At 42.8% G+C, this 57,671-nt stretch carries 43 protein-coding genes (1 of these 43 only partly in view); 20 read left to right on the top strand and 23 right to left on the bottom strand.

From position 1 onward, the window contains the following. The first annotated feature begins 199 nt into the window (after nt 1-199). The 3 genes from FHS24_RS00465 to FHS24_RS00455 all read left to right on the top strand — a co-directional run bounded on the left by FHS24_RS00465 (nt 200) and on the right by FHS24_RS00455 (nt 4,553). Nucleotides 200-985: a hypothetical protein gene (locus tag FHS24_RS00465; protein ID WP_183617750.1), complete on the top strand. Its 786-nt coding sequence runs from the start codon at nt 200-202 to the stop codon at nt 983-985. A gap of 179 nt (nt 986-1,164) precedes the next feature. Continuing rightward, nucleotides 1,165-3,075 (top strand): dihydroxy-acid dehydratase, encoded by a 1,911-nt coding sequence (ilvD, locus tag FHS24_RS00460; RefSeq protein ID WP_183617748.1) that lies wholly within the window; start codon nt 1,165-1,167, stop codon nt 3,073-3,075. Nucleotides 3,076-3,305: 230 nt separating this feature from the next. Beyond that, a complete protein-coding gene (locus FHS24_RS00455; RefSeq protein ID WP_183617747.1) occupies nt 3,306-4,553 on the top strand; it encodes a cation:proton antiporter in 1,248 nt (415 codons plus the stop codon). Nucleotides 4,554-4,585: 32 nt separating this feature from the next. Here the strand turns inward: FHS24_RS00455 and FHS24_RS00450 are convergent, their stop codons facing one another. The 4 genes from FHS24_RS00450 to FHS24_RS00435 form a co-directional block, all read right to left on the bottom strand. Further along, nucleotides 4,586-6,091 carry a serine hydrolase domain-containing protein gene (locus FHS24_RS00450; RefSeq protein ID WP_183617746.1) on the bottom strand — a complete coding sequence of 502 codons (1,506 nt, stop codon included), beginning with the start codon at nt 6,089-6,091 and terminating at the stop codon, nt 4,586-4,588. A 152-nt stretch (nt 6,092-6,243) separates the two neighbouring features. Then, complete coding sequence (locus tag FHS24_RS00445) at nt 6,244-6,813, bottom strand: protein tyrosine phosphatase family protein (RefSeq protein WP_183617745.1); 570 nt, start codon at nt 6,811-6,813, stop codon at nt 6,244-6,246. Between the two features lie 48 nt (nt 6,814-6,861). Further along, the gene (locus FHS24_RS00440) at nt 6,862-7,776 is read right to left on the bottom strand and encodes a MaoC family dehydratase (protein WP_183617744.1); all 915 of its coding nucleotides are present in this window, start codon (nt 7,774-7,776) and stop codon (nt 6,862-6,864) included. A 453-nt stretch (nt 7,777-8,229) separates the two neighbouring features. Continuing rightward, nucleotides 8,230-9,630, bottom strand: a complete 1,401-nt coding sequence (locus tag FHS24_RS00435; RefSeq protein ID WP_183617743.1) for a 3-oxoacyl-ACP reductase — start codon at nt 9,628-9,630, stop codon at nt 8,230-8,232. Between the two features lie 652 nt (nt 9,631-10,282). On the opposite strand from FHS24_RS00435, the gene FHS24_RS00430 reads away from it, so the two are divergent. Further along, a complete protein-coding gene (locus tag FHS24_RS00430; protein WP_183617742.1) occupies nt 10,283-11,884 on the top strand; it encodes an acetyl-CoA C-acetyltransferase in 1,602 nt (533 codons plus the stop codon). Between the two features lie 481 nt (nt 11,885-12,365). Next, nucleotides 12,366-13,379 carry a polyphosphate kinase 2 gene (gene ppk2 / locus FHS24_RS00425; RefSeq protein WP_233449068.1) on the top strand — a complete coding sequence of 338 codons (1,014 nt, stop codon included), beginning with the start codon at nt 12,366-12,368 and terminating at the stop codon, nt 13,377-13,379. A 142-nt stretch (nt 13,380-13,521) separates the two neighbouring features. Here ppk2 and FHS24_RS00420 read toward each other — a convergent pair whose 3' ends face one another. The 10 genes from FHS24_RS00420 to rsmG all read right to left on the bottom strand — a co-directional run bounded on the left by FHS24_RS00420 (nt 13,522) and on the right by rsmG (nt 23,547). Next, nucleotides 13,522-13,869: a PilZ domain-containing protein gene (locus tag FHS24_RS00420; RefSeq protein WP_183617741.1), complete on the bottom strand. Its 348-nt coding sequence runs from the start codon at nt 13,867-13,869 to the stop codon at nt 13,522-13,524. A 40-nt stretch (nt 13,870-13,909) separates the two neighbouring features. Further along, entirely contained in the window at nt 13,910-15,028 is a 1,119-nt protein-coding gene (locus FHS24_RS00415; protein ID WP_183617739.1) for a DNA polymerase III subunit delta', read from the bottom strand. A gap of 183 nt (nt 15,029-15,211) precedes the next feature. Then, nucleotides 15,212-16,039 (bottom strand): 3-deoxy-manno-octulosonate cytidylyltransferase, encoded by an 828-nt coding sequence (kdsB, locus tag FHS24_RS00410; protein WP_227671762.1) that lies wholly within the window; start codon nt 16,037-16,039, stop codon nt 15,212-15,214. A gap of 38 nt (nt 16,040-16,077) precedes the next feature. After that, nucleotides 16,078-17,193, bottom strand: a complete 1,116-nt coding sequence (gene lpxK, locus FHS24_RS00405; RefSeq protein WP_183617737.1) for a tetraacyldisaccharide 4'-kinase — start codon at nt 17,191-17,193, stop codon at nt 16,078-16,080. A gap of 48 nt (nt 17,194-17,241) precedes the next feature. Then, a complete protein-coding gene (gene msbA / locus FHS24_RS00400) occupies nt 17,242-19,029 on the bottom strand; it encodes a lipid A export permease/ATP-binding protein MsbA (protein WP_183617735.1) in 1,788 nt (595 codons plus the stop codon). Nucleotides 19,030-19,173: 144 nt separating this feature from the next. Then, a complete protein-coding gene (locus FHS24_RS00395; RefSeq protein WP_183617733.1) occupies nt 19,174-19,617 on the bottom strand; it encodes an ExbD/TolR family protein in 444 nt (147 codons plus the stop codon). Between the two features lie 95 nt (nt 19,618-19,712). Beyond that, nucleotides 19,713-20,453: a MotA/TolQ/ExbB proton channel family protein gene (locus FHS24_RS00390; protein ID WP_183617730.1), complete on the bottom strand. Its 741-nt coding sequence runs from the start codon at nt 20,451-20,453 to the stop codon at nt 19,713-19,715. 80 nt (nt 20,454-20,533) lie between these two features. Continuing rightward, entirely contained in the window at nt 20,534-21,688 is a 1,155-nt protein-coding gene (locus tag FHS24_RS00385) for a ParB/RepB/Spo0J family partition protein (protein ID WP_183617728.1), read from the bottom strand. A 156-nt stretch (nt 21,689-21,844) separates the two neighbouring features. Further along, entirely contained in the window at nt 21,845-22,621 is a 777-nt protein-coding gene (locus FHS24_RS00380) for a ParA family protein (RefSeq protein WP_183617726.1), read from the bottom strand. A gap of 209 nt (nt 22,622-22,830) precedes the next feature. Next, the gene (gene rsmG / locus FHS24_RS00375; RefSeq protein WP_183617724.1) at nt 22,831-23,547 is read right to left on the bottom strand and encodes a 16S rRNA (guanine(527)-N(7))-methyltransferase RsmG; all 717 of its coding nucleotides are present in this window, start codon (nt 23,545-23,547) and stop codon (nt 22,831-22,833) included. Nucleotides 23,548-23,918: 371 nt separating this feature from the next. Between rsmG and FHS24_RS00370 the strand changes: the two genes are divergently transcribed. The 3 genes from FHS24_RS00370 to FHS24_RS00360 all read left to right on the top strand — a co-directional run bounded on the left by FHS24_RS00370 (nt 23,919) and on the right by FHS24_RS00360 (nt 28,894). Further along, nucleotides 23,919-26,849 carry an ATP-binding protein gene (locus FHS24_RS00370; protein ID WP_183617722.1) on the top strand — a complete coding sequence of 977 codons (2,931 nt, stop codon included), beginning with the start codon at nt 23,919-23,921 and terminating at the stop codon, nt 26,847-26,849. Between the two features lie 113 nt (nt 26,850-26,962). Next, nucleotides 26,963-28,114 (top strand): helix-turn-helix transcriptional regulator, encoded by a 1,152-nt coding sequence (locus FHS24_RS00365; protein WP_183617720.1) that lies wholly within the window; start codon nt 26,963-26,965, stop codon nt 28,112-28,114. A gap of 111 nt (nt 28,115-28,225) precedes the next feature. Then, entirely contained in the window at nt 28,226-28,894 is a 669-nt protein-coding gene (locus FHS24_RS00360) for a TerD family protein (RefSeq protein WP_183617718.1), read from the top strand. Nucleotides 28,895-29,049: 155 nt separating this feature from the next. On the opposite strand, the gene FHS24_RS00355 is transcribed toward FHS24_RS00360, so the two are convergent. Then, nucleotides 29,050-30,030 (bottom strand): ion transporter, encoded by a 981-nt coding sequence (locus FHS24_RS00355; protein WP_183617716.1) that lies wholly within the window; start codon nt 30,028-30,030, stop codon nt 29,050-29,052. 651 nt (nt 30,031-30,681) lie between these two features. Between FHS24_RS00355 and FHS24_RS00350 the strand changes: the two genes are divergently transcribed. After that, the gene (locus FHS24_RS00350; protein ID WP_183617714.1) at nt 30,682-31,335 is read left to right on the top strand and encodes an OmpW/AlkL family protein; all 654 of its coding nucleotides are present in this window, start codon (nt 30,682-30,684) and stop codon (nt 31,333-31,335) included. Between the two features lie 84 nt (nt 31,336-31,419). Here FHS24_RS00350 and FHS24_RS00345 read toward each other — a convergent pair whose 3' ends face one another. Together FHS24_RS00345 and aceE are read right to left on the bottom strand one after the other, a co-directional pair. Continuing rightward, nucleotides 31,420-33,201 (bottom strand): 2-oxo acid dehydrogenase subunit E2, encoded by a 1,782-nt coding sequence (locus FHS24_RS00345; RefSeq protein WP_183617712.1) that lies wholly within the window; start codon nt 33,199-33,201, stop codon nt 31,420-31,422. A 39-nt stretch (nt 33,202-33,240) separates the two neighbouring features. Continuing rightward, nucleotides 33,241-36,054: a pyruvate dehydrogenase (acetyl-transferring), homodimeric type gene (gene aceE / locus FHS24_RS00340; protein WP_183617711.1), complete on the bottom strand. Its 2,814-nt coding sequence runs from the start codon at nt 36,052-36,054 to the stop codon at nt 33,241-33,243. Between the two features lie 713 nt (nt 36,055-36,767). Between aceE and FHS24_RS00335 the strand changes: the two genes are divergently transcribed. Both FHS24_RS00335 and FHS24_RS00330 read left to right on the top strand, forming a co-directional pair. After that, nucleotides 36,768-37,232 (top strand): hypothetical protein, encoded by a 465-nt coding sequence (locus FHS24_RS00335; protein WP_183617710.1) that lies wholly within the window; start codon nt 36,768-36,770, stop codon nt 37,230-37,232. Nucleotides 37,233-37,612: 380 nt separating this feature from the next. Beyond that, nucleotides 37,613-38,323, top strand: a complete 711-nt coding sequence (locus FHS24_RS00330) for a hypothetical protein (RefSeq protein ID WP_227671761.1) — start codon at nt 37,613-37,615, stop codon at nt 38,321-38,323. A gap of 117 nt (nt 38,324-38,440) precedes the next feature. Here the strand turns inward: FHS24_RS00330 and FHS24_RS00325 are convergent, their stop codons facing one another. The 4 genes from FHS24_RS00325 to glpK all read right to left on the bottom strand — a co-directional run bounded on the left by FHS24_RS00325 (nt 38,441) and on the right by glpK (nt 43,352). After that, the gene (locus FHS24_RS00325) at nt 38,441-39,133 is read right to left on the bottom strand and encodes a TetR/AcrR family transcriptional regulator (protein WP_183617708.1); all 693 of its coding nucleotides are present in this window, start codon (nt 39,131-39,133) and stop codon (nt 38,441-38,443) included. 212 nt (nt 39,134-39,345) lie between these two features. Continuing rightward, a complete protein-coding gene (locus FHS24_RS00320) occupies nt 39,346-40,374 on the bottom strand; it encodes an endonuclease/exonuclease/phosphatase family protein (protein WP_183617707.1) in 1,029 nt (342 codons plus the stop codon). 350 nt (nt 40,375-40,724) lie between these two features. Beyond that, complete coding sequence (locus FHS24_RS00315; RefSeq protein ID WP_227671775.1) at nt 40,725-41,195, bottom strand: hypothetical protein; 471 nt, start codon at nt 41,193-41,195, stop codon at nt 40,725-40,727. A 564-nt stretch (nt 41,196-41,759) separates the two neighbouring features. After that, entirely contained in the window at nt 41,760-43,352 is a 1,593-nt protein-coding gene (gene glpK / locus FHS24_RS00310) for a glycerol kinase GlpK (RefSeq protein ID WP_183617704.1), read from the bottom strand. A 381-nt stretch (nt 43,353-43,733) separates the two neighbouring features. Here glpK and FHS24_RS00305 point away from each other — a divergent pair, with 381 nt between their 5' ends. The 4 genes from FHS24_RS00305 to FHS24_RS00290 all read left to right on the top strand — a co-directional run bounded on the left by FHS24_RS00305 (nt 43,734) and on the right by FHS24_RS00290 (nt 49,335). Continuing rightward, nucleotides 43,734-45,398 (top strand): TolC family protein, encoded by a 1,665-nt coding sequence (locus tag FHS24_RS00305; protein WP_183617702.1) that lies wholly within the window; start codon nt 43,734-43,736, stop codon nt 45,396-45,398. A 122-nt stretch (nt 45,399-45,520) separates the two neighbouring features. Beyond that, nucleotides 45,521-46,765: an HlyD family secretion protein gene (locus FHS24_RS00300; protein ID WP_183617701.1), complete on the top strand. Its 1,245-nt coding sequence runs from the start codon at nt 45,521-45,523 to the stop codon at nt 46,763-46,765. 3 nt (nt 46,766-46,768) lie between these two features. Beyond that, on the top strand, nt 46,769-48,106 hold the full coding sequence (locus FHS24_RS00295) for an ABC transporter permease (protein ID WP_183617699.1): 1,338 nt from the start codon (nt 46,769-46,771) through the stop codon (nt 48,104-48,106). Then, nucleotides 48,106-49,335, top strand: a complete 1,230-nt coding sequence (locus FHS24_RS00290) for an ABC transporter permease (RefSeq protein ID WP_183617697.1) — start codon at nt 48,106-48,108, stop codon at nt 49,333-49,335. The genes FHS24_RS00295 and FHS24_RS00290 overlap by 1 nt, the downstream gene beginning before the upstream one ends. A gap of 116 nt (nt 49,336-49,451) precedes the next feature. On the opposite strand, the gene sthA is transcribed toward FHS24_RS00290, so the two are convergent. Further along, nucleotides 49,452-51,101 (bottom strand): Si-specific NAD(P)(+) transhydrogenase, encoded by a 1,650-nt coding sequence (gene sthA, locus FHS24_RS00285; RefSeq protein WP_183617696.1) that lies wholly within the window; start codon nt 51,099-51,101, stop codon nt 49,452-49,454. A gap of 180 nt (nt 51,102-51,281) precedes the next feature. Beyond that, nucleotides 51,282-52,178: a posphoenolpyruvate synthetase regulatory kinase/phosphorylase PpsR gene (gene ppsR / locus FHS24_RS00280; protein WP_221184993.1), complete on the bottom strand. Its 897-nt coding sequence runs from the start codon at nt 52,176-52,178 to the stop codon at nt 51,282-51,284. 591 nt (nt 52,179-52,769) lie between these two features. On the opposite strand from ppsR, the gene ppsA reads away from it, so the two are divergent. The 5 genes from ppsA to rplI all read left to right on the top strand — a co-directional run. After that, nucleotides 52,770-55,154 carry a phosphoenolpyruvate synthase gene (gene ppsA, locus FHS24_RS00275; RefSeq protein WP_183617695.1) on the top strand — a complete coding sequence of 795 codons (2,385 nt, stop codon included), beginning with the start codon at nt 52,770-52,772 and terminating at the stop codon, nt 55,152-55,154. A 258-nt stretch (nt 55,155-55,412) separates the two neighbouring features. Beyond that, a complete protein-coding gene (locus FHS24_RS00270) occupies nt 55,413-56,396 on the top strand; it encodes an RDD family protein (protein ID WP_227671760.1) in 984 nt (327 codons plus the stop codon). Between the two features lie 310 nt (nt 56,397-56,706). Then, nucleotides 56,707-57,111 (top strand): 30S ribosomal protein S6, encoded by a 405-nt coding sequence (gene rpsF / locus FHS24_RS00265; RefSeq protein WP_149489873.1) that lies wholly within the window; start codon nt 56,707-56,709, stop codon nt 57,109-57,111. Nucleotides 57,112-57,127: 16 nt separating this feature from the next. Beyond that, the gene (gene rpsR / locus FHS24_RS00260) at nt 57,128-57,358 is read left to right on the top strand and encodes a 30S ribosomal protein S18 (RefSeq protein WP_010198808.1); all 231 of its coding nucleotides are present in this window, start codon (nt 57,128-57,130) and stop codon (nt 57,356-57,358) included. A 26-nt stretch (nt 57,359-57,384) separates the two neighbouring features. Beyond that, nucleotides 57,385-57,671, top strand: the 5' portion of a protein-coding gene (gene rplI, locus FHS24_RS00255; RefSeq protein ID WP_183617694.1) for a 50S ribosomal protein L9. 223 nt of this gene lie beyond the right edge of the window; 287 of the gene's 510 nt are visible here — the first part of the coding sequence; its start codon is at nt 57,385-57,387; the stop codon falls past the right edge of the window.

Raw genomic sequence — 57,671 nt, 5'->3', positions numbered from 1 at the left:
CACTATTTTTAGAATGGATTAAAGCGTGCTTAATATATTGGACGAAATACAGTCTGAACACAAGTCGCTATAATACTCACAATCAGAACATCAATTAAAATATCAACCCAATCATCAACCGCTTTAGCCTACTAATTTGGTTGGCGAGACAGTCGCTTTAAATGTTATATTAATACTCTATTTTAATGACACTATGTTTATGGATGCGCCTACTTTGCCGACTCAAACATCACCCAATAATGACGCTGGTGCAGCACTTGATCATACATTGACATCTGTAGCGGAAAATACCGTGGACAATACAGACGCTTTAGATGACGCAACTTCTGAGATTCAGAGCCGCGCTCAAACCATTGCGCCAAACGCTATTATTTTAGCGGAAGCATTGACCGATATAGCAATCAGTTGGCGTATCCATAATTGCAAAATCAGCAAAAAAACCATCACCCAGGATATGCCGCTGCCCTTTTTATATCATTACGATAGTTTGGATGACAGTATCAAACAAACCTATCCGCTAACACCGTCATTGCTTGCGCAATTTAATACCCCAATGACAGCTGATGAGGCTGCCGCCCTGATAGGTATCGATAAAGCGCTCATCACCAGCCCTTGGCATGTCAAAGTCATTGGCTCATTAGTAGTATTTAGCGAAGCGCTGCAATTAGCCGTACGCCTACATTGGACCAATACAGGTAAAGACACCCAGCAAATTTATACCAAAAATGAAGCGGATGCGCTTACTACTGCCTTTAAAGAGTGGCAGTTTTTTGGTCGTATTGACGTCCTCTATAAAAACGATAAGCAGACGTTAATTAGTATTGATGAACAAGCTGAAGGTGATAAACAGATACTGACTATTGATGCCAGCTCTGACTATCAGTTCTTGCCAGCAACCCACGCCTTGGTCGTCATCGCCAAACTAGAAGCTGATAAAGACGAGCTGCCTTGGTTTGAGACCGCTATTTTAGAACGCCTCGCCTAAATATTGACCCTTAAGTCTTTATGATTCGGGGTTAATTGTTTTCAGTTACTCATATCTAATGGTATGGTAATGACTTAGTATTATTCACTAGTACTCACACTGCTTAAAAAGCACACTATCAGTATGACAGCGGATGCTGCACACGTTAATAAATCTCGCTCATTTGTAAGGAATATCACATGGATTATCGCTCAAAAACTTCTACTGGCGGTCGTAATATGGCAGGTGCTCGTGCCCTATGGCGCGCAACCGGCATGACTGATGGCGACTTTGGCAAACCAATTATTGCAATTGCCAACTCCTTTACGCAGTTTGTACCGGGTCATGTGCATCTCAAAGACCTCGGACAAATGGTTGCGCGTGAGATTGAAAAAGCGGGCGGCGTGGCAAAAGAGTTTAATACTATTGCCGTAGATGATGGTATTGCCATGGGTCATAGCGGTATGTTGTATTCACTACCAAGTCGTGACCTCATTGCCGATTCGGTTGAGTATATGGTCAACGCGCATTGCGCCGATGCCCTAGTTTGTATTTCTAACTGTGACAAAATCACCCCTGGTATGCTAATGGCGGCAATGCGCCTTAATATTCCCGTGGTGTTTATTTCAGGTGGCCCGATGGAAGCGGGTAAAGTCATTGCCAGCACCGTAGCTCATAGCCACAATAATGATGGCGGTAGCGACGTCCATACCACTGATAGTAAAGGCAATGCGATTCGTAAGCTTGATTTGGTCGATGCGATGATGGATGCCGCTGATGATAGCATCAGTGACGAAGACGTCTTAGCCATTGAAAGCTCAGCCTGTCCGACTTGTGGTTCGTGCTCAGGTATGTTCACTGCCAACTCTATGAACTGCTTGACTGAAGCGTTAGGTTTGGCATTGCCGGGTAATGGTTCGCTATTAGCCACCCATTCGCTACGTCGTGAGTTGTTCTTAGAAGCTGGGCGCACGATTGTGTCATTGGCAAAGCGCCGTTATGAGCAAGATGATGATTCGGTATTGCCGCGATCTATCGCTACTAAAGCGGCCTTTGAAAATGCCATGACCTTAGATATCGCCATGGGCGGCTCAACCAATACTATTTTGCATTTGCTGGCTGCCGCAAATGAAGCTGAAGTCGATTTCAAAATGCATGATATTGACCGTTTAAGTCGCGGTGTGCCTTGCTTGGCTAAAGTTGCTCCTGCTTCACAAAAATATCATATGGAAGATGTGCATCGTGCTGGCGGTGTCTTTGCGCTGCTAGCCGAGCTTGACCGCGCAGGTTTGCTGCACACCGATTTGCCAACCATTCATAGTGCCACGATGAAAGAAGCCATCGATAAATGGGACATCATGAATCCTGATAATCTTGAAGCACGTGCACGCTTTATCGCCGCTCCCGGTGGCGTACGTACTACTGAGGCGTTCTCGCAGTCTAAAGAATGGCCGAATCTTGACGTCAACCGTGAGTCAGGCTGTATCCGTAGTGCTCAGCATGCTTATTCAACCGATGGCGGCTTAGCGGTACTATACGGCAATATCGCTGAGCGCGGTTGCGTGGTCAAAACCGCTGGTGTTGATGAAAGCATCTTAGTTTTTACTGGACGCGCACGACTCTTTGAATCACAAGATGACGCGGTAGCAGCCGTACTTGACGAGCAAATCGTGGCAGGTGATGTGGTCATCATCCGCTATGAAGGACCAAAGGGTGGCCCTGGCATGCAAGAGATGCTGTATCCAACTACTTACCTTAAGTCTAAAGGTCTGGGCAAAGAATGTGCGCTGTTAACTGATGGTCGTTTCTCTGGTGGTACGTCAGGTTTATCAATCGGTCATGCCAGCCCTGAAGCTGCTGAAGGCGGCGCGATTGGCTTGGTAGAAGAAGGCGATACCATTCATATTGATATCCCAAACCGTACCATCAATATGCAAGTCAGTGATGAAGAATTGGCAGCTCGCCGCGAAGCCATGGAAGTACGTGGTCGCGATGCTTGGAAACCAGTTAACCGTGAGCGTCACGTCTCTCCTGCGCTACGAGCTTATGCGGCTATGACGACCAGTGCCGATACTGGTGCTGTCCGTGATGTTAGCCAAGTTGAGCGTTAAGCAAAATACTTTGCTTATAAGTTTTTAAAACTACAGTCTTAAAGCAATACTCTTATAGAATTATCCAAAGCCTGCGCTATGCAGGCTTTTTTTCACCAAAAAACAACGTAGCCGCTATTCTGATAACGTTTTTTTGCGGTATTAAAAGGCATTTACCCCCATTATTAAGGGCTATTAAACACCCTCTAATATCAAATTTTAAACACAATAGAATAGCGTGCATCAAGCTTATGATTGAAAACTACAATTTATTCTTATTGGTCTGCGGCATTGCCTTTTTATTTGGGGCGCTGTTTCCTATTATTTTTAAACGCACGCCCATCTCATTACCTATGTTGCAGGTGAGCTTTGGTTTACTGATGGGTTATTGGTGGACGAGTTTATCTTTTTTAAACCCGATGGATAATGGTCTCATCATCGAAAAACTGACCGAGATTGTGGTATTGGTCTCGCTAGTTGGTGCGGGTATTAAGATTGATACCGAGCTATCGTGGCACTTGTGGCGACCGACTGTGCGCTTATTACTTATCACCATGCCGATTGGTATTTTTGCAATGGCCGTCTTAGGATATTATGCTTTTGGTTTGACGTTAGGCGCTGCCATCTTGCTCGGTGCTGTACTTGCCCCTACAGACCCTGTACTGGCCTCTAGCATTCAGGTTGGTCCGCCTAACACTGGCGGCGAAGATGCACCGCGCTTTACTCTAACCTCAGAAGCGGGGTTGAATGATGGTCTCGCATTTCCTTTTGTTTATCTTGCGATTAAGATAGCGGAAGCTTATAACGAAGGACAACAGTTCACGGGTGAGATGCTGTGGTCTTGGTTTACCCATGATGTACTGTGGAAAATTGGCGCAGGCTTGGTGGTTGGCATTGTGGTGGGTAAAGTTTTGGCAAAGCTGGTCTTTTCAAAATACAGTCACAACACCACTATTTCTCAAGGATATGTAGTGATTGCCATCACATTGCTCGCCTATGGACTGGCAGAATACGTGCATAGCTATGGGTTTATTGCGGTGTTTGTCGCCGCCTTTGCCTTTCGGCGCTCAGAGCGTGAACACAGCTATCATCATAAGTTGCACGATTTTGCTGAACAATCAGAAGGTTTGCTGATGTCCTTAGTGCTTGTTATCTTTGGCATGTTCTTAGGTCAAGGATTGCAAGCTGGAGTTGAGCTGACGTGGCGCGTCTATATCGTCAGCTTTACCTTTTTATTAATGATTCGTCCTATTGGCGGCTTTATAGCTTTATCAGGATTGAATCTTCCACGTACCGAAAAATACGCTATTTCTGCCCTCGGTATTCGCGGTATTGGCACCTTATATTATTTATCTTATGCGCTCAATCAAGGATTTTTTAATAATGAAGACGCCCTCAAACTTTGGATAGTGTGCTCCATTGTGATTTTAACCTCTATCTTTATCCATGGTTTAAGTGCGACAAGATTGCTTAAAATGATGCCCAATAAGCCACACTAGTATCAAGTGCCCATGATGCTAATCAATCAGCCTTATATGCCCGCATCCACCAAATCCAATACCGCTTCTGTTAGCGCAAACTGACGGATGTCATTGAGCATCGTTACATCAAAGTTATGGATAAAGGCAAATGACAATTGCCGCGCAGGATCACACCAAGCAACCGAGCCGTTATAGCCCATATGACCAAAGGCTTGCGCTCTATCATTGCTACCTTCGCTGTCACAAATACTAAACCTGCGATGATAGCCCAAACGCCAATTCATTTTCGCCGGCATCACTGCATCCATGCCGGTAACTTGCGGGGTTGATAGCTCATTGAATGTTTCCTCATCAATCAGTGTCTGCCCCTGCCATGTACCGCCATTGGCTAGCATGGCATAAATAGTCGCTAACGCTTGCGCTGAGGCCACGCCATTGGCAGCAGGAATAATGGCTTGTAATGTCCGTTTATCGTAATAATCAATAGGTTGCTTACTGGCTAACATAAGAGCGGACTTATAGTTTTTTAGATTAAGCTGGCTATTATTAAAGTATAAACGGTTAATTTTTGCCGTATCTAGACTGGGTAACTCATTTACCTTTGTACCTTCACTTGTGCTCTCATTTTTACCATCATTTGCACTAATTTGATTGGTTAGCGCTTTTTCTTGCCAACAAGCGTAGCTTGGTAGACTGGTGTAAGTGTGCAAAGTATTGGCAGAGTCTGCCCTTAACACTGGCTTACTACGCCGAGGACGCGTTTGCGACTGCTCTTGCCCGCTTTGTTGACTGCTTTCTTGGTTTGTTCCTAAATCGCCTTCTTGCTCTGCTTCCTGTTGTGCTATCTCAAAATACTTAACTAGATGTGCAACGTCGTTCACCTTATTTTCTGGTACGCCAAAATAACAGCTATCTGCAATTCCTAGAGGTTCTGTCAAATAATGACGCAATGCGTCAGCTAATGACATATCAGTAACGGCTTCTATCACGCCGCCCAACACCCAACCATAAACCAGCGCGCTATAAGCGCTATCATATAACTCACTCTGTTCGGGAGCGGTTACCGGCATGGCCGCAACTTCTTTGAGCATCATATTCCAATCAAGCACGGCTTCATTATCGACATCGATACTTTGAATCGAAAACAAGTTGCCCTGATGCGACATCATGCGACGCAGCGTAATTTGCTCTTTACCCTGCACGGCAAAAGCTGGCCAATAATCAGCAATCGGTCGGTCATAATCAAGCAATTTCTGTGAGACCAACACGTGCACTAGAGTTGCTAATATACCCTTACCTGTGGAAAAATTAAGCGATAACGTATCAGAGCTCCATGACAAATTCGCTCGTGCCATTCCCACACTTGCTTGAGCAATGCATTGTCCTGCCTGATAAACGACCAATGCCCCACCAGCTGGCGCATCATCAAGCTGTAAGTCCGTTAGCAGTTGTTGTAATTGTTGTTGAAGCTCAGGGTTAATAGATACAATTGCTTGATTCAGTTTACTTGCTTGATGGAGGTTATTATTATTTGCTTGCGCATTATTTTTTATCATTGCTTACTCATTTTATTTATGGAAAATATTTATTACATTTAAAAACCACTACTGATAAAATTTACTCAATAAAAAGGCAACCTATTGGTCGCCTTTTTATTGAGCCCTGCTAATCAGTTTAAATGGAATCGTTAAACGGAATCGACGATAGCTTAGCGCGGTACTAATAAACGATTATGGACCTCTTCTTCAAGCTTAGTCAAACCATGACTACGCCCGCGCTCCAAAGCGGTATCCATTTTACGCCCACGTAGCCAGCCAGCACGTAGTGCGATTGCTGCGCCAGCACGATTACCAGAGCCACAATGCATAACGGTCTTTTTGCCATGATGCTGACGTAAGATGTTATCAAACGCCAATATCTTTAGCTGTTTCAAATCATTCGCACCGCGTATAGGTAGCTGCTCATAAGCCATGCCAGCACCCTCCACCGCCGCTCGTTCATCAAAACTTAGCTCGTCATCAGGTTGCAAGTTAATGACCAACTCAACGCCAGCAGCAGCCAAAGCGGCTACTTTTGCTTCATCGAGTGCACCGCAGACAATGGTGTTTGCCTCTGGACGAAAATAAGGCTCAAAGATACTTTCTAAATTGATACCGTTATCTATAGCGCTTGCAGCATTTTGTTCATTAGCATCGCATTGCTCATTAGCAGCGCTTTGGTCTATCACCGCTGAACTATTAGGCTCAGCTGCGCTTATTGCATTTTCATGTAAAGTCATAATTATTGATGTGTTCGTGAAATATGAATGTTAGAAATATGGCCTATTTTACTGGTTGTCAGCTTGCAATTTAATCACACCTGCAAGATGCGGCTTGTCGTTTTTGGCGCTATATAAGCCAAACTCACAGCTATCGTCTGCATTTTTAAGCTGGGCGACTGGTTCTGCAATCAGCTCTACTTCAGCTGGCAAAAAGATAGGCAGTTTAAATGACACTTCAACCGTACAAGCATCTGGCAGCTCGTCCATCAAAGCCAGACATTTTGCCTTTGACCACATACCATGAGCAATGGCTTTAGGGAAACCAAACGCCCGTGCTGAGAGCGGATGTAAATGGATAAGGTTAAAATCACCTGAAACAAATGCATAACGGCGACCGATATCTTCTGGCACTTCAAAGATGCTGTGCACACCGTCTTCATTAACTGCTGGCTTCACGGTTACTGGGCGCGGCGTGCTTTTTTTATCTTTGCTGCTAGATTTTTTACCGCGAGATAAATAAGTAGACGTCCCTTCCCAAATAACTTCATCGTTTGATTTCACCGTGGTGACAAAATCAAACTGCTGACCTTGAGCATGGTCACGTAGATTATCAAACTTCACCGCCATGGCAACCGTTTCGCGCTCACCAATAGGACGATACTGAGTGACGCTATTATCCACGTGTACCAATCCTAGCATGGCAAATGGAAATGGCTCTTTGACCATCATATTCATCTGCAACGTCTGTGATAAGACCGAAAAATACGTCACAGGCACTTTGCCATTATCAGCGAAACCACAAATCTTACGGTAGTCATCAAGATTGCTTTGATCGATGTGCAAGTCATCTACATAATAGGTCGCTTGTGGCAATTGGTCGCGACTGATTTTACCGCTATTACCGATAGGCAATAAGCTTTTAACGATATTAGCATAAGTGGTATGCGCTTTTGGCAACGCATCATAATGTTTGTCTGACATAATAAATCCTAAGTGGGGCTTGAGCAAATTTTCTGGCTAGATGTAAAATGCGATGCATTCGTTTATTAGTAAGAGCTTTGACTGAAACTTACTTGATTAACAATTACTTTGATTAAAATTGACACTTATTTTGATTAATATAGGTTCTGATTAAAAGGTAATTTCGCCCAACAAAGAGGGTCACTCCCTTTACCCAATACAGCTATTTATCATTATAGTAATAACCCGCCACCAACATGAAAAACAATCTAAGAAATCGGGCAAGTTATTATTACTGTGTTTTTATCATAAAAAAGCCACCCTAGGGCAGCTTTATTACAATTTATCAGCAATTTTTTCGTAAGCATATGTGAGGTAAATCTAAAACCTTACTGAATATCATATACTTAGTGCAGGCTTAATTGAGATTAATCATCTATTTTATTAACTACAATTTTGCCTGCATTACATTTACTAAGCACCCAGTAAGCTTTGACCACAAACGCGTACGATGTTGCCATTTAGACCGCCAGACGCTGGTGAAGCAAACCATGCAATCGTCTCTGCCACGTCTACTGGCAAGCCGCCTTGGCTCATTGAGTTCATACGGCGACCGGCTTCACGAATAGCAAAAGGAATCGCTTCTGTCATTTGCGTTTCGATAAATCCTGGAGCAACAGCGTTAATCGTCATGCCTTTTGCATTGTCTTCTAGTTGTTTAGCGGTGGCATTGACCAAACCAATGACGCCTGCTTTAGAAGTCGCATAGTTACTTTGACCTAAATTACCAGCGATACCTGAGATTGATGAAACGCAAACAATACGTGCATTTTCTTTCAACACATCATTATCAAGCAAGTAACGGTTGAGCTTGGCAATACTGCCCAAGTTGATATTGATGACCATATCCCATTTTTGCTCATCCATATTGGCAAGCGTTTTGTCACGCGTGATACCAGCATTATGAATCACTGAATCTAGACCACCACGTTTTTGCGCCGCTTCGGCGATTTCTTTGCCCGCATCTTCACTGGTGATGTCGACTGTTAAAACTGAACCACTGATTTCGCTTGCCACTTTTTGTAAGTCAGCTTGCTGCTGCGGTACATCAAGACAAATAACATGAGCGCCTTCGCGTGCTAGAACACGGGCAATTGCTTCACCAATACCGCGACTTGCGCCTGTAACCAGCATGGTTTTGCCGCCCAAAGGCTGTGCCCAATCAACGTCAACGTTATCGCCGTTGCTAACACGTACCACTTGTCCTGAGACATAGGCTGAACGTGCTGAGGTGAAAAAGCGTAATGTTGAGTCTAGGTTTTGCTCAGCGCCTTCGGCAACATAAATAAGCTGGGCTGTGATACCACGCTTAAACTCTTTACCGACCGACTTTACAAAACCTTCAAGCGCGCGCTGAGCCAATGCCGCTTCAATATCAGTAATATCTTCTGGTGGACGACCGATAACAATAACGCGACCTGACTTTTCTACGCGGCGCGCAACAGCATGAAAAAATTCATATACTTGCTTTAGCTCATCAGCATTACTGATATTACTGGCATCAAACAATAGGACTTTAAATTTATCAGTGCCACCTGTATTGGCCTTGGCTTTTACACCAGCATCAGACAGCGTATCTTTCACATTATCACTGCTATTTACAAATACGTCAGCGTGCAGCTCTGACAAAATACGAGCTACTGACGCACTGATGGCGGTATTGTCACCATTAGCGCGACCAACCAATACGCTACCGCGCACCGCTGGCTGGCCACTATCAAAACGATCAAGCTCTACTGGCATAGGCAAGCCTAAGTTTTTTGCTACTTTTTTACCAATAGAAGACTGAACAAAATCACCATAACGGTCTGACATAATATAATCCTATAATTAACGAGTAAAATAAAAATTAACGGGTAAATAATAGTAAACAAAAATGCAATGCGCCTATTATAAAGACTCACCAGCACTATCATTGATAAAAATTATTAGCATTTAGTAAATGGGCCCAAAACTGCCTCAACTATACACTTCCATGCGAAACAAGTCCAAAAGCCACTAATGTCTATAACAATCTGTAGACAAGCCAGTATACAAGATGGCCACTTTTTCTCGGGTCAAAAACGCCAAACTTATGCTAAAATCTAACTTATAAGTTATGGCAAACGCATTTATAGATAACAATATATTATCAAAAGCTCTGTTATGCAATGCAAATAATCAACACTAGCCAGTCGAAATGGCTGTTGTTGACTGACGTGAAGCGTTATTAACCCTTGCAATAGCTTAAAAGTAGCGTCACATCATTTGCTAAAGACATACAGTAAGGGCGTAAAAAACGCCTTATGATGAGCCACTGCATTTTAACCATTGTTATGTAATATAGTCGCTGTCATTAGATAGCAATCATTAAGTAATAGTATCTGTATACGATTTTTTATAACGTTTTACGCATTTTTTACTGCTTTTCTTTTCATTAATGTGTTCTCCCTTTTTTCTTCTACCCATACTTTTTAAGGATAATATTATGAGTAATAAAAACAATCACCCTGATAGCCCTGTTGTTGAAAGTACCGTTGTAAAAGCTAGCGATACAAAAAATACCGAGTCTGCTACGAAAGAGTCAGCAGCTAATTCAAAAGCGACTGAGTCGAAGAAAGCGGATACTAAAGCTAACGACACTAAAGCTACTGATACAAAAACAGCTAGCTCTAAAAAAGACAGCGCTGCTAAAGATAGCAAAGGCACAGCTGCTAAAGATGACAACAAAGCGAAAGAAGCGGATACGACTAGTGCTAACAAAACCACTACCACTGCTAAAAAAGCCAGCCCAACCAAGCTTAGCTCAGGTCAACATCGTGTGGCTATCTTAGGCGGCAACCGTATTCCTTTTGCTCGCTCAAACGGTACGTACGCAGATGTTAGCAATACTGACATGCTAACCGCAGCATTAGATGGTTTGGTTGAACGCTTTAACTTACAAGACAAAAAAGTCGGTGAAGTGGTTGCTGGTGCAGTCATGAAACTGAGCCGCGATATCAACTTAACGCGTGAAGCAACATTAAGCACAGCATTGAACCCACATACCCCAACCTATGATATCTCACAAGCTTGTGGTACTGGCTTACAAGCAACGTTTGCTTCTGCCAATAAAATCGCCCTTGGTATTATCGATTCAGCCATTACTGGCGGTGTTGATACGACTTCTGACGCGCCTATTGCAGTTGGCGATGGCTTACGTAAAGTGTTAATTAAATTGGGTGCTGCTAAAGACAACAAACAACGTCTAAAAGCGCTAATGGGTCTAAATCCAAAAGATTTGCTTGATACCCCGCAAAATGGCGAGCCACGTACCGGTCTATCAATGGGCGACCATCAAGCGATTACCACACTTGAGTGGAACATCAGCCGTGAAGCACAAGATGAGCTTGCTTTTACTAGCCATCAAAACCTAGCACGCGCTTATGATGAAGGTTTCTTTGATGACCTAATCACCCCATATAAAGGTTTGACTCGCGACAATAACTTGCGCCCAGATACTACCTTAGAGAAGTTAGCTAAATTAAAACCTGTGTTTGGCAAAAAGAATGCCAACCCAACCATGACAGCAGCTAACTCTACGCCACTAACTGATGGTGCTTCTTGTATCCTATTAGGTACTGATGAATGGGCGGCAGAAAATGGGCTTAAGCCATTGGCTTATATCGTTCATCAAGAAACCGCTGCTGTTGACTTCATCGGTAAGTCTGGCGACAAAGAAGGCTTACTAATGGCGCCAGCTTATGCAGTACCGCGTATGCTTGAGCGTGCTGGTCTGACCTTGCAAGATTTTGACTTTTATGAGATTCATGAAGCGTTTGCCTCACAAGTACTATCTACACTGGCTGCTTGGGAAGATGAGAAATTCTGTGCAGAGCGTCTAGGTCTTGATGCACCATTAGGTTCTATCGATCGTAGCAAGCTAAACGTCAATGGTTCATCGCTTGCCGCAGGTCACCCATTTGCTGCAACCGGTGGTCGTATCCTAGCCACTGCTGCTAAATTACTGGATCAAAAAGGTTCAGGTCGCGCGCTTATCTCTATCTGCGCCGCTGGTGGTCAAGGTGTAACGTGTATTCTAGAGAAATAATTACTCTAAGATATCCTTAGACAGTCAATAGCGTTAAGCTTTTAAAACACCCTTTAATCATTGGATTAAAGGGTGTTTTTTTGTCTAAATGAAAAGCTCTATAGAGGATTCACTTTAAAACCGCTACAGTGCGACTCGGATAATTTTTTCGTAGCCTCTGTGATAACAGCAAGCAAGAGAATTTTATACCAGTCGCACGTCACTATTAATTATCGATTTTGTTTCAAACTGACTATAGCATCACTTTCTGTCAAACCTTTTAACATCATAATTCTAATAACTATTCTATATCACTATTAACCAAGCCGTTTTTAACGGACACACCAGAAATAAATACTCAATCAATCTAACATTGCTCACTCATAGCTGCTGCGTTAGATATGTTAAAGTAGCTGTATAAAGGGTATTCATATAAAAATTTGTCATATAAAGAGCTGTCATCATAAAAGGCAGCCATAAAAATATTTATTAGGAGCTTACTATGAGCAAGGATACCTCGTCGATTGATCAGCAAACCTTAACTACGCCAAAGCGGCGTGAGCTGTCAGCGCTTGAACAAGGCAGTTTCATTACCCGAATGGATAAAGAAGTATTTGGCGATGAGCTGCGCCGAAAAATGCATCAAGACTTGATAGATAGCTATGATGAAGAGCTTGAAAATGAGATAGACGATTACGTTCGCGATTTTCGTTTTGATGGGCGCGAGATGAGTGAGCAAGAAAAGCTTGATCGCCGTACCTATTTTCAAGAGTTATTACGGCTGCAAAGAGAACTTATTAAGCTGCAAGATTGGGTAGTTGAATATGGTGAGCGTATCGTCGTGATATTTGAAGGTCGTGATTCTGCTGGCAAAGGCGGCGCTATCAAGCGTATTACTCAGCGCTTAAACCCACGTGTTTGCCGAGTGGCTGCACTACCTGCTCCAACAGAACGTGAGCAATCGCAGTGGTATTTCCAGCGCTATGTGGCGCATCTGCCTGCTGCTGGTGAAATTGTCTTATTTGATCGTAGCTGGTATAACCGTGTGGGCGTCGAGCGCGTCATGGGATTTTGTACCGATGCCCAGTATGAAGAATTCTTTCAATCGGTACCTGAATTTGAGCGCATGCTGGTACGCTCAGGTATTCGTTTGGTCAAGTACTGGTTTTCTATCACTGACGACGAGCAGCATTCACGTTTTATGAGTCGGATTCACGACCCTCTTAAACAGTGGAAACTGTCGGCGATGGATTTGCAATCACGCCGCCGCTGGGAAGATTATACCAAGGCAAAAGAGACCATGTTTGAGCGCACGCATATTCCTGAAGCGCCGTGGTGGGTGGTCGAAGGCAATAATAAAAAACGCGCACGGCTAAACTGTATTGCCCATTTACTTGAGCAAATCCCATATAAAGAAGTACCGCGTGATGAGATCGAGCTGCCTGAACGCAAGCGCGATGATGAATACTACCGCGAACCGATTCCTGATGATATGTATGTTCCACCGCGTTATTAAATAAACAAATCCATGCACGTATTATTTAATAAAATATGACGCATAAAAAAGCAGCCTTATAGGTATATAAGGCTGCTTTTTTATATTATTTCGCTAACTATCATCTAATCATAGTAAATGCGATTGCTAGTCTGTACAAACACTACATGGTATAAGTCGACTGTAAGCTATCAATCTTACCGGCTAATAAACGCTCGACCTCATTTTTAATTCTTAACCCAGCGATATCTGTACCTATCTGCACAGCAAAGCCTGCTGGACGACCGCTTTGGCTTTTAGAATTTATCCAAACTACTTTACCATTCATAGGTAAGCGCTCGCTAGAATTGGGCAAAGTCACGGCAATAAACACCTCATCGCCTAGTTTTTGTATTCTATCAGACGGCACAAATAACGCGCCATTGGTCACAAAGGATAAATAGCTTGCGTATAACGTTTCCATATCTTCAATATGACAGGTTAAAATCCCGCCACGTCCTGGCATTGCCATAGTTAGCTTCCTTTATGAGTGAGGTTTACTTTATTTTGATTTATAAATACGCCAATTCTTGCATCAGCTTATCATAAGCGAATTTTTCTTGCACATTTTGTTGTAGGGCAATTTTTGTCTGTTGCAGACTATTTATAAACGCCTCAAAGCTACTTTCAGCAGGTTTATAATTGCTTAAAGAGGCGGATAAATCAATGTCCTTTTGCAGCGCATCGAGACCCAAACATACACGGCGCATATCGACCAGCATTAGCTCCGACAGTTGAATAAACTCGCTTATACTCAGCTGGGTTTGCCAATAATCGCTTGCCGCAATGCTACTACGCTTACCGCTACGTAACGCTTGCCACGTTGTTAGCCATAGCGCGCGCTTGCCATACCAAGGCGCTTGTGCAAGAGAAACCGCTGCTAAAGGTGCACCATTTGCCAGCTGTATCAGCTGCTCAATGGCTGACGTGCCGACCGCCTCACGATTGACCGTACTACCCAGTACTTGTGTCACATAATCGATTGAAACAGTAGGTTCAATCGTTTGCAATGCCAGCTGCTGGACACGGCTCTTAATGGTCGGCAGTAACTGCGCCGGAGTATCACTGATGAGGAATAAATGCACTTGCGCTTGCGGCTCTTCCAAGGTTTTAAGCAGCGCATTAGCGGCAGCAATGGTCATTTGCTCTGCATAATCTAGCACACAAATCCGCATGCCCTGCCCACCTTGATAAATAAATGGCTGTAGAGCACGGATATCATCGACCTTTATTTTTAACGCAGCATTACTAGCAGCTTTGGCAGATTTTTTGTCTTTCGCTGTGCTACTTGCTGCTTCTTTAGCATAAGCATTATCGGCACTGACTGGCATACTAATAATTGGTAATACCTGTAAACTTGGATGCGTCCCTGATCTAAGCCATTGACAGCTCTCACAAGTACCGCAAGCGCCGAGTGGATGGTTAACGCGCTCACGGCATAATAACCATGCTACCAAGCGCCAGACAAAAGCACGCTTGCCCATCCCTTGCATACCAGCTGCTAAAAGTGCATGCGGCAAAGATTGTTGCGGCATTAATACCCGCTTTGTCAGCTGTGACCATAACTCATTTTGCCACGGTAGTAACGGTGCAAAATAAATACTATCGCTCAAAGGCACTGGGCTTATCATTTCAGTTATCTCTCTTATGGTCATCGCTCAATGCTTTTAATGTTTTCACTACCTTGAACACGCTGAACAGCTTTGATGCGTTCAGCGTGTTAATACACTTAAAACCTTTAAAACCGAACAATGCGATTATTTTTAATAAACAATATTATTTTAATTTACTTAGGCTATTATCAATTATCTGCATCAGCAATTTTGAAAATCCACTAAACTCATGGTATTGAGACGGTCCAAATCTTCTTGGGTATCGACGCCTGCCGGCAGATGACAGGCGGCTGGCGCAATAGCAATATGACCACCATTTTCTAATACGCGTAACTGCTCTAAGCTTTCCAATGTTTCGAGTGGCGTTTGCGGCCAGTGTACAAACTGCTGTAACAAGCTGACGCGGTAGGCGTATAACCCTAAGTGGCGATAAGCATTTTTTGGTGGTTGTCGCTGTGTATCCATGTCGTTTGCCAATATTACCTCACGGTCGCACGGAATCGGCGCCCGGCTAAAATACAGCGCGCGCTGTAAATCGTTAGACGTTTGGCTGACGACTTTAACGACCGATGGACGCATAAACGTCTCATAGTCTTCGATAGGTTCACATAAAGTCGCCATCACGCTCTCGGCATCTTGCACCAACAGTGCTTTAACTTGCTCTAATAGTAATGGCGGCACTAAAGGCTCATCACCCTGCATATTGACCACGATATCATGATCAGCCCAGCCTTTAATAGCCGCGACCTCAGCCAAGCGATCAGTTCCTGACGCGTGCGCGCTACTCGTCATCACCACATCAAAGCCTGCATCCATACAAACTTTGGCAATCGCTTCATCATCTGTGGCAATACACATATCATCGGCAAAATTAGCCAACTGTGCTTTTTCAGCTACCCACAGTATCATCGGTTTGCCATGGATAGTTAATAATGGCTTGCCAGGTAAACGTGTACTCTTAAAGCGTGCAGGAATAACAATATGAGTTTTGGCTGGCATTTTTTCAGCTGAGGCAAACAATGATGACATGGTTTATTCCTATAAAAACTATTTAAATTTTTAGACTGTTAGCCATTAGTGATATCAATATTTAAAGCTTTTAATTGCTGCTGTAAGCTGTCATAACAACTGTCCGATAACACCGCTGTCACTGGCAATACCCATAGTCGACTCAAAAGATCTTGATACTCTTCGCTAAGTGATTCGTCTCTAGTCGCATCTACTAGCAACGCCCTGATTTTAACCGCGTCTTTACTAGTCACAATGATAGGCTGCTCGGTATATTGTAAAAGCTCATGCAAGCTAAAATCATAATGATCCGGATAAGCATGACCAATGACATCGAAGCCGAGCGATATTAGAGTATCAAAAAAACGCTGTGGATAGCCGATACCGCTTACCGCATGTACCCGACTGTTTAGCATAGGTGGCATAGGCATTTTTTCTTCTGTGACATTTAAGCCATCTATCTCAGCAGCAGACGACCATAAAAGCTGTAATTTATCAGCTTGTAAATGCATGGTTAAACGATTAGATTGAGGTTGATTGTTATTATGCATAGTCACCCTATCAGCTTTTTCATGGTAGACCACATTTGCGCCTTCTAGGCGCGACATGGGCTCACGTAAATAACCAGTTGGTAGCAGCTGCCGATTACCAAAGCCACGTGACGCATCAACCACAATCCATTCGATATCGCGTTGCAACGCATAGTGCTGCAAGCCATCATCAGCAATAATAAGCTGCAAATCCGGATACGCGTTTAATAAAATAGTAATCGCTTGTTTACGATTGGGGCATACTGCCATAGCAGCGCCTGTCATACTGACAATTAAAGAAGGCTCATCACCTACGACACTCGGTAAACTATCAGCATGCACCAAAGCTGGCATCTGGCTGCTATCACCGCCATAACCACGGCTGATAACGCCTACCTTTATGCCTTTCTTTTGTAGATGAGTGACTAATTCAATAATTAACGGCGTCTTACCACTGCCACCTACCGTAATATTACCGATGACCATCACTGGAATAGGAGCATGATAACTTGCAAGCAGGCCTATTTTATAAGCCTGCCGACGTATCATCGTAATGAATCCATACAACCAGCTCACAGGCAATAGCAGCCAGAGCCAAGCAGCCTGACGTTGCCATGCACGCGTCATTGTGGTTTCAATACTCATGATGATTTGTTACTTATCCTATTTATTCAGCAAACTTATTCAGTACATTTACTCAAAATCGCGAGCATACATTTGCGCATAATGACCCTGCAATTGCATCAGCTCAGCATGCGTGCCTAGCTCAACAATCTGACCACCATCTAAAACAGCAATACGGTCAGCGGACTCAATCGTCGTTAAACGATGCGCAATCACTAGCGTCGTGCGGTCTTTCATAACATTATCAAGTGCTTGCTGAATGTAATATTCTGATTCATTATCTAGAGCACTGGTGGCTTCATCTAAAATCAAAATCGGCGCATCTTTTAGTAATGCTCGAGCAATAGAGAGGCGCTGGCGTTGACCACCAGACAGCTGCAAACCTTCAGCGCCAATTTCACTTTGATAGCCATTTGGTATTTTCATAATAAAATCATGGGCAAAAGCGTCTTTTGCGGCCTGCTCAACCTCAGCTTGGGTCTTATCAGCCAGACTGCCATACGCAATATTATTAAATACCGTGGTATTAAACAGTACCACTTGCTGATTGACCATTGCAATCTGCGCGCGCAAGCTCTCAAGCTTAATATCTTCAATAGGCATACCATCAAGGGTAATTTGCCCAGAAGAAGTATTTAAAGTACGGGTAAGTAAATTGACTAAAGACGATTTGCCAGCGCCACTACGCCCAACTAATGCCACTGTTTCGCCTGCGCGCACGTCCAAAGTAAAGTCACGCAGCGCCACAGTTGAATCAGGATAGATCAAACTGACATTATCCAGTTTAATCTCACCTGCCAAAGTAGGACTAAGTACACCGGTATCTGCTTCTTCCGGCTCATCTAATAAAGTAAATATTGATTCGCCGGCCGCGAGCCCTCTTTGCAACTGTTGATTAACATCAGTCAATGAACGCACAGGCTTACTTAATAGCCCCGCTGCAGCAATGTAAGAGATAAACTCACCTGCTGAGATATTATCTATCACCGCAGGGCGCAGCGCGAGCCATACCACCACCGCCATGGCTATTGCCATCAACAACTGTACAGCAGGAGTATTGATGCTATTGGTCACAACGACCTTCATCCCTTGGCGCAGGTTTTTCTTCGACGTTGTATCAAAGCGCTTAGACTCATAGGCTTGTCCGCCGTAATTTTTCACCACTTGATAGCCATTAATCACTTCATTGGTGATATGGCTGACATCACCCATAGTTTCTTGAATACCCTTTGAAAGCTTTAAATAACGCTTTGAGGCTACCCTTATGAGCCATAAAATCGGTGGCAGCACGACGAACAAAATCAAGGTCAAACGCCAGTTGCTATAAAGCAAGAAACCTATCAAAGCCACGACCGTCAAGCCATCGCGCAGTAGCGTCTTCATCGAATCGGTACTAGCTGCCGTCACCTGCTCGACATCAAAAATAAGCTTAGACGAAATCGTCCCTGCTGGATTCGCTAAATAAAATGAGCTTGGCAAACGCAGTAGCTTATTAAACACCTGCACACGTAGCTCATACACAAGATTGCGCGAGACTAACGCCGTATAGTAGTTACCTAAAAAGCTTCCTACGCCGCGAACGAAAAACAACAGGACAATAATAAACGGAAATAAATCCTGCTTACTTTGATCATTTTGATTAATGGCATCAGTGATATATTGCAATAATTTAGCAATCCAAATCTCTGTCGCCGCATTAATAGCAAAGCCGATAACCATCAGTAATAGCGCCCACCAATATGGTTTAAGATAGCTTAACAGACGTAATAAAGTCTTATGCTTAGGCGTACTTGATGGCGCTTCCGATAGCTTGCTAGCAGAAGTTTTTTTAGAGTCAGGTTGATTAGCTTGGCTCATAAAAGCCTCAATTTGGGTATAAATAAGAAATAAATGACATGAATGCAGCAGTAGCTATTGGTTATAAGATAAAGCATTAAAGGCTTCTAGAGTAATGGCAGTAATGCTTAATAAGCTTTACCACCTTATCAAATACTATAAAAATTATTGTGGTGATGATTGTGGTAAAGGCTGACCAAGTGGCACAACCGTACTAATATTTAAATTTAAAAATCCCAATTTACCAGCGATATCCATGACCCGTACCACGGATTGATGCGTGGCATTGGCATCGGCAGCAATCACAAATAGCATATCGCGATTACTACCCGCCTCTTGTTGTAGCATGCTGGTTAATTCAGCCTCGTTGCTACTGGCAAGCGTAATGCCATTGACCAAATAACTACCATCTTCTTGCACCGCCACTTCAATACTATTTTTTTCTTCTGTCAGTGCCACACCCTCAGCTTCAGGAAGAATGATATTTAAGCGACTAAAATGATTAAAAGACGTAGCAAGGAGTAAAAACACGATTAAAAATAATAAACAATCAATCATTGGCGTAAGATTGATTTCAAGCGGCTCAACGGTCGGTTTTCTAAAGCGCATATCACTCTCTTTAATGTGCTTAAAGGTATATATTTAATAAGCAGTGATTCATACTATTATTTTTATCATTAATTAGAATAATACAAACAATAGAATTAAGTCGCTGCCGCAGTATGATTTAAATCTGAGGTGTCAATTGAAAGCTCATTACTTACATGACTCGATTCATCATCTACTGCTGCAAGAGTAGTCAACTGAGACATAGCAGAACTATTGATATTATCTAACAATTGATAATCATATAACTCTTGAATCATTAGTCCCGCTTGGGTTTCAAACCGCGCATTGATATCAATAATACGGCGCTGAAAATAACGATAAGCAACCAAAGCTGGGATAGCCACAATCATACCAGCAGCAGTGGTAATCAAAGCCTGTGACACGCCAGCCGCTAACATCGTTGGGTCTTGCATCGCACCATCTGTAATTGCCAAAAACGATGAGATAATACCTAATACCGTACCCAACAGACCCAGTAATGGCGCAATCGCACCAATGGTGCCAAGCATATTGATATTTTTCTCTAACTGATGCACCTGTACACTCGCGCGGTTTTGCATATGCATCGTCATCGAGTCTAAGCCGTACTGGCGGTAAAGCAAACCGGTCGCTAGAATATCGCCTAAAGGGGTCTTTTCTTTGACATTCATCAACTGTGTACGACCGATATCACCGTTTTCACGTAGGCGAGTTATCAGCTGTTCGCGCAATCTATTGGGTACAATCTTATTAAATTGCAAAGTGTGGCTACGCTCGATAATGATAACCAATGCCAATATTGAACACACCACGATAGGTGTCATCAGCCAACCACCTGCTTTTACCAGCTCCCACATACGGATTCTCTTCTATGTTTTTATTAATTATTAAAAGATGATTATATATTTGTATAATTAGTTAAAGCTTATTAAAAACCTTAAGCCTGAGCTTCTATATGCTTAATTAATGCTGCCAGCTGATCTTGGCTATGGAAGAATATCTCAACACTACCCTGCCCGTCTTTTTTGTGTTTGAGCTTTACTTCCGCGCCTAACATATCGGTTAAACGCTGGGTTAAGCGTTCAACATCACGAGACTGCACTTGCTCAGTACGATTGGCTTTTGGCGCAGGTTGCAAAATGGATTTAACCAGCTTTTCAGCCTCGCGCACCGTCATACCACCATCAATGATTTTTTGCGCAATGATAGGCTGCTGTTCTGATGATAGCGCCAACAATGTACGCGCATGACCCATATCTAAAGCACTGTTTGCCAAATGGTCTTTGACCGTATCATGGAGCTGATTGAGACGTAGCAAGTTTGAAACCGTGGTACGCGCTTTACCAACGACTTCGGCAATCATGGCATGACTCATACCAAATTCTGTATGGAAACGCTGTAAAGCTGCCGCCTGCTCAATCACCGATAAGTCTTCGCGCTGGATATTCTCAATTAATGCCAGTGCAATTGCCAGCTCATCAGATAACGCACGCTCAATCGCTGGTATAACCGATTTACCCGCCATTTTTGCCGCACGCCAGCGGCGCTCACCGGCGATAATTTCATGCGTAACCAAAGCTTCACTTTTATCTTCATTCGCCAGTAATGGACGAATAACAATTGGCTGCATCACACCATGTTGTTCAATGGAAGAGGCCAATTCTGCCAGCGCAGTTTCACTCATATCACGGCGTGGTTGATACTTACCCGCTTGCAAACGCGTCACATCGATTTGCACCAAGCTTATTTGGTCTTCAGAAGCACTGTTTTCTGTCACATTTGCACGGGTTTTATTAGCAGAGCTTTTTTTAATCGTACGCGCTTTACGATTATGAGTGTCAGTAGATTGCTCTGTCACTGGCGAGGCAGAAGGTTTCTGAGCAGTTTTTGCATCAGCAGCTTTGACTGCCGCGCTGGCATCCTGCTTATCAGCTTCTGATATTTCAGTTTCTAGCATTGCAGCTGACACAGTAGGCTCACGCACTACCGTATCATCTTGTAAGGCAGAGGCGGCAATTTGTTTTTCTTTTTTGATTGACCCTAATAAGGCATCTAAGCCTCTATTGGCAGCCAACCCTCTTTTCTTTGCCATGATTACCTATCCTCTAACGCTAAAATTAAAAGCCCAATGCTTATTACTGCCGGCTTACTAATAAATATAATTTGCTGTTTTTAATGTTTAAGCCAAACAAGCCAATTGATGACTAACAGCTTTTGACTAAGAACTTACGATTAATAATTAATGATATTAACTTTGTTTCATCACTTCAGCCGCCAGTTTTTGATACGCGCGCGCACCTTTTGACCATCTCTCGTACGCGATAACTGGTAAACCATGTGCTGGCGCTTCTGCTAAACGAATATTTCTTGGAATATGAGTCTTGTACATAATCTCGCCAAAGTGCGCCTCTAATTCAGCAGACACATCCCGCGCCAAGGTATTACGCGCATCAAATAAGGTTCTGACCACACCGCGAATATACAGTTTAGGATTAAGTTCAGTGAGACGCTCAATTGTCTGTGACAAGTCCGCTAAACCTTCTAGCGCATAATATTCGCACTGCATCGGAATGATAACGCCGTCGGTGGCAACCAAAGCATTAATCGTCAGCAAGTTTAAGCTTGGCGCACAATCGATAATCACATAATCATAAGCAGGCTTTTTGGCCGCAACTTGATCATTAACCAGCTCCGCCATCGCCGTTTTAAACAGCTCATGGCTGTTGGTCTTACTCATTAAGGTGATGTCCATACCCGCCAAATCACGATTGGCACCGATGACATCAAAGCCAGCTGGACTATTTACAATCGCCTCAGACAGCGACACCCCATCGAGCAGTACATCAGCGATGGTCAGCTCTAATTGGTTCTTATCCACGCCCGTGCCACTGGTGGCATTACCCTGTGGGTCTAAGTCAATCAGCAGTACATGCTTGCGCTTGGCCGCTAAGCTGGCGGTCAAATTCACTGCCGTCGTGGTTTTACCCACGCCGCCTTTTTGATTCGCAATTGCTATGATTTCCATACACTCACTCAATTTAATTAGGATCTATTACTGATTTTACTGAAGCATTTTGCTGCTCGTGCTTATTATTTTACTCAATTACCTGACGCTTACCTATAAGGTTACTTAAACACTATAAGATTACTTAAACACCTGTGTATAAACGATAAGACCATTTATATGTCACTATAGAACATTTGTTACCTTACAGTGCGTCGCGTGCTCATAGCTTAGACATTTTTATAGGATAATTCAATTAAATGGCGACTATCCTGTAAACGAGGCACTTTTAACGGAATCGTCTTAATTTGCCAATCGCCATCTAGGGCTTGTAATTCTTCGTCGCTTGGGGCTTTACCCTTCATCGCGCATAAATAACCGTTATCTGCTAAGCGTGGCTGAGCGACTTCAACAAAATCGATCAAACTGGCAAATGCTCTCGATGTTACCACCTCGTAGCTGGCTTCATGCGCTTCAATACGCGAGGCGATTGGGTGCATGTTACTCAAACCAAGCTCGCTACTGATTTGTTTAATAAAACGAATTTTTTTCTGATTGCTATCAAGCGCGGTACATTGACGCTCAGGCTGACAGATAGCGATAATCACCGCTGGCAAGCCCGCTCCCGTGCCAATATCCAGCAGTGACCCTGATGGTAAATGCGTTATAATAGCCAAACAATCGATGATATGTTTGATAAGTGCTTCGATTGGATCGGTAATAGCGGTCAGATTATACGCTTTATTCCATAATAAAAGCTGGTCTAAATACAATAATAACGTGCGCTGCTGAGTCGTGCCTAAAGTAAGACCCAGCTCATCTATTGATTGCGCCAAGATATTTGCAAGCGTAGGTAATTGGGCACCGAGCTTTACAAAACCTGTCGGGTCAATATGAATGTTACCCGTGCTAGCAGATGATGAAGAGGTTTTAGTAGAATCTGACATACGGGTTATCCAGTTTTGACATGTGAACCGTCTATTTTATCATGCAGGCTGCCCATTGAATAGTTGCAGATTGCGCCAATGTACGCCATCTTATACTATCTAAGCCTATATTGAAGGCTTATCTTCTTCAACAGTCATCAATTTAACGTAGAGAAATGAATATTACCTTAACCTAATTAGTAAAAATATCTATCTCTCTATGATACAAAACTGCGCCTAATGTCTTGTCTAAAACGCGCCTATATCTTGTAAGATGTCCTTATGCATTATAAAAAATGATTCATTGTTAAAAGCGCATTCTTACACTTAGCGCTTAAATAGAAAAAGCTCAATAACCATTCCGCCCTCTTAAAACGACTTACTATATAACTATGACTGAACCGCAAAATACACCTATGAATCAAGACCCAAAAGATACCGACCCTATGGTAAGCCCTGTCGATAAAGCAGCAGAGTCAGAATCATTAATAACGAATCTGCCTAAAAAAAAGCCATCTAAAACAAAGCTGCCCAAAAAAGAACTGGCACGCAAAAAACAGCCAGACATTAATGAGCCAGATAGCACATTAGATGCGCCTAGCACGCCTCATCCGGTATTTATCGATGTTAATGAGCGCTGCCTTATCAGTGCCGAGCAGCTTAAGCGTTATACGGATACCAATGAACTACCGAGCGATACCCGCACTGCCCCCGATTTAGATGTCGGCTTTGGACAACAGCGTGCTCTTAAAGCGTTGCATACGGCACTGGATATTCATGCCAGCGGCTATCATGTATTTGCCGCTGGTGAAAATGGCTTAGGTAAACGCACGGTTATCAGTCGTTTATTACAACGGATTGCCGCTGACGCACCGACGCCCGACGACTGGGTTTATGTGTACAATTTTACCGATCCACGTACACCGCAAGCATTACGTTTACCTTCTGGTCAGGCGACCATACTACAGCAGCAGGTCAATCAATTATGGCAGCAAGCCAAAAAACGACTTAGCCAACGCTTTCGTAGCGACCAATATCAAAGCAAAATCGAAGCCATCAAAAATGATACCCATCAAAAAGAAAGTCAAGCTTACGACGACCTAAATACCGAAGGTAAACAATACGATTTGGCACTGACGTTTCGCGCATTTGATAATAAAGCGGTATTTGTACATCCTAGCCAGCTACCAAAAGAAGAAAGCAATAGTGAAGTTAAAGATTACAAAACCTCTAACAATCAGGAAAATAAGTCAATAAAAGAGGAAAGTCAGCAAGCTAATACTGCTAGTGCAAATGCTTCTAGTAACGATATTCTGAGTAACGATGATAGCGTTATCAAAGATGCTAACCACGACTACGGCAAGAGCGAATATGAAGCTGAGCTGAATAATTTTGCACAAAAAAACCATATGCAAAAACGATTAAGTCAGCTGACCATCGTCTTAGAGCAATTAGAAGACGAAGCCAATGATGCCATTGAAGAGCTGCATCGCAATATTGCACGCCGAGCGCTACAGCCTCTATTTGCGCCTATTTATGAGCAGTTTACTAATCATCCATTGGTTGTCGAATACCTAAAAACCGTATTTGCCGACATGGTCACGCATGTCGAGCGTATCGTCAATGGCGATGACGAAGAGTTTGTGACGGCAGTGCTAGCCACAACGCCGAGCCGCTATGCAGTCAATGTCATTGTCAGCCATACGCCAGATAGTGGCGCACCGGTCATCTTTGAAGACTTGCCGACGCATTTAAACCTATTGGGTCATGTCGAGCAAATCACCCAATTGGGCACAGTAACCACCGATGTCAGTATGATTCGAGCAGGCGCGCTGCACCGCGCCAATGGTGGTTATCTGTTGTTAGAAGCCAGTCATCTGCTTGAGCACCCTTATGCATGGCAAGGTCTTAAGCGCGCCCTCCAATCACGCAAAATCAAACTTTCAAGCCTTGAGCAGATGCTGACCTTAACAGGCAGCCTATCGCTCGCGCCCGCACCCATTGATCTTGATATTAAGGTCATTTTGCTTGGCGAAGCAGATTTATATTACGAATTACTAGAGCTTGAGCCTGAGTTTGATGCGGTATTTAAAGTACGCGCCGATTTTCATGATGATGTGACTCGCAGCCCTGAACACGAATTGGCATTGGTCGCAAAAATGGCTGACATCATTGATTATGCCAACCTTTATCCTTTTGATAGTAGCGCGCAAGCCGCCCTACTTGAGCATTTAAGCTTACAAGCAGAAGACCAAGACCGCTTAAGTTTGCATAGTGATTTATTGATTAAGCTTTTGCATGAATCCAACCGCCATGCGCGTTTGAGCGGTAAAAATATCGTTAGTGCCATTCACGTCACTTATGCTATTGACGATATGGACGAGCGCTCAGGATATTTGCGCGACCTCTATTGGGATGAGCTAAAAAACGGCCAACAGCTGATTCAGACCCAAGGTGATGCTGTGGGACAAGTAAATGCGCTTACTGTCGTTAGTTACGCGGATAGCGAGTTTGGTATGCCTGCTCGTCTGACAGCAGTCATTCAACCAAATATCGGTGCTGGCGAAATCCTCGATATCGAGCGTGATGTGGATTTGGGCGGTAGCTTACACGCCAAAGGCATGCTGATTATGACCAGCTATTTGCGCGCCTTATTTAGTCAGCATCATGCGCTAAACTTTAGCGCCTCGCTCGCTTTTGAGCAAAGTTATGCCCATATCGATGGTGATAGTGCGACGGTCAGTGAAGGCTGTGCGCTACTCTCCGCCTTGGCAAACGTCCCTATCAATCAATCTTTTGCGATTACAGGTTCGATGAATCAATTAGGCGAAGTCCAAGCGGTTGGCGGTATTAATTCAAAAATCGCCGGTTTCTTTGACGCTTGCCGCGAGCAAGAGCTGACGGGACAACAAGGCGTGGTTATCCCAATGGCCAACGTCAAACAATTAATGCTTCGTGATGACATCATTGCCGCCGTTCAAGCAGAGCAATTTCATATTTATGGCGTACATACCTTAAGTGAAGCCTTGACCTTAATGACCGGTCTACCTGTCGATACCATGAATAAAAAAGGTCGCTATCGCAAGGACACCTTATTTGGCAAAGTGTTAAGCCGTTTGATGCTATGGGATGAGAATCAGAACGCTGATGACGAAGTCGATGATAAAAAGTCGAAAAAGAAAGCTAAGAAGAAGCGCCAAGCCAAACGTCAAAAAAAACAAGATAAGCAAAAAAAATCGAAGAAAGAGAAAGGTGACCTAGATACAAGTCTAGATGTAAACCCAGACGCAAACATAGAGACAAATACAGAAATGCATCCCTAGACGTTGTCATGCTTTTCTGCGATGATTGGTTTTTTATGATGCGCTATGCTAATTAATAAAATGCTAATAAACAGCTAGCAACCAAACCCGTGACTGAATAAAGGTTATCTTTAATGACTGTACATTCTACTGACGCCGATAGTATTCAAGCTCAAGCAGCTGTTGATGAGTCAGCAACTGCACTAGTGACTAAAGAAATTACAGAAAAAGTTACTGCATATAATAAAGCGTCTGAGGAAGCAGCAGATAATCGTCATGGAGCCGCGACGACGGCACGGCAATGGCAAGTTTTATCACAATTGCAGCGCAATCGCTGGGTAGGTACAACCCATGTTTACGAGCAGCTTATATTGGCAGGCTTTGATATCAGTTTGCGCACGGTGCAACGCGACTTAAATGCTCTTGCCAAACGCTTTCCTATCGAAAAAAACAATGCCAATCCGCAAGGTTGGCGCTGGAAAGATGATGCACCCCTCCAAAGCTTGCCGCATATGAACTTATCACAAGCGGTTGCCTTTAATATGGTTGAAGCCAATCTAAGCCAGCTGTTACCGCCCGTTATTTTAGATGAGCTATTCCCTTGGTTTGACTTAGCACGCAGGCAACTTAAGAATAGCAAAGTCACGCATTCATGGATTGACAGAGTGCGTATAGAGCCTGCAACTCAGCCCTTGATTGCACCGCATATTGATTTAGAAAGTAAAGACAACATTTATCATGCGTTATTTTATCAATTACAAATACAAGCCAGCTATACCCGCAGTGATAAATCACAAGCCAGCGAATATACCTTAAACCCTATTGCTATCATTCAGCGCGGGGTAATTATTTACCTATTGGCAACGCGCACCGATGACCCAGAAGTGATTATTCGCACCTTTGCCCTGCATCGATTTACCAGCGTTGAGATACTAGAAAGCGTGGCTAAAACCCCAGACAATTTCCAACTAGATAACTATTTAGATGCAGGCGGCATGGGCTTTAGCCATCCTTTATTTAACCAATTGCCTGGTCATGGCAAACACACCGCGGTTGAGCTACAATTTACCAAACAAGCGGGCAAAAGCTTAACGGAAAGTAAGCTTAGTGAGAACCAAACCATTACCATCAATAGCGATGAAACCCTGACCATCCAAGCAACCGTTAACTTAACCTCGCAGCTGGTTTGGTGGTTACGGGGCTTTGGTAGCGGTCTATTAGATGCTAAACCTGCGCTACTGTATCAAGCTGTACTAGATAAACCAGTAAATGATGAAGAAAAATAGCTCATTATTAATAATTATGAAAATCTAATAGCCATACTCAAACGCTCTAACGTTTATACTATTTAAAATAACCATTACAACATTTATCATGCGAAACCCAAAAGGAATATTATGTCGACCACTACCCCATCACCACTACTTTCAGACAGTTTAAGAGGGCTGGGTTTAGATGCGGGGACGTTATTCTTTGCGCTAAATTATGAATTTACCAAAATTGAGCAAAAAGGCTTATTTAAAAATTTAAAGAAGCGCTTTAAGAAAAATGAAGGCGCGATTGATATCGATTTGGCCTGCGTACTGTATGACGACAACTGTAACATCAGCGATATTGTTTGGTTTAAGCAGCTACGTGATAAAGCAGAATCCGTCAAACATCAAGGCGATAGCCTCAATGGCAAAGACCGCGGTGAGCAAGCGATGTACCTTGCACCCCTTGACCAAGAGCAAATCAGGCTTTATTTAGATAAAATCCCTGCTCACATCACGCATATCGCTTTGATTGCCAACTCTTATCATGGGCAGCCTTTTAGCAGAGTCAAAAAAGGTGAAATTCATTTAAGCGATGATGAAGGTAACCGCTCTTTTGAAGTTAATTTAAAGCAGCTACCACGTGACTGCATTACGCTTTGGGTCGCACACTTGCGCCGAGAGGTGGATGACTGGCATTTGACTTTACAAAACCTACCCCTGCCTGCGTTAGATTTATCGACAGCCGCGCAAGAAGTGGCGCATGAATTGGCACGCGCCCTGCCTCCCGAAAGGGATTCAACATTAAGGTAGAAAGGTAGGATTGGTTTCTGCTTATAAAATAAAAAGGGTGAGACGCTATTTAAGAACGTCTCACCCTTTTTTACACTAAAAACTTTTAATTTAAGAACTGCGTTTAAGAACTGCTCTTAAGAGCCACCTTTAAGAAAAAGGCTTAAACTTCAGCTTTACTCTAACGGTTCACCGCAATGCGGGCAAAAATTCTTTTGCCGCACTTCTCTTTCGCGGCGTTCTAGTTCTTGCTCACGCAATACTTGCAGTACAATCTCTTGCGCTTGCTCTTTATCCAAACCAAGCTCGCGGCGGATTTTTTCAATCATCATCTGATTCTGAACCAAATCAAAATCACTATCGACCAATTGCCCACGAAAATCTTGCTCAAGCTCTTCACGGCGCTGACTGAGCTCATTTGCCAAACCCGTCGCCAAAATACCGGCTGGTAATGCAGCTAGACCGACGCCCAATATGGTGATAATTGCCCCCAATATTTTACCGGCATTGGTAATAGGAGTTACATCACCATAACCGACCGTTGTCAGGGTGACCACCGCCCACCACATGGCTTTGGGTATCGATTCAAACTCCTCTGGCTGCGCGTGGTTTTCTACCAAATAAATCCCACTTGATGCCGTCACAATCATAATAATTAAGATAAAAAGGACCGCTTGAAACGAGCCTTTCTCCTTACTGATAACCACCAATAAAATACGTAAGGAAGCAAAATAACGGGTAAGTTTAAGAATGCGAAACAGACGTAAGATACGTAAGAAACGCAAATCGATACTGACAAAGAAATTCAAAAATGCAGGCGCAATCGCAATGATATCAATCAACGCCGACGGACTTTTTAGCCAATCCCAACGCTGACGCCACGTGGTATTGTCCGGTTTCGCTTCAGCGACGCTCCATAACCTGAGTAAATACTCGATAGAAAAAATGATAATCGAGAAGTTTTCAAACAAGTTGAAATACTCTTGATATGGATAGTACCAGTTATCTACAGACTCAGCGATGACCGCCGTGACGTTCGCCATAATCAAAAGAATGAGGAAGTAGTCAACATAGCGACTAAAGAGCGTGTCATGCTCATCGTTTTGTAGAATGTTATAGACGAAAAGACGCAAGCGCCGTATAGATTGGAGTAGCATGGCGTCCCTATATGCGGTGCGGTGTAACACCGATCCTATATTAATAAACCGTTTTTTAAAAAGCGCTTATGCCTAAATTCAGCCTAACAAAGTTGATGGGCACATTTAGTTTATACATCAGTAATGATGATTATACAAAATTTAGGTAATAAATGTAGGTCACTGCCAACAACATCACGGCAATCGCCAAGAAAACGAAGCGTAAAAACTGCTCATCAGCCCGTAATTGGTTGCTTAAGTTTTGTGCAGGTAATAAGAATAAACCACAGTTAGGGCAACAAGAATCTATTTGGTTTAAGAGCTTAATTGAACGGGCGTTTTCACAACGAAGCGGAGAATTACTACAATAACCGAGCATAATGTCTGACCGTCCCCTTTAATAAAATAGCAGAATAAACCGCTGAATTGAAATAGTAACCGTAATTAGAAGATTATTCTTAACTTAGTCTATCTATTGAAGTACATGTGTCACTTAAAATATTAATATTACCGCCTTCCATTTAAAACCTTACTTTTAGTAAGGTTTTTGTATTATAATAGAGAGATAATGTTACAAGTTAACTATAACCATAACATTGTGTAATCGGTCACTAATGTCATCCCTCATTAGAAATTGACCAATAATCATCTATTACGTTGAGGAATCAAACGATGAAACTACAATCCCTAGTTTTGGCTACTGCAACTGCACTTACTATGACCACCGCTTTCGCTGTACCTGCTGGTAGTTGGACTGTTGCCGCTGGTGCTCACTATGTTGATCCTAAAAGTGATAACGGTAACGTTACTATAGGCACTACAAATTACACTGTAGATGTTGATGGTGATGTACGTCCAACCATCAGCGGCGAATACTTTATCGCAAATAACGTTGGCGTTGAGCTACTAGCAGCAATTCCATTTCATCATGACTTTACGTTAACTGATGCAAATGGTGGTGAAATAACAGGTAGAACTCAACATTTACCACCTACTCTTTCTCTACAATACCACTTCGACGGCTACAACCTGCCTATGAATGTGAAGCCTTTTGTTGGTGTTGGTGTGAACTATACAACTTTCTTCAAAGAAAAACTTAATAACGACTTAGGTCTTGAGTTAAAACTTGATGATAGCGTTGGTGTTGCTGGTCATATCGGTCTTGATATCCCATTCGCTCCTACTGAGTCTTTGCGTATTGATGCCCGTTATATGGACATCAAAACAGACGCTACCGTAGTAGATGGTACAGGCGTTAATTATGAGCTTGGTGAAATCGATATCAGCCCTTGGGTATACGGCGTTGCTTTTGTAAAACAGTTCTAATATAGCCCATTGCTATATACTGAACACCATGAATAAAAGAAGCCAGCTATTAAGCTGGCTTCTTTTATTCATTGAGAAATAAGTTTATAGCAAAATCCGACGTGGATCAGCCAATAAGGTTGCGATATAGCGGGTAAATACCGCGGCATCAGCGCCATTAATCATGCGATGATCATATGATAGCGATAATGGCAACATCAAACGTGGCTCGAAGGTTTGCTTACTAGCATTCCAACGCGGCTGCATACTGGCTTCTGATACCCCTAAGATACCCACTTGTGGCCAATTTACCAATGGCGTAAATGCGGTACCACCTAAGTTACCTTGGCTTGATATCGTAAAGCTTGCGCCTTGCAATTCTTTAGTCGTCAGCTTCTTATCACGCGCTTTAACCGCAAGCTCACCAATCTCAATGGCAATCTGCTTAAGCCCTTTATCTTGCACATTTTTGATAACAGGTACAATGAGGCCGTCATCAGTCGCTACCGCAATACCCATATTGACACTTTTACGTAAAATAACTTGGGTATTATCGTCGCTCAAATGACTGTTAAAACGCGGATGCTGGGTTAGCGCATAAGCGGTCGCTTTGACAACAAAGGCTAAAATAGTGAAGCCGATACCTTCCGCTTTCATAGCACCTTTAAGCTCACCACGTAACTTTTCAGTCTCCGTAATGTCCGATAGGTCAAACTGCGTTACTTGCGGCAACAAGGTATTATAATTAAGCTGCGGTATTGACACTTTTTGCAGACGGCTTAAATCTTGTACTTCGGTCTCACCCCATATCTCAGTATTACTCATATCAGGTAAGCTTGGCAGGATTGAGCTAACTCCATTGCCACTATCAGGTGCGGTTTTTTGAGTATTCAACTTACCTTTCACATGCGCAAACAAATCTTCTTTTAAGATACGCTCATTAAGCGCTGAACCCGCCACTTGGGAGATATCAACCCCTAGCTGACGTGCAAGCTTACGCACAGCAGGACCGGCATAGATATCGACCATTTTTTCATTGACTTGTGCTTCGCTCAGCTTAGCATGTGCAGCGCTTGTGCTACTCGTAGATTTAGCAGCTTGTTTTGGCTTGTCTGTTGTTTGCGACTTGTCAGACTGCTCAGCTGATTCAGTTTTATTAGTGGAGTCAGCAGGTTTTGATGCTTGCGATTCAGAAGTCTCGGCTTTACTCTCATTTGCCGTACTAGTGCTAGCTGTACCTTCACCAATAATGACGATAAAGTCTTGACCATTGGCGACCATATCACCTGCTTGCACCAATATTTTTTCGACCTTGCCAGCTTCTGGCGCCGGTACTTCAACCGACGCTTTATCAGATTCAATGAGCAAAATGGATTGATCAGCAGTGACGATATCACCGACACTGACCATAATCTCAGACACTTGCGCTTCATCGACGCCTAGGTCTGGTAAGGCATGTGTGGTTGCTTTTCCTGCTTGCTCACTTGCTTGTTTTGCAGATTGAGAAGTATTTACCTCAGCTGTGCTAGTATTGCTTTGCTTCTCTGCTTGCTGATTATCCTGTGACTCATTTTGTTTGTCAGCGGCAGGTTCTGTTTTATTTTCTGTATCAGCGCTTTTTTCATCAGTGCTTTGACTATCATTTTGACTGTCAGCACCAGCTTCGCTTTCAAGCTCAATGAGCACCATACCTTCGCTCACTTGGTCGCCAACTGCCACGCTAATTTTAGTCACTTTACCGGCAGCCGAGCTTGGCACTTCTACTGAAGCTTTATCAGATTCCAATAAAATAATATTGTCGTCTTTTGCAATAACGTCGCCAACTTCGACCATAATCTCACTGACTTCGGCGCTATCGACACCCAAATCGGGGGCTTTAATGTCCATCCGTAATTCTCCTTGTATTATGATTGCCTTGTCTTTTGGCTATTCTTTGACGTCATCATCATTGAGTAAGGCGGCATCAGCTGGGTCTTCTGCGCGACCTTCGCTACTTATTTCATCATCATCTTCATCGACAAACTCTGGTACAGGGCTCGGATTAACATTATCAGGGGCTGGCGCGTCTGGGAAATGATCATAATGAGGCTGTTGTTGCCATGCAGGTGGTTGATCGGCTTCGATACCGAAGCTTGAAATCGCATCTTTTACCAGACGCATCTCAACTTCACCTTCATCAGCTAAGCGTTTAAGCGTTGCCACAACAATGTGAGCGGCATCAACATGAAAGAAGCTACGTAATTGCTCACGGGTGTCCGAGCGACCATAGCCATCGGTGCCTAAAGTCGTATAAGGGCGATTGTCCGGTAACCATGCGCGGATTTGCTCTGAGTAGTTACGCATATAATCTGTTGCGGCAACCACGATACCTTCGTGCGGAGCCAACTGCTCAGTAACCCAAGGCACTATCTCTTCTTCCATCGGATGCAGGCGGTTATAGTCATCACAAGCCATACCATCGCGAGTCAGCTCGTTAAAGCTGGTCACGCTCCAAACGTTGGAGCTGATGTTAAACTCGTCTTGTAATATTCGTGCCGCTTTTTGTACTTCACGTAAAATAACGCCAGAACCGAGCAGCTGAACTTGGCTTGATCCGTTGTCTTCTAGCAAGTACATACCACGCTTAATGCCTTCTTCCACGCCTTCTGGCATAGCAGGTTGTTCGTAGTTTTCATTCATTAAGGTTAAGTAATAATAAACGCGCTCGCCCTCGCCATACATGCGGCGTAGACCATCATGCATAATCACTGCCAGCTCATAACCAAAGCAAGGGTCGTAAGTCACGCAATTCGGTACGACGTTAAATAAAATCTGTGAATGACCATCTTGATGCTGCAAGCCTTCGCCATTTAGCGTAGTACGACCTGCTGTTGCGCCAAGTAAGAAGCCTTGCGCCTGACAGTCACCTGCCGCCCATGCAAGGTCACCAATACGTTGGAAACCAAACATCGAGTAGTAAATATACATCGGAATCATCGGTAACGCATTGACAGAATAACTGGTTGCCAGTGCAATCCAGGTACTCATCGCGCCTGCTTCATTGATACCTTCCTCTAGCATGTGACCATCGATGGCTTCTTTATAACCCATCAAGGCTTCACTATCTTCTGGCGTATATTTTTGTCCAGAAGCCGAGTAAATACCCAACTGACGGAACATACCTTCTAAACCAAAAGTACGTGCTTCATCAGGAACGATAGGCACAACACGGTCTTGAATGTCTTTATTTTTTAGCATGGCGGATAGCAGACGTACAAAGACCATGGTGGTCGATTGTTCTTTACCATTACTGCCTTTAAGCACGCGATCAAAAATAGATAAATCTGGAATATTCAGCGGGATATGACCACTACGGCGATTGGGCAGATGACCACCTAAGGCTTCACGGCGACCTTTTAGGTACTTCATCTCAAGCGAATCTTCTTTTGGACGATAAAAAGGTAGCGTCTCTAATTCTTCATCAGTAAATGGCAAATCAAAGCGGTCACGGAAATACATCAAAGCTTCATGGTCGAGTTTTTTGATTTGATGCGATTTATTCACCGCTTGTGCTTGGGTAGACAAACCATAACCTTTAACGGTTTTGACCAAGACAACGGTTGGTTGACCTTTGGTCTTCATGGCTTCACTAAAGGCGGCATAAACCTTCATCGGGTCATGACCACCGCGGTTTAGGCGTGCGATATCATGGTCAGACAGCTCGTTTGCCATCTCCTCTAACTCTGGATATTTACCAAAAAACTCTTTGCGCGTAAATTCAGGCGTACGGGCTTCATATAACTGATATTCACCGTCGACCGCTTCTTCCATACGATACTTAAGCACACCAGTCGTATCTTTATCTAACAAAGTATCCCACTGACCGCCCCAAATCACCTTAATCACGCGCCAGCCAGCCCCACGGAATACAGATTCAAGCTCTTGAATAATCTTACCGTTACCACGAACTGGTCCATCAAGGCGCTGTAAGTTACAGTTGACGACCCAAATTAAATTGTCCAGTTTTTCACGACCAGCGAGAGAAATGGCACCCAAGCTTTCTGGCTCATCGGTTTCGCCATCACCCAAGAATGTCCAAATCTTGCGATCTTCTTTCTCTAACAAACCGCGGTTTTCCATATAGCGATGTACATGCGCATGGTAAATGGACATAATCGGGCCCAAGCCCATCGACACGGTTGGGAACTGCCAATAATCTGGCATTAAGTAGGGATGCGGATAGCTTGAAAGACCCTTGCCGCCCACTTCACGGCGGAAATTTTCTAACTGTTCTTCGGTCAGACGACCTTCTAAATAAGAGCGCGCATAAATACCAGGTGCTGAGTGACCTTGATAATAAATCATGTCACCGCCGAAATGATCGCTGGCGGCACGGAAAAAATGGTTAAAGCCCGTCTCATAAAGGGTCGCACTTGAGGCAAAAGTCGCTAAGTGACCGCCTAAATCATCATCGTTTTTATTGGCGCGCATAACCATGGCCAACGCATTGTAGCGAATCAAAGCTCGAATTTTGCGTTCAATCGTCAAGTCGCCTGGGTACATTGGCTCATCTTCGACCGCGATGGTATTGATATAAGCCGTATCAAGACGGTTAAATGGCAGTCCTTCTTGTACCGCCATATTGTATAACGCTTTTAATAAAAACTGCGCCCGATCCTTATCGGCATGTTTGATAACGGACTCAAAGGCTTCCAGCCATTCTTGGGTTTCGGTGCTATCAGCATCCTTATAATAATTCATCTTTCTTAATCCTTTTTATCAGTCAGCCCTGCACGATGACAGAGTGTTATTAAATCAGAGTGTGGTACGTATTTTAATGAGCAATCACTTTACTTGATGCTTTCCTTATAACGTCCTTGCTGCATCTAAGCATTGCATTGTATTTTTTGGTGATGACAGAAAAACCTAAACAACTTATATCACTGTCCATTAGCATAGGGAGGTAAATAGATATTCTTATAAAACCTGACGACAGCCAATATGTGACACTCGCTATCAAATGATAATGACACTCTATTATAGGTACTTATTAAGGGTTTGTTTATAGCTATGGAGAAATGCCAATATGACAAGTATTTCTAAAATAAATAGTGATTATTTTTTTAGGGATATTAATAATATTAAAAGCTTTTTATTTTACTCTAATTAGAATTAGAGATAGCTTAATAGTAAAGACTGAGCAATGAGTAATTATAGATAAAACCAGTAAATCGAGACCTAACTATAAAAGTAAAGTAGTGTCAATATATCATTATCTAGATATATAAAATCTAACACTCGACAATTAAATGGCATATTCTTCAGAATTACATCATAATCCCTAAGACTCTTCGATGATATACACTTCATATTTTAACGAAAGATTCACAGTGCCTCATAGTCAATGAAAATAAACAAATTTATACTTAATACACCAATAAATATCGACATAAGAATTGAGGAAGAAGTAAAACATGAAGTACCTTAGTTTTTTACAGACCACATTATCAGCAATTTTATTCTCTGTATTTTCTTATAATACAGCTTATGCTAATAATGGTCTAAAAATGCAGCTGATAACTAATAAGGTAGTCGACAATGCGCAAGGTCAAATAAATTATATACCTGTAAGAACCGCGACAGCTGGTACTATTATTCAGTATAAAGTAACTTATACCAATACCTTGGCCAAAGATATAAATGATTTGACTATTACCCTTCCAATCCCTACTAGCATGACATTCACTGGCGAAGCACATCCTATTAGTGCTCAAGCGAGTACAGATGGAAAAAACTATGCTGACATACCATTAATGCGCCTGGTCGATGCAAAAGTCATTAAGATTCCTTTTACTGAATACCGTTATCTTCAATGGAATATCAAAATTTTACCTGCAAAAAAGTCTGCTGATGTGTCGTTTAATACTATAGTTAAGTAAGTTTTCTAAAACAATCTTTGTACCGATACGACGATAGAAGGCGCTTACTTTAGATTGCGCTTCAAATTCGATGAAGACTTATTCAAACGCGAAGATTCGCGCAAAAATAAGCCGCTTGCCGCTCGTTCTACGCTATAATTTAGCCTCGTTATAATTTATCCTAGTTGTCGTAAGCCATGCTTACGGCATTTTTGTATTAACGAGGCGACGGTTTTTATTAAATGATAAATTAACCTATCTCTTTAAACACAAGCTTCTTAAACTTACTACCTTACTTTCAGGTTTATCTTATGCCTCATTCTGCCCTTCAAGCAGCCCCTTATAAAAAACCTCTATATGCTACGCTATCCACTATATTGCTTTTGTCTACCGTATCCTGTGTGTCAAATACAAGTCTTACGCCAAAAAACGCTACGCTAAATACCGCCAACTACTGTCTTAACAGCAAACATAATGAATCTCAAGCTCAGACAGCTGATGATAAAGCCCAAAGCGTACAACAGCGCGCCATGAAATGTATGCTGAACGAATTGCAAACTTATCAGCAAAAAAACATGAGCGTACGTCAACAGTATTTTGCTTACAAAGCTCAGGCTTGGCTGAACTATGCCACTGATAAAGACAGTATGAACAGTCGTTCAGACGCTGCTATGCAAGCTGCCCAAAAAGCAGAAAATATCTTGCAAGCGTTAAAAAATAATAAAGTTGAAGACCTTAAACTTATAGAGGACATTCCATCTACTTCTGCGCTCATGCGACCTGATCTATGGGCAACTTTAAATGCCCTTAAAGATAGTGGCGGTATCAATGATGCGCCACGCGCAATAGCCTTTAGTGAAGTGGCATTAATATGGGCAGCTACCGAACACTGTGAACGTGGCGCAGAATCATCAAACAGTCACTTTCGGATGGCAGACCGCTGGCTTGAGCAAGCACGCGAAGCTTTCGTTAACGCCCATAACTCAAGAACTAACGTTGCTTTAGAAGCGCTTATCGTGCGTTATTATGAAGAATACGCTCCTTTAGATTCAAGCGACAATACTTGTAACGGTCAAGTGCTAACAACGATTGATAAAAAGCAGGTGCACTGATAGCGCAATAAATTTTCAATAAATATTTATTAAAAACACGCAACAAAAAAGCCGACATCATGTCGGCTTTTTTACGTTTGTTATTTGGCTTAAAATTCTAGCCTAACTCAATGAAAATTAACGATTTTTACGCGGTAATTTTTCTGGCAAATAGCAGCGTAGATAAGCGATAGACGCGGTATTGGCTTCTTGCAAATACTTATCGGTAATACTCTGATGACGGCGATAAGAGACGGTAAAGATGGCATTAATGATACTAAAGGTAATCAATAATACATCTTGAATATCTTCAAACTTTGGCATCTCATAGCGCTCTGATAGGCGTTTATAGACCAATTGCACCACTTGATTGTCCATATGCTCACCATAACTATCCCCTTCAAAATCAGGCGTATTGGTATCATAAATCAATTTGGCTTTGGTTTGGTCTTCATCAAAGATTTTTACACAACGCTCAATCAGCGCGGTCAAATACGCTTGCCATCTATCATAATCAACCGTTTCAACAGTAGTCAACACTTCTAAGATATCGATGGCATTTAAAAAACGCAATGCTAAAAATATCGCTTCGATATTTGGAAAGAAATGATATGCAGAAGCTCTTGGAATACCTGCTTCTTCGCAGACAGCAGCTAAAGTGATATCGTTAATCGCTTGAGTTTCGCTCAATTTTTTCGCGCCCATCAATAGTTTTTGACGGCGTGCGCGGCCTTGCTGACTGGTAAATTTGAATTTATTAGGTACCAGCTTTTTTGCCAGCTCCGAATCTACCAGTACATCTTCAATTTTGTCGTCTTTATTTTCACTCATTATAAATCTCTTAATGTTACGCCCCATCTTTATAAATATAGTCTTCATCGGATAGCATCTGTCCTAAATCGAAGGACATTCTATCAACCGGTAATTTGGGTCAATAGCACCGCTACTATACTCAACGAAGAGGCATGATAAACGCTTGTACACAGTCAAGCAAGGGACATGAATAGGTTAAAAATAATTCACCAATCAACCAAGAAACGGGGTTAATTATGAAGTTTTATTTTCGCTCGTATAATACCATGATCGATGACTCTATCGGCATAATCCCACTTTAAGTGGTCATTAAAATAGTCAACTCGTTCAACCTGACCAAGCGAAAACTTACTATCAGGTAAAAACTCTTCAGAAACAAATAACTGATCAATAACTTCTGGCATACCCTGATAAATATGGGTGTAAGCAACATCTTTCATCCAACCATAACGGGCTTGGATACGAGCAGCATCAAACAATGCCACATCACGCATACTTTTATCGTAATTGACTTCACCAGTTTCAGTCATCAATTGGGTGGTCACGCTACCGGTGACATCATTCATATCACCTAATAAAATCAGTGGCTCTCGCGTATGATGTAAGCGCTCAATGATAGACATACGAATAGAGGCGGCTTCTGCAGCGCGCATACATAAGCTGCGCAGTTTGGCACGAACGCGAATATTCGGATCGTTCATATCCTCTAACAGATTGCCATTTTCATCACGTAAGAAAAAAGCACGTTTGCTTTTAAGATGGGCAGTAATAATCGTTATCGGCTGCCCATAAGCATTCACTCGTAATATGAGTGGTGGACGATTAAAACGCTCATAAGGTCCTATATCAGGAATATCGATGACCGCTTTTGGTTCTACGGCTTGCAACAACGTGCTCTCTAACTGCTCAAAGCGCGTAATAATACCGACGGCTGGTGTATTTTGCGCACCTTTACCTTGGGTATAAGGGCTTGCGCTGTCATTACTGGCCAGTGGAATCACCACATGCTCAGGTTTAAAACCTAACGATACCGCCAATGCTTCAAGCGCCTGACTATCCCACACTTCTTGTACGGCGATAATATCGGCATGGGCTTTTGCCAACAAATCAGTAATGCCGCGCAGCTTATGCTCGTATTCTTTATTGGTGTAAGCGGGCGCGTTCTCGTAATAAATTCGATTAGGATTGGCAAAATTCAGCAAATTGGCAGTTGCTATATAAAACTGCTTTGAATCATTACCTTCTGCATTATGAATCATAAATTACCTATTATTATTATTTTTGATAATTATGTTTTATCATTAAATATACTTATACATAACAATATTAAGTATATTCACACTTAACAATATACACTAAAAAAGCCTCCAAAGAAATCTTTGGAGGCTTTAAAGTAGCATAAAATAGGCTTATTTTGTCTGATAGCAGAGTAAAGTCTACAATCAGACTAATTCTAGTAATGAGAGAGTAAGCTTTTGTATTGTTTATTTACTTATATCGAATAAACGATTAATTAAGCTTAATAAAAGAGCACTCATCTGCCATTAATTGAATCACTAATACTTTTCGTTATTACTTTAATCATGATAGATTAAAAATATAACCGCTATTAAGACACACGGTTCCACGCGTCACGTGTTGCACGACGAGCTTCTTCCCACTCTAGACGCGACTCACCTTTAACTTCGTGCCATGAACGTTCTAAATCTGACTCGTGGTCTTCAAAACGGGCATCGGCTGGATAGCGAGCGCGGGTTGCGTAACCAACAGCGTACGCTGGATGTAAATCACGGTCAAACTCATGACCTTCGCGGTAATAATCAGCATTGGCATGTTCGGCACGCCAGTACGCTTCTTCACGAGTTGGGTCAATGGCTTCTGCTGCTGCATGACCCGCACCGCCACCAACGATAGCACCAATAGCGCCACCAATTAAGGTTCCTAATGGACCTGCCATTGTTCCAATAGCTGCACCTGCTGCTGCGCCGCCAATTCCACCAATACCTGTACCTATTGGGTGTGAGCCTGGCTCACCTGTGATTGGATCAGCATTCAGATCTTCTCTGCTCTCTTTTGACATATGCTTAACGGCATTACGATCAATAGCATCATGATCGTCGATGATATTGTCGTTTTCATGTCTAACAACTCTATTACCATTGATATCAACATCGTTGTCATTTAATCGACGTGCATTGTCATCAATGATGCGTTCTCTATCGCCGACTTCAAGATAGTCATCAGCGATTATACGGTTATTAGGGTCTGTAATGCGTCCATCGTTATTCATAATATTATCCTTAAATTATTTGTTATATATTAGAGTTATTCATTGCTAATGTACTAATCGCTTATTTTTAAACTATAAATCTAAGCGATAAATTTAACGTTTATTAATGACACAATTATGAATTAATAGAAATTAAATACGAGTAATTAGCGGTATGACTTAATCCATCTAAAGTATAGGAATTTATGGATACCAACAAATAGACAGGTTATGTAATTTATGTCCAAATTACGATTGCCTTGCGTTACAACCTGTATCTTTATCACGAATTTGCATGAATTTGTAGTTCAGCAGAGCGCTTTAAGTAACCTTTAACTGAGTTGTTACAGCGCTTAAATGCTTCATGTTAAACAATTACATTACTTTTAATGCTCTATCGATAGCTTGTTGCCATTTATTAAGATGCTGCTGACGAGTATCGGCGGACATTTCAGGCTCAAAGATACGGTCGACTTGCCATGACGCTTGCATCGTTGCTTCATCATATAAACCCGTTTTTAATCCGGCTAATAAAGCTGCACCTTTGGCAGTAATTTCTGTGTCTTTGGGGCGCAGTACAGGCACTCCCAATAAGTCAGCTTGAAATTGCATGAGTAAGTCATTATTAGCCGCGCCGCCATCGACTCTAAGCTCAGTCAGTGGATGAGGACTGTCTTTTTGCATGGCGATAAGGACATCATAAGTCTGATACGCTACCGCTTCCAATGCCGCGCGTGCGATATGAGCTTTGGTCGTACCGCGGCTCATACCGGTAATACTGGCACTGATATCGGAGCGCCAATAAGGAGCACCGAGCCCTGTAAATGCGGGTAATAAGACCACATCTTCACTGCTATCTACTTGCCGCGCTAGACTCTCAACTTCACCGCTTTGTTGAATCATACCAAGATTATCACGCAACCATTGCACGATAGCGCCGGCCATAAATACACTGCCTTCTAAGGCATAAGTGACTTCCTTTTTGGGCGGCTGTAACATACGTCTACCAGACTGAACGATTTGATCAAATGATAAATTGTCTGGACGAATTGGCGTTGATTTACGTTGCCAAGCGATGGTCGTTAGTAACTTATGCTCACTCAGTTTTGGCGTCTGACCGATATTCATCAGCATAAAACAGCCCGTGCCATAGGTATTTTTTGCCATGCCTGCATCAAGGCAGCCTTGCCCAAATAGCGCCGCTTGTTGGTCGCCCAATACCGCCTGAATAGGAATTTGTTTGGCAAATAGCCCTTTTTTGGTTTTACCAAAATCTCCATCAGATGGCAATACTGTAGGCAATATATTCATGGGTATGGCAAAACAGGTACAGAGCTCCTCTGACCATGCCAGTTTATGGATATCGTATAACAAGGTACGACAAGCATTAGTCACATCGATGACGTGCTCGCCACCCGTTAGTTTATAGATAAGCCAGCTGTCTATAGTGCCGACAGCAATCTCTCCTTTATTGGCGCGTACTCTTAATTTAGGGTCGTTTTCTAACAACCACGCGATTTTACTAGCGCTAAAATACGGGTCTAAGCGTAATCCTGTGATACGTTGTATCTCGCTTGCCATATCAACATGGTTATCATCAGTCTTACCACTCGCGCTTTCTGCAGCAAGCGTTTTACAATAACCTGCAGTACGGCGGTCTTGCCAAATAATAGCAGGCGCTAAAGGTTTGCCCGTTTGTTTATCCCACATCACGATAGACTCACGCTGATTGGTAATCGCAATGCTAGTGACATCAGTCGCAAGCAGCCCTGCCTGATTAATCACATCATGGGCACAGCTAATCTGTGTCTGCCAAATCTGCTGCGCATCTTGCTCGACAAAACCTGCTTGCGGTGTCTTTAATGTTGTCGGCTGTTGTACCATTTTAATCGGACGGGCATGGTCATCGTACAAAATCGCGCGACTCGATGTTGTGCCTTGATCTAGCGCTAAAATATATCCTGCCATTGCTCACATCCTATTTTAAATATAATATTGTTTTATTTGCTTTTAGCCGCTAATTTTTATCAGCTTTTATAACCATATATTTACTAAAAATACTTATTGCATAGATATGATTGCTATCAAAACTACTTTTTATCACCTAACCATAGATGTATCTATAAATAATGTTATCACTTATTCTTGAATGAGACACATAACATAAAAACAGCGGTTATTCAACGTGAAATAAACGAATAGTAAGCACTGACCCGTCGCCATTGTGGCACTACAGTGTACGCTTTGTTATTAATAACCAATTTTTACTTTCACTTAATAGTCTATAATATTGCCCTGCTTGAACGCGTTCTAAACACTTTGCATTCTAATTAATGGCTTATGTGACTTATGAAATTCGCTTTATCGACTCTGTCTACTGCTGTGATGACGGTTACGCTCATGAGCTTAGCCGCGTCTAACTCCGCAAACGCTAACGATGATACTATTACGTCACAAAATGAAGTAGCTCCAGTGGTCGTGACGCAAATTATTGATGCAGATAATCAAAGCGTCACTCAAAAAAGCAACCTGCAAAACAAAGCAGCGACAACAAAAACACAGACAGCTAAAGCTGAATTCAAAACTGGCTTAAGTACCCTTATCGACCCTATCACCCATAAAAGCATTGATAACAGCTATCCCTTAGAGGTATCTAGCCTGCTAAGTCTTGAGCAGGCGCAAAATATTTTATTGCAAGTTTCACCAAAAGTCGCCGCCAATCAAGCCGCAATTGCTGCCAGTGAATACGAGACAGACGCCCTAAAAACCATAGACAATCCATTGGTATTTGCGCGCGTTTCCGCCAATGCTTATAACTTGGATGCCGATGTTGATTTATCATCGATTAAAACTGGCATTATTAACGATGTAAATAGTAGCGTTGATAGTATTACGCCACCCATAGCAGATTTACCAGATTTTGGTGAATTGATCGGTGACCGTATCCCAGATACCTATGATTTAAAGCGCTCAGGTTCAACGACGGGTGCAGGTCTGGGTGTGGTATGGCCGATTTATACCGCTGGACGCACAGCAGCATTAACAGGTGCTTCCACTGCCCGAACCCAAGAAGCTGTAGCAGATAGCATACTGGATACAAACGAGCTTTATAACACCTTAATTGAGCGTTATTTTAAGGCACAATTGGCGATTATTGCTGCTTACTTACGCGAAGATGCTTATGATACGGTGCAGCAGGTTGACCATATGGCACAGCGCCTTTTTGAAGAAGGATTTATCTCACGTGTCGATCGCCTAGAAGCCCAGTCAGCACTTGCCGATGCAAAAAGCGAATCGGTCAATGCCAATAATGATGCGCGTCTTGCGATGATGGCGCTGCAGCGCCTCTTGCGTACCGATTACCGTATTAAACCGACCACGCCTCTATTTGTCTCTAGTCGTCCTTTACCCGATGTCAATTATTTTCAAGACTTGGCACTGAGTAATCACCCGGGTCTGCAAAAAGTCGCCGCTAAACGAGCACAAGCACAGCAGCTACACGCACTGTCAGACACAGGATACAAGCCTACTGTCATGCTTTATGGCTACGGACAACTCGAAAAAGACCCCAGTTGGATAGCTGGTATTTCAGCAAGTTGGAAACTTTGGGGCGGGCTTGATAAAACGGCTTCTCTAGCCTCTAGCAACGCCAAAATACGCCAAGCGGATTTGTCTGAGATTGAGGTCAGTGACAATCTTTTATTGTTGGTCGAAAAAAACTGGCATGATGTGAATAATGCCCAGTCACGGTATCAGGCATTGCAAAGTAATGTGGATTTGGCAGCAGAGGTATTACGCTTGCGTCGCCTTGGGCTACAAGAAGGCGTGAATACGCCTATTGATGTGGTACAAGCGCAGACGCAATCGCTCAAAGCTCGTACAGAACAGGCGCAAGCAGCGAATACTTATGTACAGTCTCTTGCCGCTCTGATGCAAAGCTGTGGTACGCCCCTTGCCTTTAATGCTTATCTTAACGCCGCTGATATTCGATTACCGACCTTGTATAGCAAATAACAGCTATGAAAAACAGCCTACCCAGTAAGACATATTAAATACTAAGATTAAGTGCCAAGATTAAATAACGCCAGAATTATTCTGCTTATTACCGACTTTATTGCTTTAGGAATCTCACTGTCATGACTGAATCTAATAACGAATCAGGCGACTCACGCAAATTAAATGCTTCAGACCAAACCGCTGAATCGAACCGCATTCATCATGAGCAAACGCCCGTTAATGCTATTGATGGCACTCAACCGACTGAACCTTTCGTCGATAACGTCGATAGCGCGGATATTGACCAAGAGCAAGCGGTGCCTCCTTATAAGCGCGAGCCTGCAAAAGCAAATAAATCTGCCATGATCAAAAAGGTAATTTTGGTGCTTTTTGTGCTGCTCATATTAGGGGCGATTGCTTATGGTTTATATAAAAGCAGTGCGCATAATGAGCCTGAAGTCATTACCCTACAAGGGCAGATGCAAATGCAAGAAACGTCTATCGCCGCAAAAGTGCCAGGACGTATCGCGCAAATCATGGTCACAGAAGGCGATGCGGTGACGGTCGGTCAGCAATTGATTGAGATGGACTCACCTGAGATTAACGCCAAAATCAATCAAGCTCGTGCTGGCAAACAAATGGCCCAAAGTCAGCTTGATAAAGCAGAAAATGGTGCCCGTCCACAAGAGATTGCCCAAGCAAAAGCAGCTTGGCAAGCCAATAAAGCGGCATCTGATTTGGCAGAAAACACTTATCAGCGGGTCAATCGTCTTTATGAAGAAGGACTGATGGCGCGGCAAAAACGTGATGAAGCGTACGCGCAGTATTTGGCCACCCAAGATCAAACAGAAGCGGCGCGCTTGCAGTATGACTTAGCAATGGAAGGCGCACGCAGTGAAGATAAATCTGCCGCCACTGCACAAGTTGCCCAAGTCGATGCACAATTAGAAGAAGCGTTGGTCGCAAAAGAAGAGGCTAATCTAAGAAGTCCGATTGCAGGTATCGTGGATAATGTCATCGTCAATGCTGGCGAAGTGATTGGTCAAGGTGTGCCGCTACTTACCTTGGTCAATACTAATAATCAGTGGGTGGTACTCAACGTCACTGAAACCTACTTAAACCAGTTTGCGATTGGTCAGCGCTTTATGGGTACGATTCCTGCTTTGTCATCGCCAGAAAAGCCTTATACCAAGCAGTTTACCGTTTATGCTACCTCTACATTATCTGACTTTGCTACTTGGCGTCCGACCAATAATAACGATGGTTTTGATGTGCGTACCTTTGAAATCAAAGCGCGACCATCAGCGCCTGATCGACGTATTCGCTCGGGTATGAGCGTGGTTGTCAATATCAATTCAGCCCTTGCTAATCAGAGTCAAGAGTAAACCATGCGCTTGACTAAGCAAAAGAAGCTAAGTGAGCAAAAGGGGTTGATTGGCGCTTTTGTACGCAGTGCTGGCTACGAGCGACGTTTTTTAGCCAAAAATCCTTGGGATTTGAGCATGGTGCTTTGGATACCGCTTGCGACCGTGCTATTGATTTGGTGGATATTTTCACAAATACAAATCACCGACTTGCCCATCGGCGTGATCGATAAAGATCACGGTCCTATTGCCAATACTGCCGTGCGTTATTTGGAAGCCAATCCGAATCTGACGGTCAAACATCTGTATTATTCGCCAGCAGCAGTAGAAGCAGCACTTTTACAACGTGATATTTATGCAGTAGTTATTATTCCAGAGGATTTCTCGCGCAATATCTCATCGAGTAAACCTGCGCCTATCGTGCTGCAAGTAAATGCCCAATACGGCACTCACTCTGGCATTATCCAAACCAGCGTGCAATCGGTGATTGGTACGCTATCGGCAGGCGTTGAGATACAGCGTTTGGTAAAACAAGGTATGGCACCATCACAAGCAGCGATTGCCTACTCGCCCATTAGTATTCAGCGTATTAGCTTATTTAATGCCGCAACGGATTATCAGCAGTTTTTAGCGTCAACGGTTATCCCGGCGCTGCTGCATATCTTAGCGATGGTAATCGGTGCTACGACCATTGGGCGCGAGCTACGCGATAAGCAAATCGGTCGTTGGTATGATTTTATTGAAAGCGGTTATCCTGACTTAAGCAGTATTGAAGCCAATATTGAAAACGACAAAATCCTAGCAGCTTCAACCCTTGCTGTAGACAATGATATCTCTGTTATAGATAATAAGCCTAGAAAAGCAAGTGTATTAGTTTTGCTCTCTGGTTTAATGGGTAAGTATTTTTGGCCAACACTCGCTTATAGCCTATGGTCAATTTTAGCGTTATGGCTTGCGACTCCGCATCAGGCCGTCGCTATTAGCTCCATTATTGCTACTTATATCGGTCTTGTCTTACTGATGATGTTGTCATTTTGGCTTGGCGCGATATTTACCCTAACTTCCTTTTCATTACGTATGGGCTTGTCATCAACCGGTTTTATCTCAGCACCTTCTTATGCCTTTGCTGGAGTTACGTTTCCTTATATCGCTATCAGTGACAGCGCCAAGCATTGGTCAGATGCGCTACCACTTACCCATTATCTTAAGCTACATATTGCCCAATTACAGATGCAAGCACCCGTTGTCATTTCACTACCAATAGTCTATGGACTGACGCTAGCAACCGTTATTGCTATGTTCTTAGCCGCATTATTGAGCAAACGCGCGCTCGCACATCCTGAACGCTGGGGAGCACGCTAATGTCTATATTACAGAAAGAGCCTGTCTCATCAAAAAACTCTACCTTACCAAAAGACAAGCTATCTAATGCGCCATCCGATTTAAAAGACGATTCATCACAAAGTTTTTTGCACAGTTTTGTGCAAACTATTAAAGACGTTTTTTCTGATAAAGGTGTACTGTTATTATTACTGATTGCGCCGATTATTTATGGCTTCTTTTATCCTTGGCCGTATTCAACAGAAGTGGTCAATCATGTGCCAGTCGGTATTATCGATAAAGACAATAGTAATCTGTCAAGAACCATCGTCCGATACGCCAGTGCCAGCCCGCAGTTAGATACCAAGCGTTTTTTAAATGAGCAGGATGCCACCGAGGCCATTTGGTCTGATGACATTGCCGGCTATATGATTATTCCAAGCGGGCTTGAGCAGCAAGTATTGTCTGGAAAAGCGGCAAGCGTCAGTGTATTGGGCAATGGTGGCTATTTCTTATTAAATAAAAACGTCCAAATGGGATTTTTGCAAGCAGTCAGTACCGTATCAGCAGGGGTTGAGATTAAAAAAAGTGTGGCGCAGGGAGCTTATTCTGCGACCGCAGCGGCAAGCACCCAAGCAGTGCCCTTAAAAATTATTCCCTTATATAACCAAACCGAAGGTTACGGCGCTTACGTGGTGCCAGCGGTCGCTATTCTTATTCTGCAGCAAACCCTTTTGATGTCTACAGCGATGTTAATTGGTACATGGTATGAACAACGTCGTCATGCTACCAGTATTCGCGGCTGGCTCGGACGTATTACAGCGCTCAGTATGTTCAGCTTTATCATCGGCTGCTTCTATTATGGCTGGACCTTTGAGCTGCATCATTATCCGCGCGGACAAAACATGCTCGGCAGCCTACTATTTCTACTGTTATTTTGTCCGACTGTGGCCACGCTGGGCTGCGTGTTTGGGCTATGGTTCCGCCAGCGTGAGCGCAGTATGCAAATCTTAATTTTCAGCTCACTACCGATGTTTTTTGTCAGTGGTTATCCATGGCCTGCCCATCAATTGCCAGAATTTTTACAAATTATACGCTGGTTAATACCGACGACGCCTGCGATTAATACCTCAGTCCAGCTCAATCAGATGGGTGCCAGTGTAGCGCAAGTCTCCACTGGCTTTTATGCACTGGCAGGATTGTGGCTATTTTACTTTATATTACTGCTGCTATTTCGCTGGCGTACGCCGCAAAGTGAAACCGGCTATTAAGGTAAATAAAGTCTCGTAACATTTACTCTATTAAAAAAATGCCATAAAAAAGCGCCTACTCATTGAGCAGGCGCTTTTTTATGTATCTTACGGTTTAAACACTAAAGAACTAAACGTTAAAAAACGCGATTTAAACCATTGAGGGCTGCCACACGATAAGCTTCTGCCATCGTTGGATAGTTAAAGGTCGTATTAACAAAATACTCAAGGGTATTATTACTCTTACACTTCATCACTGCTTGACCGATATGAATAATCTCTGACGCGTGATTGCCATAGCAATGAATGCCTAAAATCTCAAGCGTATCACGATGGAACAAAATCTTTAACACCCCTGAGCGTTCACCGATGATTTGCGCGCGTGCCAGATGTTTAAAGAATGCTTGCCCAACTTCATACGGTACTTTTTCATCGGTTAGCTCTTGTTCAGTTTTACCGATACAAGAGATTTCAGGAATGGTATAGATACCGGTTGGCACACTCGATACTGGTTCTGCATCACTATCGCCAACCATGAATGCCGCCGCACAGCGTCCTTGATCGTAGGCAGCAGAAGCCAATGATGGCCAGCCGATAACATCACCCGCCGCATAGATATTTTCAACACCAGTGCAATAGGTATCGTCAACTTTGAGCTGACCACGGCTATTGGCTTCAAGCCCGATAGCTTCTAGGTTCAAGCCTTCTGTATTACCTGAGCGCCCATTTGACCAAAGGATAGCATCTGATTTAATGCGTTTGCCGCTTTTTAGATGCAAGACCACATAATCATCATGCGTTTCAAGATGGTCAATCTCTTCATTACTGCGAATCAGCACGCCAAATTGTCTAAAGTCATGAGCGATGGCATCACTAATTTCGCTGTCGAGATAACTAAGCAATTGATTTTGGTTATTGATTAAGTCAACTTTATAGCCAAGACCAGTAAAGATAGAAGCGTACTCACAACCAATAACCCCTGCACCATAAATGATGATTTTTTTGACCACATAATCCATTTGCAAGATTTTATCAGAGTCAAAAACACGCGGATGGTTAAAGTCTAAAATATCAGGACGATAAGGACGGCTACCAACGGTGATAATGGCTTTATTAAAGGTAACGGTTTCAAAGACACCATCGTCTTTTTCGACATTTAAAGTATGCTCATCAAGAAAGCTTGCCCAGCCGTGAATCACATCAATGCGATTGCGCTCATAGAAACGCGTATGCGTAGTCACCTGATTGCGTATCACCTGACGCGCATTGGCCAATACACGGTTTAGCGGCACTTGCTGATATTCCATCGCTTTGGTGAACATAGGATCACGGCGAAAGTTAATCAAGTTAAAAACCGATTGACGCAATGCTTTACTTGGAATGGTACCGACATGGGTAGAGTTACCACCGACCTGTTCACGTGGGTCGATAACCGCTACTTTTTTACCCGACTTCGTCAGCTTCATCGCCGCCGCTTCACCAGCCGGCCCTGCGCCTAAAACGACAACGTCATACTCATATTTGTGTTTATCGCCTTTGATACGCTGCGAGTCTTTGGTAAAAGGGGTTTTAATATCAATACGAGTATCATCTAGCGGATTGACCAAATCAGGATGATGCATGATATCGTCAGTGACTTGCTCATGGGTTTGCTCAATTTTCGCTTTTTTAGTTTTACCCTCAGTATGCTCAGGGTTTGGCGCGCGGCCGCTCTCTTTATTAGACACTTCGGTTTGAGTGTCTTTACCAGTATCGTTGGTCGCGTCGCTTATAGGTTTGCTTCCCATCGTATCCTCTTTATTAATTTATGAATCTATTTATTTTTTAGGTCATCAATGTCTGCATGTCTACATACAGTCAAGTCATGGCGCTAAAGTGGGTCTACCATACGTTGTGATAGGATATTTTGCAATATTAGCTACAGTTACGTTATCACCGTAGCCATTATTCGTGATTGGTTACTATATTTAACCGATACGGCGCTTAAGACCGGTCATCTGCAAGATACGCGTGGCAATCTCTTCAACAGACATCTCTGATACATCAAGGCTTGGAATCCCTTGCGAGATATAAATCCCCTGTATCGCCCGCTGTTCTTGCTGACATTGCTGGTAACTAGAATAACGGCTGCCAGCACGACGTTCTTGACGGATTTTGACTAAGCGATCGGTGTCGATTAATAAGCCAAACAGCTTATGCTTATGCTCACGTAGGGCTTTGGGCAGGTTATTGTCGTTTAAATCTTCTTCGGTTAAGGGATAGTTTGCCGCCCGAATACCAAATTGTAATGCCAAATACAATGAAGTCGGCGTTTTTCCAGAACGCGAAACCCCGATAAGAATAATATCTGCCGCATGATAATGGCGAGTGCGCGCGCCATCGTCATTGTCTAAAGCAAAATGCACGGCATCGATACGTTCTTTATAAGTTTCAGAGTCAACATCATCATGGGCATGACCTGAATGTCCGTCCGGCTCAACACCAGTCTCTTCTGCTACCCGACCGATGAGACCTTCGTACATATCCAAATTACAGCTATGCGCTGAGTTGATTTTTTCGCGAATTTCAGGACTGACAATCGTATCAAACACCAATGGCAATAAACCATCTCGTTGATAAGCAGTGTTGATTTGTACAACAGCATCTTCGGCACGCTCTAAGCTATCGACATAAGGCAATACTCGAGTTTCAAAAGGGACAGAGGCAAACTGACTTAAAATAGCGCGTCCAAGGGTTTCGGCTGTAATCGCCGTACCATCAGAGATAAAAAAAGCGGTTCTGATATTTTGAGCGTTATCTACTTCTAATGCTTGTTTGTTTTGGATAGTAGGATTGGCTGGTTCGGGCGGATTGTTTACAAACATAACGTGCACACCTTAGTTAAAACCTCAATAATCGCTGTTGCTTAGCGCTGAAAAATCTTCAATCGACTCTTAATAGTCGTTTATAACAACTTATAATAAAAAATTCTTATAACAAATTCACCATGCTCATTAATAATTATTAGTTGTTAAGTAGCATGACCGCGTCCTAAACATATCTATGCGCTATATTATACGCATAATAGCGGTCTAATAGAAATCAATGTTACAGGCGTACACTTAGAAGCCTTTGTATAAAAATTAGCATAAAGACAAACCTCACTTTTAAATCAGTAATTCGATGGTCACCTATATATAGATATAGAAGCAAATTTTAAAACTGCTTTAAGCAAATTTTAGACGCTTTATAGGACATTAGCTGTTGTGAATAGATTAATAAGATCTGTCACATTTCCATTTTCAATATATTCTAAAAGACAAATATTTACTTCTTGGCTCCCAAATATGTAGCAATCCCCACAATTTGTATCTTTTTGACGAATTTTTTGGTTCTAGGTATCGAAATTATCCAAATATAGGGGTATAATCGACCATTATAATCTTTACTAAATAACCTTATTTTCTGGAGTTATCATGGCAGCGCAATCTACAGCACTTGTAATCAATCTTGATCAGCTAGGAAAAGATGACATTGATATGGTTGGCGGCAAGAATGCCTCGCTTGGCGAGATGATCAGCCATCTATCTGATTTGGGTGTCAGCGTTCCAGGTGGCTTTGCGACCACTTCAAATGCGTTCAATCGTTTTTTGACAGAAACAGGCTTATTGGACAAAATCAACAACGAGCTTAAAGCGCTTGACGTTAATGATGTCAACAAGCTTGCCGAAACGGGTAAAAAAATCCGTACTTGGATTATTGAGCAAGAGCTGCCAAGTGACCTTGAGCAAGAAGTGCGTCAGTCATTTGAAACCATGAGTGGCGGCGAAGACATCGCGGTTGCGGTACGTTCTTCTGCTACTGCTGAAGATTTGCCAGATGCTTCATTTGCTGGTCAGCAAGAAACTTTCTTGAACATTCGCGGCATTGATAACGTTCTGATTGCGATTAAAGAAGTATTTGCCTCTCTATATAACGACCGTGCTATCTCTTATCGTGTGCATAAAGGTTTTGAGCACGAAGGTGTTGCGCTATCTGCTGCCGTTCAGCGTATGGTACGTTCAGAAACTGGCGCTGCAGGCGTTATGTTCACGCTAGATACCGAAAGTGGTTTTGATCAAGTGGTCTTTATTACCTCAAGCTACGGTCTGGGTGAAATGGTCGTGCAAGGCGCGGTTAACCCAGATGAATTCTACGTATCAAAACAATTACTTGCTAACGGTAAACCTGCGATTATCCGTCGCAACCTAGGTAGCAAGCATAAGAAAATGATTTATGGTGATGAAGGTAGCACCACTAAATCAGTAAAAACTGTCGATGTTGAAAAACAAGACCGCATGCAGTTCTCTTTATCGACTGAAGAGCTGAATTCACTTGCTAAACAAGCGATGACTATTGAAAAGCATTACGGTCAAGCGATGGATATCGAGTGGGCAAAAGACGGCGATAGCGGTGAAATCTTTATCGTTCAAGCACGTCCAGAAACCGTTAAGAGCCGCCAAGACAGCAATGTCATGGAACGTTATATCATTAATACTGGTGATGCTAAAATCCTATGCGAAGGTCGTTCAATCGGTCAACGTATTGGTGCTGGTAAAGTACGTATCGTTAGCAACCTAAACGAGATGGACAAAGTACAAGACGGCGACGTATTGGTATCAGATATGACGGATCCGGATTGGGAACCAGTCATGAAGCGTGCTTCTGCTATTATCACCAACCGTGGTGGTCGTACCTGTCATGCTGCTATTATCGCTCGTGAGCTTGGTGTTCCAGCTATCGTTGGTTGTGGTAATGCCACTGAATTATTGGTTGATGGTCAAGACGTAACCGTTTCTTGTGCCGAAGGTGATACTGGCTTTATTTATGAAGGTCAGATTGATTTTGAAGTACAAACCAACTCTGTTGAATCTATGCCAGAGCTTGCGTTCAAAGTAATGATGAACGTTGGTAACCCAGATCGCGCCTTCTCATTTACCCAAATGCCAAACGAAGGTATTGGTCTTGCGCGTCTTGAGTTTATTATTAACCGTATGATTGGTGTGCATCCAAAAGCCTTACTGAACATGAATAGCTTACCACGTGAAATCGCCCAAGCTATCAATGAGCGTATCGCCGGTTATGCGTCACCAGTTGATTTCTATGTTGATAAATTGGTCGAAGGCATCTCAACCCTAGCTGTTGCCTTTATGGATCAGCCAGTGATCGTTCGTATGTCTGATTTTAAATCAAACGAATACGCTAACTTGCTTGGCGGTAAATTATACGAGCCATCAGAAGAAAACCCAATGCTTGGTTTCCGTGGTGCTAGCCGCTACGTTTCTGATAACTTCCGTGACTGTTTCGAGCTTGAGTGTAAAGCATTGAAACGCGTACGTGATGAGATGGGTCTGACTAACGTCGAGATTATGATTCCATTCGTACGTACTGTTGGCGAAGCCAAAGAAGTCATCGAGTTGCTAGCGAAAAATGGTTTAAAACGTGGCGAAAATGGTCTACGCGTTATCATGATGTGTGAGCTACCAACTAACGCCTTATTAGCAGATGAGTTCCTAGAGCACTTCGATGGTTTCTCAATCGGTTCAAACGATTTGACCCAGTTAACACTTGGTCTAGACCGTGACTCAGGTATCGTATCACATCTCTTTGATGAGCGTGATCCTGCGGTTAAGAAGCTATTATCTATGGCGATTGAGGCTTGTAATAAAGCTGGCAAATACATTGGCATTTGTGGTCAAGGCCCATCAGATCATCCAGATCTTGCTTACTGGCTCATGGAACAAGGTATCGACTCAGTATCATTAAACCCTGACTCAGTGTTAGATACTTGGTTCTTCTTAGCGGGTGAAGAAGCGAAGTAAGCCGTAACGTTCAGTCACAGCGTTAATTCACATCGTCATGTAAAATATAATCATTAGGGTCTGTTTGATTTTTTCAAATAGACCCTAATATAATGTATTACCAAAAGTGACTTAAAAGTAGCTTTGAAGACAGTTTATTGCAGATGGTTTTTTAAATTTTTAAAGATAGATTTTTAAAAACATCTCCTTAAAGACTGCTCTTTAGAAGCAGCTACTCATAAAAAGTGACTTGAGATATGACTAACTATGTAGGCAATTATGCAGATTTTCCTTGCTCGAAATAACGTACAAGCCGGTCCATACACTTTGGATCAGCTCAATATCATGCTCACCTCTGGCGAAGTCGTATTAGATGATTTGATATGGCATGAAGGCTTAGATCAGTGGCAGCGTGTCGGTAACTTAACCAACAATCAGACTTACTACCGTCCTATTCCTATAGCGACGACAGATAATAACGATTCTATTATTAATAATGTCACTATCTTTCCAGAAGATTCTGCTAGCGGCACTAATCAAGACGACAAAGCCGTATCGCTAGACAGATTATATGGTAAGCCTGAACGTCCAGCAGAAAATGCTAAAAACAGCAAAGTGGACATGACAACCAATCGTCAATACAAGCCAAATAATAATGTGTCATTGAACAAGTCTGGCACCAAAAAGATTTCCGACAACGATAAAGTCGTAGGTAATGTTGTGCTTGCGCCTATTATGTCGCGAGTATTAGCGACGGCACTTAATGCTTTACTATATGTATTAGCGATTTTTCCGCTAGTCATGGCATTAACCAAAATGGATGTGGATTATACCAAGTTTCAAAATATCCAAGATATGGACGTCGCTTATCAGTACTCAATGACGCTGATGGAAAGTATTCCAAGCAGCACCTTGATGATGTCACAAGTGATGGTATTTGGTTTGTTTGCACTGCAACTGGTGTTTATTACCTTACGTGGGCAATCACTCGGTAAGCTGATTACCGGTATTCGCGTCGTCGATCAAACAACGCATCGCCTGCCGTCTTTTATCAAGCTTATCGGCATGCGTACCCTGCTATTGTTCATTATTTATAACTTGTTGTTTTCGTTTACCAGCTTTTTAGGGTTTGTGGTCATTATTGTTCATTACTATATGGCATCAAAGAGTCATGAAAATATCGGTTGGCATGACAAACTTGCTAAAACCTTAGTGGTAAAAGCAGATAGCAGCCAATTGATTAAACAGCCAAAAGTAAAATAATTAACTTAATAATTAATTTATAGCCTTGTTATAAACAAATTATTATAAATATCATAAAGTTATATTAAAAAGTGGCGTTTAGGCGCTGCTTTTTTATTAGTAGAGCAGTATTTGCTGCTTTTATTGTTTATTGACAGCTGCTTAGTGATTAACCTTTGTGTTAAGCACTGACTACTGTTATAATACGGCGCTTTATAAACTAAGCTTATCCCCTATTGTTTTTATAGAATTCGATAAAATTTGGGCTTACCTTATAAATCTCCTTGCTATTAACATAGGGTTAATAGCTACTAATCCGTAAGGAGTCATAATGCGACATTACGAACTGGTGTTACTTGTACACCCAGACCAAAGCGACCAAGTGGTCGGCATGGTTGAACGCTATATCAAGTTAGTTCAAGACAACGGCGGTGCAATCCATCGTCTAGAAGATTGGGGCCGCCGTCAACTGGCTTACCCAATCAACAAGATTCACAAAGCTCATTACGTTCTTTTCAACATTGAAACTGACGGTGAGACTTTAGCTGAACTTGAAGAATTATTCCGTTATAACGACGCGATCATTCGTAGTCTAGTTATGCGCCGTGACGATGCTGTCACTGAAGAGTCGCAGTTAGCCAAGAATGCCGATGAAAAACGCGCACGCAAAGCAACTACTCGTCGTCCTGACAGTCGTGAAAACGACAGTGACGACAACGACCACAGTGAAGACTAATTAAAGGAGAATACTCATGGCACGTTTCTATCGCCGTCGCAAATTCTGCCGTTTCACTGCTGAAGGCATCACTCACATCGATTATAAAGATGTTGAATTGCTAAAACAGTATATCAGTGATAATGGTAAAATCGTACCAAGCCGCATTACCGGTACGTCTACTAAGTATCAGCGTCAACTAGCGACTGCTATCAAGCAAGCTCGTTATTTATCGCTACTTCCATACACTGATAACCATCAGGGTTAACCGTTAACTTTAACTAGGAATGACTCATGCAAATTATTTTGTTACAGCGTATCGTCAACCTTGGTAAACTCGGTGAAACTGTCGATGTGAAACCAGGTTACGGACGTAACTTTCTTATCCCTTTGGGTAAAGCACTACCTGCTACTGCAGCTAACATTGAAAAGTTCGAAGCACGTCGTGCTGAGCTTGAAGCTGAAGAAGCAAAAGAAGTAGCTGTCGCTCAAGAACGTGCTGACGCATTAACTGACGTTAATGTTATCATGCGCGCTAAATCAGGTGACGAAGGCAAGCTATTCGGCTCTATCGGTACTCG

This window comes from Psychrobacter luti, from assembly GCF_014192115.1.
Lineage (GTDB): Bacteria > Pseudomonadota > Gammaproteobacteria > Pseudomonadales > Moraxellaceae > Psychrobacter > Psychrobacter luti.
The sequence above is the reverse complement of the archived record's forward strand: the minus strand, read 5'-3'. Positions and strand labels throughout refer to the sequence as shown.

What these genes read in the sequence shown, in the direction of transcription:
- glpK (WP_183617704.1), bottom strand. Translation starts at nt 43,352, where the DNA reads ATGGCAGGATATATTTTAGCGCTAGATCAAGGCACAACATCGAGTCGC.
- FHS24_RS00430 (WP_183617742.1), top strand. Translation starts at nt 10,283, where the DNA reads ATGAGTAATAAAAACAATCACCCTGATAGCCCTGTTGTTGAAAGTACC.
- FHS24_RS00385 (WP_183617728.1), bottom strand. Translation starts at nt 21,688, where the DNA reads ATGGCAAAGAAAAGAGGGTTGGCTGCCAATAGAGGCTTAGATGCCTTA.
- FHS24_RS00390 (WP_183617730.1), bottom strand. Translation starts at nt 20,453, where the DNA reads ATGTGGGAGCTGGTAAAAGCAGGTGGTTGGCTGATGACACCTATCGTG.
- FHS24_RS00365 (WP_183617720.1), top strand. Translation starts at nt 26,963, where the DNA reads ATGACTGTACATTCTACTGACGCCGATAGTATTCAAGCTCAAGCAGCT.
- FHS24_RS00440 (WP_183617744.1), bottom strand. Translation starts at nt 7,776, where the DNA reads ATGTCAGACAAACATTATGATGCGTTGCCAAAAGCGCATACCACTTAT.
- FHS24_RS00270 (WP_227671760.1), top strand. Translation starts at nt 55,413, where the DNA reads ATGCAGATTTTCCTTGCTCGAAATAACGTACAAGCCGGTCCATACACT.
- FHS24_RS00450 (WP_183617746.1), bottom strand. Translation starts at nt 6,091, where the DNA reads ATGATAAAAAATAATGCGCAAGCAAATAATAATAACCTCCATCAAGCA.
- ilvD (WP_183617748.1), top strand. Translation starts at nt 1,165, where the DNA reads ATGGATTATCGCTCAAAAACTTCTACTGGCGGTCGTAATATGGCAGGT.
- rsmG (WP_183617724.1), bottom strand. Translation starts at nt 23,547, where the DNA reads ATGTCAGATTCTACTAAAACCTCTTCATCATCTGCTAGCACGGGTAAC.
- FHS24_RS00300 (WP_183617701.1), top strand. Translation starts at nt 45,521, where the DNA reads ATGACTGAATCTAATAACGAATCAGGCGACTCACGCAAATTAAATGCT.
- FHS24_RS00290 (WP_183617697.1), top strand. Translation starts at nt 48,106, where the DNA reads ATGTCTATATTACAGAAAGAGCCTGTCTCATCAAAAAACTCTACCTTA.
- ppsR (WP_221184993.1), bottom strand. Translation starts at nt 52,178, where the DNA reads ATGTTTGTAAACAATCCGCCCGAACCAGCCAATCCTACTATCCAAAAC.
- msbA (WP_183617735.1), bottom strand. Translation starts at nt 19,029, where the DNA reads ATGAGCCAAGCTAATCAACCTGACTCTAAAAAAACTTCTGCTAGCAAG.
- FHS24_RS00380 (WP_183617726.1), bottom strand. Translation starts at nt 22,621, where the DNA reads ATGGAAATCATAGCAATTGCGAATCAAAAAGGCGGCGTGGGTAAAACC.
- FHS24_RS00295 (WP_183617699.1), top strand. Translation starts at nt 46,769, where the DNA reads ATGCGCTTGACTAAGCAAAAGAAGCTAAGTGAGCAAAAGGGGTTGATT.
- ppk2 (WP_233449068.1), top strand. Translation starts at nt 12,366, where the DNA reads ATGAGCAAGGATACCTCGTCGATTGATCAGCAAACCTTAACTACGCCA.
- lpxK (WP_183617737.1), bottom strand. Translation starts at nt 17,193, where the DNA reads ATGAGTATTGAAACCACAATGACGCGTGCATGGCAACGTCAGGCTGCT.
- FHS24_RS00465 (WP_183617750.1), top strand. Translation starts at nt 200, where the DNA reads ATGGATGCGCCTACTTTGCCGACTCAAACATCACCCAATAATGACGCT.
- sthA (WP_183617696.1), bottom strand. Translation starts at nt 51,101, where the DNA reads ATGGGAAGCAAACCTATAAGCGACGCGACCAACGATACTGGTAAAGAC.
- FHS24_RS00350 (WP_183617714.1), top strand. Translation starts at nt 30,682, where the DNA reads ATGAAACTACAATCCCTAGTTTTGGCTACTGCAACTGCACTTACTATG.
- rpsR (WP_010198808.1), top strand. Translation starts at nt 57,128, where the DNA reads ATGGCACGTTTCTATCGCCGTCGCAAATTCTGCCGTTTCACTGCTGAA.
- ppsA (WP_183617695.1), top strand. Translation starts at nt 52,770, where the DNA reads ATGGCAGCGCAATCTACAGCACTTGTAATCAATCTTGATCAGCTAGGA.
- FHS24_RS00360 (WP_183617718.1), top strand. Translation starts at nt 28,226, where the DNA reads ATGTCGACCACTACCCCATCACCACTACTTTCAGACAGTTTAAGAGGG.
- FHS24_RS00435 (WP_183617743.1), bottom strand. Translation starts at nt 9,630, where the DNA reads ATGTCAGACCGTTATGGTGATTTTGTTCAGTCTTCTATTGGTAAAAAA.
- FHS24_RS00335 (WP_183617710.1), top strand. Translation starts at nt 36,768, where the DNA reads ATGAAGTACCTTAGTTTTTTACAGACCACATTATCAGCAATTTTATTC.
- FHS24_RS00370 (WP_183617722.1), top strand. Translation starts at nt 23,919, where the DNA reads ATGACTGAACCGCAAAATACACCTATGAATCAAGACCCAAAAGATACC.
- rpsF (WP_149489873.1), top strand. Translation starts at nt 56,707, where the DNA reads ATGCGACATTACGAACTGGTGTTACTTGTACACCCAGACCAAAGCGAC.
- FHS24_RS00455 (WP_183617747.1), top strand. Translation starts at nt 3,306, where the DNA reads ATGATTGAAAACTACAATTTATTCTTATTGGTCTGCGGCATTGCCTTT.
- kdsB (WP_227671762.1), bottom strand. Translation starts at nt 16,039, where the DNA reads ATGTCATCATTGTTTGCCTCAGCTGAAAAAATGCCAGCCAAAACTCAT.
- FHS24_RS00305 (WP_183617702.1), top strand. Translation starts at nt 43,734, where the DNA reads ATGAAATTCGCTTTATCGACTCTGTCTACTGCTGTGATGACGGTTACG.
- FHS24_RS00355 (WP_183617716.1), bottom strand. Translation starts at nt 30,030, where the DNA reads ATGCTACTCCAATCTATACGGCGCTTGCGTCTTTTCGTCTATAACATT.
- FHS24_RS00415 (WP_183617739.1), bottom strand. Translation starts at nt 15,028, where the DNA reads ATGATAAGCCCAGTGCCTTTGAGCGATAGTATTTATTTTGCACCGTTA.
- FHS24_RS00320 (WP_183617707.1), bottom strand. Translation starts at nt 40,374, where the DNA reads ATGATTCATAATGCAGAAGGTAATGATTCAAAGCAGTTTTATATAGCA.
- FHS24_RS00345 (WP_183617712.1), bottom strand. Translation starts at nt 33,201, where the DNA reads ATGGACATTAAAGCCCCCGATTTGGGTGTCGATAGCGCCGAAGTCAGT.
- FHS24_RS00445 (WP_183617745.1), bottom strand. Translation starts at nt 6,813, where the DNA reads ATGACTTTACATGAAAATGCAATAAGCGCAGCTGAGCCTAATAGTTCA.
- aceE (WP_183617711.1), bottom strand. Translation starts at nt 36,054, where the DNA reads ATGAATTATTATAAGGATGCTGATAGCACCGAAACCCAAGAATGGCTG.
- FHS24_RS00395 (WP_183617733.1), bottom strand. Translation starts at nt 19,617, where the DNA reads ATGCGCTTTAGAAAACCGACCGTTGAGCCGCTTGAAATCAATCTTACG.
- FHS24_RS00325 (WP_183617708.1), bottom strand. Translation starts at nt 39,133, where the DNA reads ATGAGTGAAAATAAAGACGACAAAATTGAAGATGTACTGGTAGATTCG.
- FHS24_RS00315 (WP_227671775.1), bottom strand. Translation starts at nt 41,195, where the DNA reads ATGTCAAAAGAGAGCAGAGAAGATCTGAATGCTGATCCAATCACAGGT.
- FHS24_RS00420 (WP_183617741.1), bottom strand. Translation starts at nt 13,869, where the DNA reads ATGGCAATGCCAGGACGTGGCGGGATTTTAACCTGTCATATTGAAGAT.